General features: G+C 39.9%; 40 protein-coding genes and 1 pseudogene (1 of these 41 running past the window's edge). 21 read left to right on the top strand and 20 right to left on the bottom strand.

What is annotated here, in order from left to right:
• Nucleotides 1–200 (top strand): hypothetical protein (locus ACTHN6_RS03010; RefSeq protein WP_440434229.1); only part of this gene is annotated, 200 nt, incomplete at its 5' end.
• Between the two features lie 174 nt (nt 201–374).
• Here the strand turns inward: ACTHN6_RS03010 and ACTHN6_RS03005 are convergent.
• Complete coding sequence (locus ACTHN6_RS03005) at nt 375–1,481, bottom strand: family 20 glycosylhydrolase (RefSeq protein WP_440434228.1); 1,107 nt, start codon at nt 1,479–1,481, stop codon at nt 375–377.
• Nucleotides 1,482–1,647: 166 nt separating this feature from the next.
• On the opposite strand from ACTHN6_RS03005, the gene ACTHN6_RS03000 reads away from it, so the two are divergent.
• A complete protein-coding gene (locus ACTHN6_RS03000) occupies nt 1,648–4,497 on the top strand; it encodes a S8 family peptidase (protein ID WP_440434227.1) in 2,850 nt (949 codons plus the stop codon).
• 212 nt (nt 4,498–4,709) lie between these two features.
• Here ACTHN6_RS03000 and ACTHN6_RS02995 read toward each other — a convergent pair whose 3' ends face one another.
• Together ACTHN6_RS02995 and mutL are read right to left on the bottom strand one after the other, a co-directional pair.
• The gene (locus ACTHN6_RS02995) at nt 4,710–5,531 is read right to left on the bottom strand and encodes a M57 family metalloprotease (protein WP_440434226.1); all 822 of its coding nucleotides are present in this window, start codon (nt 5,529–5,531) and stop codon (nt 4,710–4,712) included.
• Nucleotides 5,532–5,789: 258 nt separating this feature from the next.
• Nucleotides 5,790–7,604, bottom strand: coding sequence for a DNA mismatch repair endonuclease MutL (gene mutL, locus ACTHN6_RS02990; RefSeq protein ID WP_440434225.1), 1,815 nt, complete (start codon nt 7,602–7,604; stop codon nt 5,790–5,792).
• Between the two features lie 253 nt (nt 7,605–7,857).
• Between mutL and ACTHN6_RS02985 the strand changes: the two genes are divergently transcribed.
• From ACTHN6_RS02985 to rplQ, 9 genes are all read left to right on the top strand, one after another.
• Nucleotides 7,858–7,992: a hypothetical protein gene (locus ACTHN6_RS02985; RefSeq protein ID WP_440434224.1), complete on the top strand. Its 135-nt coding sequence runs from the start codon at nt 7,858–7,860 to the stop codon at nt 7,990–7,992.
• Nucleotides 7,993–8,050: 58 nt separating this feature from the next.
• The gene (locus tag ACTHN6_RS02980; RefSeq protein ID WP_440434223.1) at nt 8,051–10,822 is read left to right on the top strand and encodes a hypothetical protein; all 2,772 of its coding nucleotides are present in this window, start codon (nt 8,051–8,053) and stop codon (nt 10,820–10,822) included.
• A gap of 139 nt (nt 10,823–10,961) precedes the next feature.
• Nucleotides 10,962–11,180: a translation initiation factor IF-1 gene (infA, locus tag ACTHN6_RS02975; protein ID WP_090653392.1), complete on the top strand. Its 219-nt coding sequence runs from the start codon at nt 10,962–10,964 to the stop codon at nt 11,178–11,180.
• A 49-nt stretch (nt 11,181–11,229) separates the two neighbouring features.
• Nucleotides 11,230–11,346, top strand: a complete 117-nt coding sequence (gene ykgO / locus ACTHN6_RS02970) for a type B 50S ribosomal protein L36 (protein WP_026774906.1) — start codon at nt 11,230–11,232, stop codon at nt 11,344–11,346.
• Nucleotides 11,347–11,441: 95 nt separating this feature from the next.
• Nucleotides 11,442–11,822, top strand: a complete 381-nt coding sequence (gene rpsM, locus ACTHN6_RS02965; RefSeq protein WP_440434222.1) for a 30S ribosomal protein S13 — start codon at nt 11,442–11,444, stop codon at nt 11,820–11,822.
• Nucleotides 11,823–11,879: 57 nt separating this feature from the next.
• The gene (rpsK, locus tag ACTHN6_RS02960) at nt 11,880–12,290 is read left to right on the top strand and encodes a 30S ribosomal protein S11 (protein ID WP_440434221.1); all 411 of its coding nucleotides are present in this window, start codon (nt 11,880–11,882) and stop codon (nt 12,288–12,290) included.
• Between the two features lie 157 nt (nt 12,291–12,447).
• Entirely contained in the window at nt 12,448–13,053 is a 606-nt protein-coding gene (gene rpsD, locus ACTHN6_RS02955; protein ID WP_440434220.1) for a 30S ribosomal protein S4, read from the top strand.
• 139 nt (nt 13,054–13,192) lie between these two features.
• Entirely contained in the window at nt 13,193–14,191 is a 999-nt protein-coding gene (locus ACTHN6_RS02950; protein WP_440434219.1) for a DNA-directed RNA polymerase subunit alpha, read from the top strand.
• 89 nt (nt 14,192–14,280) lie between these two features.
• The gene (gene rplQ, locus ACTHN6_RS02945) at nt 14,281–14,862 is read left to right on the top strand and encodes a 50S ribosomal protein L17 (RefSeq protein WP_440434218.1); all 582 of its coding nucleotides are present in this window, start codon (nt 14,281–14,283) and stop codon (nt 14,860–14,862) included.
• Between the two features lie 378 nt (nt 14,863–15,240).
• Here the strand turns inward: rplQ and ACTHN6_RS02940 are convergent, their stop codons facing one another.
• The 10 genes and pseudogenes from ACTHN6_RS02940 to ACTHN6_RS02895 form a co-directional block, all read right to left on the bottom strand.
• Nucleotides 15,241–17,100 (bottom strand): M1 family metallopeptidase, encoded by a 1,860-nt coding sequence (locus ACTHN6_RS02940; RefSeq protein WP_440434217.1) that lies wholly within the window; start codon nt 17,098–17,100, stop codon nt 15,241–15,243.
• Between the two features lie 74 nt (nt 17,101–17,174).
• Complete coding sequence (locus ACTHN6_RS02935) at nt 17,175–17,615, bottom strand: PepSY-like domain-containing protein (RefSeq protein WP_440434216.1); 441 nt, start codon at nt 17,613–17,615, stop codon at nt 17,175–17,177.
• Between the two features lie 2 nt (nt 17,616–17,617).
• Nucleotides 17,618–18,283: a 16S rRNA (cytidine(1402)-2'-O)-methyltransferase gene (gene rsmI / locus ACTHN6_RS02930; protein ID WP_440434215.1), complete on the bottom strand. Its 666-nt coding sequence runs from the start codon at nt 18,281–18,283 to the stop codon at nt 17,618–17,620.
• Nucleotides 18,284–18,288: 5 nt separating this feature from the next.
• Nucleotides 18,289–18,630, bottom strand: a complete 342-nt coding sequence (locus ACTHN6_RS02925; RefSeq protein ID WP_440434214.1) for a type II toxin-antitoxin system PemK/MazF family toxin — start codon at nt 18,628–18,630, stop codon at nt 18,289–18,291.
• Nucleotides 18,623–18,844, bottom strand: a complete 222-nt coding sequence (locus ACTHN6_RS02920) for a hypothetical protein (protein WP_440434213.1) — start codon at nt 18,842–18,844, stop codon at nt 18,623–18,625. Before ACTHN6_RS02920 ends, ACTHN6_RS02925 begins: the two co-directional genes overlap by 8 nt.
• Nucleotides 18,845–18,930: 86 nt before the next feature.
• Nucleotides 18,931–19,179: a phosphoribosylformylglycinamidine synthase subunit PurS gene (gene purS, locus ACTHN6_RS02915; RefSeq protein ID WP_440434212.1), complete on the bottom strand. Its 249-nt coding sequence runs from the start codon at nt 19,177–19,179 to the stop codon at nt 18,931–18,933.
• 53 nt (nt 19,180–19,232) lie between these two features.
• Nucleotides 19,233–20,021 (bottom strand): CDP-alcohol phosphatidyltransferase family protein, encoded by a 789-nt coding sequence (locus ACTHN6_RS02910; protein WP_440434211.1) that lies wholly within the window; start codon nt 20,019–20,021, stop codon nt 19,233–19,235.
• A 22-nt stretch (nt 20,022–20,043) separates the two neighbouring features.
• Nucleotides 20,044–20,342, bottom strand: a pseudogene (locus ACTHN6_RS02905) (four helix bundle protein).
• Between the two features lie 94 nt (nt 20,343–20,436).
• Nucleotides 20,437–21,729, bottom strand: a complete 1,293-nt coding sequence (locus ACTHN6_RS02900) for an aminopeptidase P family protein (RefSeq protein WP_440434210.1) — start codon at nt 21,727–21,729, stop codon at nt 20,437–20,439.
• Between the two features lie 333 nt (nt 21,730–22,062).
• Nucleotides 22,063–24,333 carry a tail fiber domain-containing protein gene (locus ACTHN6_RS02895; protein ID WP_440434209.1) on the bottom strand — a complete coding sequence of 757 codons (2,271 nt, stop codon included), beginning with the start codon at nt 24,331–24,333 and terminating at the stop codon, nt 22,063–22,065.
• 281 nt (nt 24,334–24,614) lie between these two features.
• Between ACTHN6_RS02895 and polA the strand changes: the two genes are divergently transcribed.
• The 10 genes from polA to ACTHN6_RS02845 all read left to right on the top strand — a co-directional run bounded on the left by polA (nt 24,615) and on the right by ACTHN6_RS02845 (nt 36,987).
• Entirely contained in the window at nt 24,615–27,437 is a 2,823-nt protein-coding gene (gene polA, locus ACTHN6_RS02890) for a DNA polymerase I (protein ID WP_440434208.1), read from the top strand.
• A 33-nt stretch (nt 27,438–27,470) separates the two neighbouring features.
• Nucleotides 27,471–27,674, top strand: coding sequence for a type II toxin-antitoxin system HicB family antitoxin (locus tag ACTHN6_RS02885; RefSeq protein ID WP_440434207.1), 204 nt, complete (start codon nt 27,471–27,473; stop codon nt 27,672–27,674).
• A gap of 164 nt (nt 27,675–27,838) precedes the next feature.
• Nucleotides 27,839–28,024: a hypothetical protein gene (locus ACTHN6_RS02880; protein ID WP_440434206.1), complete on the top strand. Its 186-nt coding sequence runs from the start codon at nt 27,839–27,841 to the stop codon at nt 28,022–28,024.
• 126 nt (nt 28,025–28,150) lie between these two features.
• On the top strand, nt 28,151–28,471 hold the full coding sequence (locus ACTHN6_RS02875) for a hypothetical protein (protein WP_440434205.1): 321 nt from the start codon (nt 28,151–28,153) through the stop codon (nt 28,469–28,471).
• An 88-nt stretch (nt 28,472–28,559) separates the two neighbouring features.
• The gene (locus tag ACTHN6_RS02870; RefSeq protein ID WP_440434204.1) at nt 28,560–29,231 is read left to right on the top strand and encodes a uracil-DNA glycosylase family protein; all 672 of its coding nucleotides are present in this window, start codon (nt 28,560–28,562) and stop codon (nt 29,229–29,231) included.
• Between the two features lie 139 nt (nt 29,232–29,370).
• The gene (locus ACTHN6_RS02865; protein WP_440434203.1) at nt 29,371–31,020 is read left to right on the top strand and encodes a hypothetical protein; all 1,650 of its coding nucleotides are present in this window, start codon (nt 29,371–29,373) and stop codon (nt 31,018–31,020) included.
• Between the two features lie 120 nt (nt 31,021–31,140).
• Nucleotides 31,141–31,608: a response regulator gene (locus ACTHN6_RS02860; RefSeq protein ID WP_440434202.1), complete on the top strand. Its 468-nt coding sequence runs from the start codon at nt 31,141–31,143 to the stop codon at nt 31,606–31,608.
• Between the two features lie 54 nt (nt 31,609–31,662).
• Entirely contained in the window at nt 31,663–32,856 is a 1,194-nt protein-coding gene (locus ACTHN6_RS02855) for a hybrid sensor histidine kinase/response regulator (RefSeq protein WP_440434201.1), read from the top strand.
• Between the two features lie 9 nt (nt 32,857–32,865).
• Complete coding sequence (locus ACTHN6_RS02850; RefSeq protein ID WP_440434200.1) at nt 32,866–36,453, top strand: response regulator; 3,588 nt, start codon at nt 32,866–32,868, stop codon at nt 36,451–36,453.
• A gap of 111 nt (nt 36,454–36,564) precedes the next feature.
• Nucleotides 36,565–36,987 carry a YybH family protein gene (locus ACTHN6_RS02845; protein ID WP_440434199.1) on the top strand — a complete coding sequence of 141 codons (423 nt, stop codon included), beginning with the start codon at nt 36,565–36,567 and terminating at the stop codon, nt 36,985–36,987.
• On the opposite strand, the gene fabF is transcribed toward ACTHN6_RS02845, so the two are convergent.
• The 7 genes from fabF to ACTHN6_RS02810 all read right to left on the bottom strand — a co-directional run.
• Nucleotides 36,988–38,232 carry a beta-ketoacyl-ACP synthase II gene (gene fabF / locus ACTHN6_RS02840; RefSeq protein WP_440434198.1) on the bottom strand — a complete coding sequence of 415 codons (1,245 nt, stop codon included), beginning with the start codon at nt 38,230–38,232 and terminating at the stop codon, nt 36,988–36,990.
• Nucleotides 38,229–38,786: a TetR/AcrR family transcriptional regulator gene (locus ACTHN6_RS02835; protein WP_440434197.1), complete on the bottom strand. Its 558-nt coding sequence runs from the start codon at nt 38,784–38,786 to the stop codon at nt 38,229–38,231. The genes fabF and ACTHN6_RS02835 overlap by 4 nt, the downstream gene beginning before the upstream one ends.
• 93 nt (nt 38,787–38,879) lie before the next feature.
• Nucleotides 38,880–39,674 carry an undecaprenyl-diphosphate phosphatase gene (locus ACTHN6_RS02830; protein ID WP_440434196.1) on the bottom strand — a complete coding sequence of 265 codons (795 nt, stop codon included), beginning with the start codon at nt 39,672–39,674 and terminating at the stop codon, nt 38,880–38,882.
• Between the two features lie 61 nt (nt 39,675–39,735).
• Nucleotides 39,736–40,035 (bottom strand): DUF3098 domain-containing protein, encoded by a 300-nt coding sequence (locus ACTHN6_RS02825; RefSeq protein WP_440434195.1) that lies wholly within the window; start codon nt 40,033–40,035, stop codon nt 39,736–39,738.
• Nucleotides 40,036–40,177: 142 nt separating this feature from the next.
• Nucleotides 40,178–41,716 carry a glycoside hydrolase family 43 protein gene (locus tag ACTHN6_RS02820; RefSeq protein ID WP_440434194.1) on the bottom strand — a complete coding sequence of 513 codons (1,539 nt, stop codon included), beginning with the start codon at nt 41,714–41,716 and terminating at the stop codon, nt 40,178–40,180.
• A 47-nt stretch (nt 41,717–41,763) separates the two neighbouring features.
• Nucleotides 41,764–42,924, bottom strand: a complete 1,161-nt coding sequence (locus ACTHN6_RS02815) for an endo-1,4-beta-xylanase (protein ID WP_440434193.1) — start codon at nt 42,922–42,924, stop codon at nt 41,764–41,766.
• On the bottom strand, nt 42,925–43,226 hold the 3' end of the coding sequence (locus ACTHN6_RS02810) for a beta-L-arabinofuranosidase domain-containing protein (RefSeq protein WP_440434192.1). The gene runs 2,116 nt beyond the window's last position; the window shows 302 of its 2,418 coding nt (coding positions 2,117–2,418); its start codon lies beyond the right edge, outside the window; the stop codon is at nt 42,925–42,927. It abuts the gene before it with no gap.

Here is a 43,226-nt window from a genome sequence, read left to right as displayed (position 1 = left end):
TCGTAACTCCAAACCCGGTAAGTATCAGTTTGCGGGTCACATCTGTTTCACCGGTTCATACAAAAGGCGCCTTTTGCGGTTCAGTCACGCCGAAGGTGGGATTGAAAAAATCCAAAGGATATTTTTTCAAAGAAGCGCAGGCAGCGCCGTTGTATGAACGAGGCCATGCGGCCCTGAGCTATAAAACTTACATTACTTAGGAGAAAAGAAAGTAACAAAAGATTAAATAACAATTATTCATTCTCTAATTGATCCACGAGAAATATTGCCTGTCTGCAATACCGGTTGGTGAGGACACCAGCCGGTAGAAAAAGGTATCCGGCAATCATTCATGATACCGAAAGATTATAATGAAATGAACAAACTGACGAAGATTACCGGCACAAACTATCAATGGTATTATACATATCCACAAAACATTTCCAGTCGGTATTATTGCTTCCATTGCGGCCCGGCGTTTTATTATAAAAGCCATCCAAAAAATTGGCAGCGCCGGTCCATACAGTCTGCATCATACCATAAAAATGCGGCTGCATTTCCTTGGTGGCCGTTTTCCTGAAGTTGATCATATCATTGGTTTGCTGTATCGCAACAGCCGGCCGGTTCCAGGGACAGGTAATTACATTCAATCCTTTCATGGCAAAATAAACCGGCGTTTTATCAGCGCGTTCATAATGCCAGTCGCAGATAATAACCTCTTTCGGTATCATATCTATAGCGCGGTACGTGTTATTATAACTCGCTTCCCACTCTCCCATGCCGGTGGTTTTACCATCAATCAGGCGGTCGCCCCAGATCCATAAACGGCGGTTTTTTTGAGCAAGATGATCATTTATCAAACGCACTTCATTGGCAAATAATTCCGCTTTATCCCGGCCGCCGCAGCGCGGACATTGTTTTTCACCCAAATAAAAAACTTCATCCATGCCGGCATGAAAAGAGGTTGCCTGGAAAGCATCGCATATTTCATCCACAATATCAAACACAATCTTATGCACTTCAGGATGCAGGGGGCAATAACTCTTGCAATAAAGATTATCGGCATTCGGCCATTTATATTGTTCAGGCATTTTCACATCAGGTGTTTCATCAAACTGCGGGTAAACAGTAAGCAGTTTTCCCGTTTTATTTGCCCAGGATTGATGCCCCAAAAGGTTTACCTGCGGTATGAGGTCAATGTTATGCTTACGGCAGGCGGCTACCAGTTTATCAACATCCTTTTTTGATAAGGCACCGCTGTCTGCCAGTTCAGGGTGTGATGTATATTGATAACCGTAATCAACGCGCAGGATCAAGGTATTTACTTTGCGTGTTGCCAGCTCTTCATCAATGAATTTAATAAAACGGTCAACATCTTTTGGCGCCGGTGCAGCGATACAAAAACCGCGAACAGGCAATACACTGTCGGGCGAAGATGGTTGTGCCTGCAATGAAGGCAATAAAAAACAGGCGGGCAAAAGCAGGAGCATGATTTTTTTCATAGTGATAAATGTAGGTAATAATAAAACGCCTTCAATGCGCTTTACAGGCATTCATGGTTTCTAAAACTAAAAATAAAACCACGGTAAAATTTCCGGTTAAAAAATTACATCCCGGATTTTATTTTCTCAGCATAAATTGCATTTTTCCACTTTGAAAACCGGCTGAATGGCATTCTGCAGAAAAAAAAGAAAAGGCATTTTAAAGCTTATACCGTTCCTGTTCATATTCACCCTGCTTCAGCAAAAAGTTTTATCGCAAAACAATGATGAGGCCATAAAAGCGGCTTATGCATTACAGGCAGAGAAGCCTGGTCTTAAAAACGCTTATACGGCCTTGCTTGTCAAGCTGGATAAAGAAGATGCAGAAAACTTTAAGCACAGGTTTCAGCAAAAAATACTGCGCCGGGTAAATACGCAATGGTTCGTTGTAAGAGGGGCTGATGTTGCAGGTTTTAAGCCGTTTCATGTATTGGAATTGCTGCGGGCCAATAATACATTCAAACTATCTTCTACTGCCGGTTTATCAAAGCTTGCAGCTTCCAAATTTTATAAATGTATTGTTGAAGTAAGCGACAGTGTTCTGTTTAAAAAAGATATGCATTTGTATAACAAACCCATTCAATCTTCTTACAAAAACATATTTATTATAAAGACTGATGCTTCATTTGTTCTTGATACCTTAATCAACCTGGGCTATGTTGTATCGGCAGATATAAAATCACAGCAGCCAACACCTGAAACCGTGATCAATGATTACGATAACAGTGAAAATGCCATCAATCTTTTTTTCAGTCAATATCCTTCGTTCAACGGCAATGGCTTAACGGTTTCTGTGAAAGAAAATTTGTTCGACACCACGGATATTGATTTTAAAAACAGGATTATTACACCAGGGCTGGAGGCCGATACCACATCAAGCCATGCCACCACCATGGCCACTTTAATTGCGGGCGGCGGCAACAGTTTTGAATCAGCCAGGGGCATTGCCTGGGCATCATCTGTTGCATCATCTGACTTTACCAATCTTTTGCCCGATGATGACAGTTATTTTAATGAACACAATATTTCTGTACAGAATAATTCTTATGGTGTGGGCATAGAAAATTTTTATGGTGCGGATGCAGCAGCCTATGATCAAAGCACCATCGATAACCCGCATCTGCTATATATTTTTTCTGCAGGTAATTCAGGAACGGCCACACCGGAAGATGGGGCCTATAAAGGCCTGGAAGGTTTCTCCAATCTTACCGGCAGTTTTAAACAGGCGAAAAATATACTTACCGTTGGCTCGGTTGATTCATTTTACCGCGTTGCATCATTAAGTTCAAAAGGGCCTGCTTATGATGGCCGTATAAAACCTGAGCTTGTTGCTTACGGCAATGATGGCAGCTCCGGCGCAGCCGCCATTACTTCGGGTACTGTACTCGCTGTACAGTCGGCCTATCAATCCGTTCACCAGGATTCATTGCCGCCAAATGCACTGGTAAAAGCCATCATTATAAACAGCGCCGATGATGTTTTTAGTGCAGGCCCTGATTTTTATTCAGGCTTTGGCAATGTGAATGTAAATAATGCCGTAACAGATGCATTGGCCAATAATTTTTTTTCAGATAATATTCATCAGGATGAAACGAAAAGTTTTGCAATCCATGTTCCGGCAAACATGCACAATCTAAAGATCACATTGGTTTGGAATGATGCGGCCAATACAGCCAATGCCTTCAAAGCCCTGGTAAACGACCTCGACCTTTCGCTTGAAAGCATAAATGATCCTATTGTTTACCAGCCTTGGGTTTTAAACATACATGCTGATGAAACCGCTTTATTAAGCAACGCCGTAAGAGGCAGGGACAGTTTGAATAACGTGGAGCAAATAACTGTTTCCAAACCGGCTGAAGGTGATTATAGCATTCATGTAAAAGGCTACGACGTTACTGCCGGCCCGCAATTATTCTACATTGTTTATACTTTTTATCCTGAAAACACTTTCACTTTCATTTCGCCTGCCGGCAACAGTCATTTTATGCCTGCCGGTAAAAATATTTTCAGGTGGGATGCAACATTCACATCAGCAAAAGGTAAGCTTGAATACAGTATTGATGAGGGAAATTCATGGCACACCATCAGCAGCAATATCAATCTTTCAAAAAAATATTTTGAATGGACGGCGCCGGACACAAACGTTATTGCACTGGCACGCATGACCATCAGCAACAAAATATTTTACAGCGATACGTTTGATATAAGCACGCAACCCTTTCCCGTTGTAGGCTTCAGTTGCGGTGATTCAGCCTTGATTTCCTGGGATAAACAAAAGGGCATACATGCATATACAATATTCAGCCTCGGTGATAAATACCTGCAACCAATAGCAACCACAAGCGATACTTTTTATATGGTAAAAAATGCGCCTTCCAAATTTATTGCAGTGGCGCCTGTTTTAAATAACCATACCGGTATTAAAAGCTATACGTTTGATTATTCCGCACAGGGCGTTGGCTGTTATATAAGTAATTTTCTCGCCGACCCCGACGGCGGGAATGCTTCCCTGAAATTATATTTAGGCACCACATTCAATATAAAAAAAGCCGTTTTCCAGCAACGCATGGCAGGCGTTTGGACAGATTTAAAAATGATTGAACCTATCAACACGCTTACCGTAAATTATATTTCGCCAATGCATCAGGGAATAAATTTTTACAGGGCTGTTATAACGCTTGATAACGGCAGTACGGTTACAAGCAATGAAGCTTCGGTTAACTTTTTAAAGAATGCACCATACATTATATATCCAAATCCTGCAGCAGCAAGGCAGGGCTTTTATATCTTATCTCAAAATATTTCTTCCTATACAATTGTATTGTACGATGTAGTGGGCAGGGAATTAGTACAGCAGCAAATAACACAGCAGCGCCAACGTGTAATTACTTCCAATCTTGCAAAAGGAATTTACCTGGCCGTTATTTATGATGATAAGCATCACTCAGTTTTTAAAACGAAGATTGTAATAGATTAAGGTACTGGTTGAGTTGGTTAAAAATTTAAGTACTGTTCCGGATAGATTTTTTGTTTTAGCCAGAGATGTACAGGTAAAAATTCATCAGCGCATCATCCACAAAATCTGTACATCCTTTGGTCAATAAATTCTTTACTTTTTATGATAGTTTAATAATAAAAAAACCACTGCATTTTTCAGCAGTGGTTAAAATATAAATGCTTTTTATCTTCTTATTTATAGAGATAATTTAATGCAATTACATCATTAGGATTAAATGGCCTGTTGGTACCATCTGTACAGGCAAGCATCCAGCTTCCGGGGTCTTTGGGTGTTTTTTCTGTGCCGGGAATATAAACAGCGCCAACGCCTGCTGCGCCTTCATTCCAGGGGAAAGTGAGGCCGCAGCTATACCTGCGGTTCTTGTAATCGGTATGCCTGAAGCCAATTGTATGGCCCATTTCATGCGCTATTACAGTAGCAAGCCACTGCACATCAGTATTGTCTGTGAAAGTGCCCTGGCGTGAATTTAAAGTAATAGGTGAAGCAGGATTACCGGCTTTGTTAGGAAAGCCTGATGACTGGCCTAATACACCGCCGCCGCCAAGGTCTTTACCAATAATATCTATATCACCAACGCCGCTAACCCGCTGAAATTTTATGCGCAGGTTTAAGGCATTATACCTGGCGATAGCAGAATCTGTAGCCGCTGTAAAAAGCGCTACGTTGTTAGGATAATTCATAGAAACTTTAATAGTTCGCGGAAGCTTCTTGATTAAGTTGGTGGTGCGGTATTGTTCTTCTTCGCCCACACGGATATCGGGGCCAATGTTTGGTGTTGCAGTTAATTGTTCGCTGGAAAGAAAAATATCATTTTCAACAATATAACCGCCATCGCTTTTAATAACATTATCGGAGCTAAAACCCTGGGCCCTTATCTGGCTCAGCACTTCTTCAGGAATGTCGCCGGCAGAACCGGATGTCTGGCTGTCTTTTTTGCACGAAAATAGCAGCAGGCTTAAAGCGGCCGCAGAAAGAAACATGTTTAGTTTCATGGTGTGTGATTTAAAATGAATGGATGATTAAAAAATTATCAGGAAGTTTATTGGTGTTTAATATTTACTGCTAAAAGCTGTTAAGTTAAAATGCAAACATAGATCATAGGAAAAAATACAATAGCATTAGTCTTCATGGTTTCATTGTTTACTGTTTGCAGAATATTAATTGAGAATTAAAAACGCGTGCTAAACTAAGCAAATATTTTACACGCAATAAAAAATTTACGCCGGATACATTATAACCCAGAAATAATTTTATCTGCCAAACATCTTCAGCAATTGTTCATCAGTAAACTCTGCAAAAACAGGATTGCCGTTTGGCGTAACTGAAGGCGTGTTGCATTTAAACAGTTCTTCAACAAGGATTTCCATTTCTTTAATACTTAGCGCCCTCCCTGCTTTTATTGCCTGTTGCCTTGCCATACAATGAATCAGCTTCTCCCGCCTGCTGAATTTTAATTCACTGCTGAAGTGTTTAAATTGTTCAAGCAGCAGTTCAACCGAATGTTTTTCATTGCCATGTAAAATATCGGCAGGCGTGCCCCGGATAATAAAACTGTTCTTCCCAAACGCTTCAATTTTATAACCTAATAATTCAAGATCATTTAATAATTCCGTTAGCAAAGCGGCATCCTGCGGCGATAATTCAAGTGTAACCGGAAATAGTGTTTGCTGGGTAACGGGCTGCCTGCTTTGTATGATGGCTGCATATCGTTCAAATAAAATTCTTTCATGGGCATGCTGCTGATGAATGAGCATAAAGCCATCTTTTAAAGAGCCTACAATATAAGTATTAAGCAACTGGCTGTTTACAACTGGCAATTCAGCGCTGTTTAAATCTAACGTAACAGCAGCAGGCGATTGCTCCTGCGTAAAATTGCTTTCCCTATAAAAATCCTGCCAATGTTTCAAAGCATTTTTTTCGCCCGGTTCTATTAAATGGGCCTGGTTTTTCTGGGAAAATTTTCTATATAGTTCGGATGCTGTAACCGTTTGCTGTTTCTCCTGCGTGAAAGGCTGTGTAATGGCTTCCGCCTGCATAATGTCTGCATTCAAACTAAAATCGAGAGAAGGCGAAATGCTGAATTGTGCCAGCGCATGTTTTATAGCGGCCTGCACAAAAGCATATACTATTTTTTCATCTTCAAATTTTATTTCCTGCTTGGTGGGATGCACGTTTATATCAACCTGTGAAGGATCAAGGTCTATATATAAAGCATACACCGGGAAACTGTCTTTTGGAAGCAACGCATCAAATGCGGTTATTACTGCATGATTTAAATAAGCGCTTTTAATAAAGCGGCTATTCACAAAGAAATACTGATCGCCCCTGGTTTTTTTTGCAGCTTCAGGCTTGCCAACAAAACCATTAATATTTAAATAATCAGTAGTTTCTTTTACAGCAACCAGTTTGGTGGAATATTGATGGCCGAGCAACTGCAAAAAACGTTGTTTATAATTGCCGGCCTCCAGGTGAAAAACCTGCTGGCCATTGCTGGTAAGCGAAAAAAATATGTTGGGAAATGCAAGCGCCACATGAATAAATTCATCCACTATATGGCGCATTTCCGAGGCATTGCTTTTTAAAAAATTGCGCCTTGCCGGCACACTGAAGAAAAGGTTCTTCATGCAAATATTGGTACCCACTGCACAGGCGCAGGCTTCCTGCTTTCTTACTACACTATTATCAATCTCAATAAAAGTTCCCAACTCATCTTCTGCCCTTCTCGTTTTTATTTCCACCTGCGCCACCGCTGCAATGGAAGCCAGGGCTTCACCCCTGAAACCCATGGTGCGGATATGAAAAAGGTCATCTATACTTTTTATTTTACTGGTGGCATGGCGTTCAAAACACATACGGGCATCGGTTTCGCTCATGCCCTTGCCATTATCAATCACCTGTATAAGTGTTTTGCCGGCATCGGTTAAATGCATCTCTATGGAAGTTGCACCGGCATCCACCGCATTTTCCAGCAGTTCCTTTACTGCACTTGCCGGGCGCTGAATTACTTCTCCCGCAGCAATTTGATTAGCAATATTGTCAGGTAATAAATTAATTATATCAATCACAAGAAATCTCCTTCTTCATTGCCGTAAAAATAGAAATATTACCATTAAAGCTCATGTAAACAGGCATTTTCTGTAAAGAAGGGGTATTTTCCCCGTTTTTCATCTGCAGAATTATTTGCATCTTGTTCCCGTTTTTACGAAAAAAGCGACTATATAAAACCTCTTTGTTAATCTTAAAATTTGTTTTTTTATGCAACTTAACTTAAACAAAAACACCAGCAAAAATCCATTTAACGTAAATCTGAAAAGCCAAATGTATTCAAATCTGAAATCGCCTAATCAACAATCGAGCAAGCCGGTTACCGGAAAATCTTATGAAGAGAAAAAACTTGCCAGGCAGGATACTTTTCTCAATGAACATTATGCACAGCTTTTTCTTCTGAGCTGATGGTTCCTGTAAATTACGCTTAAATTAATAGTGTATAGCGGGTTATTTTTGTTTTATCATGCGCTATACACTATTCATTTTACTGCTATTGATATTTTCATTTGCCCATGCCCAGGAGTTTGGGGGCGAACCCGCTTCAGTAAAATGGAGGCAGATTAATAATGATACCGTAAGAATTATTTTTCCTGACGGCTGGGATAGTATTGCCAAACGCATTGCGGCTGTGACCTCAAATGAACAGTTGCATTTTGCCGGCACGATCGGCAATCTTAGCCGGAAGACAAGTATCGTATTGCATAATCAAACCGTTTTCTCAAACGGTTTTGTTGCATTAGGCCCCCGGCGCAGCGAATTCTTTCTTACGCCTGAACAAAATGCCTTTGAATTAAGCGCTGTAAACTGGAGCGATCTTTTAAGCATACATGAATACAGGCATGTGGAACAATACAACAATTTTAATGTTGGCCTTTCGCATGCAATGCATATTTTATTCGGGCAAAACGGGCAGGCCCTGGCAAATGCTGCTGCCGTGCCCGACTGGTTTTTTGAAGGCGATGCCGTATATAATGAAACCTTGCTAAGTTATCAGGGCCGTGGCAGGCTTCCCTTATTCTTAAACGGTTACAAAAGCCTGTACCTGGAAAACAAACAGTACAGCTACATGAAATTGCGCAATGGCTCTTACCGCAATTTTGTGCCGGATCATTACCCGCTGGGGTATATGCTGGTGGCGTACGGAAGGGAAAAATATGGCGATAATTTCTGGAAAGATGTAACGCATGATGCAGCTTCTTTCAACAGTCTTTTTTATCCTTTGCAGCATGCAGTGAAGCAACATGCAGGTATAGGTTTTAATGATTTTGTACAGCAGGCATTTAATTATTATAAAGAGCAATGGAAAGGGCAATCTTATTCCAACCTTACATTTATCGATTCGGTTGAAAAGCATAATGTAACCGATAACCAATATCCCTATATAACAAAGGACGGGTCGGTTATTACACTACAAAAAAGCTATAACCGCATTCCGCAGTTTATAATAAGGCGGGCTGATGGCATTACGGAGAAAAATGCCGTAGAAGCTATTACTACCAATGATTACTTCAGTTATAATAATGGTATAATTGCTTACGCATCTTTTAAACCCGATGCACGCTGGGGCAACCGGGAATACAGCGAAATAAGATTGATTGATATCAATACCAAAAAAGAATGGAAACTCACCGCACACTCAAGATATTTTTCCCCGGATATCTCGCATAACGGGAACATGGTCATTACCGTTGAACAGGCAACAGATGGAAGTTCAAAACTCGTGCTGCTTGATATAAGCGGGAATATTAAGCGAACTATAGTGAATGAGCAGGGCAATGTTTTTTCTTATCCTAAATTTTCTTCCGATGACCAATACATATATGTATGCAACAGGAAGGCTGATGGTAAGATGGGTATCTTAAAGCAGGCCGTTACTGGTAAAGACCGGGAAGTGATCTTACCTTATAACAACAGGATTATTGGGTTTCCTGTTGTACAGGGCGATACCTTATTATATAGCTGTTCCAATAACGGCCGGGATGAAATTTGGGCATACATCGGTTCAGCACATAAAAATTACCGCATTGCTTCTGCGGCCACAGGTTTGTACCAGGCAGGCCTGCTGCATAATAAAATCATTACAGCTGCATTCACGGCAGATGGCTACAGGCTGGCCGAAGCAACGCCCCTGTGGCAAACCGTAAATGAAAATGATACTTTAAAAAATTTATATGTATCCCATCCGTTTCAACAGCCATCCAATCAATTATTGAATAATATTGGAGAAAGGGATTTCACTTCGAAACCTTACTCCAAAACCTCGGGCTTTTTTAATTTCCATAGTTATAACCCATATATCAGCGATCCCGATTATTCTTTTATATTATATGGGCAGAATGTTTTAAACACGGTTCAAAGCCAGTTATATTATACCTATAACCGCGATGAACAGTTCAGCCGGGTGGGCTATACCGGTATTTACGGCGGCTGGTATTTGCAGCCTTTTATTAATGTAAACCAAACATGGAACAGAACGGCCCGGTTAAATGCCGATACCACACTTCATTGGAATGAAACCAAATTAAGCGGCGGGCTGCAATTACCGCTCAATTTAACCGGCGGAAAAATGTACCGCAATTTAACCACGTCGGCGGGCTATAATTATGTGAGCACGCAATGGACCGGCTTTGCAAAAAATTATTTTAAGCATGCAGGCTTTGGCTATACGCAGCTTCGGTTATATTATAGCCAGTATATACAACAGGCGGTTCAGCATATTAATCCCCGGTTTGGGCAATCAATAACCTTACAATTCAGAACGGGCAGTACGGCAAATCAATTGCTGGCAAGCAGCTATCTGTATTTCCCGGGGCTGGGTAAAAACCATAGTATAGTTGTTAACCTGGCCTACCAGCAGCGGGATACTTCGGGCAAATACTATTATGATAACAATTTCCCTTTTTCAAGAGGTTATTCCGTGCCGGATTATCCAAGAATGTATAAAGCCGGTTTTAATTATCATTTCCCGCTGGCATATCCCGATTGGGGTTTTGGGAACATTGCCTACTGCTTAAGAATTCGCGGCAACCTCTTTTACGATTTCACACAAACCAAAAGTTTAAGAACGGGCAACCATTTTAATTTTGCTTCCACCGGCGCTGAAATTTTCTTCGATACTAAATGGTGGAACCAGCAGTTTGTAAGTTTCGGGCTGCGCTACAGCAGGCTTCTTAACACCGGTTTGGAAAGAAGCAATCCCAACCAGTGGGAAATTGTACTTCCGTTAACCTTATAAGCTGCTGCAGATTGTATATTTTGCTGTTATTTTGCCTTAATACCGCAAATAGTAATGATTTAACTAGTCTTTTAGGTTTGAAAATTTGCAAAAATTTTCTCAATTAATTGTATTCCTATATCTTTGCGCTCCCAAATTTATGTCCAAACAATCATTAATTCAACAAGACGGCGCTATTATAGAAGCATTAAGTAACGCTATGTTCAGAGTTAAATTGGAAAATGGCCACGAAATTCTGGCCACAATTTCGGGAAAAATGCGCATGCATTACATAAGGATTCTGCCCGGCGATAAAGTGAAGGTGGAAATGAGTCCTTACGATCTTTCAAGAGGAAGAATTATTCTTAGGTATAAATAAGTTATAAACGAGCTGACAGCTGAATGCTGACGGCTGAAAGCTAAAATATATGAAAGTAAGAGCTTCAATAAAAAAACGCAGTGCAGATTGCAAAATCGTAAAAAGAAAAGGCAAACTGTATGTAATCAACAAAAAAAATCCCCGCTATAAGCAAAGGCAGGGATAATATGCTGGAGCTTACCCTAAGGGCCACAGGTTATAACGCCAAAGGCTAATGCTCAGCTAAACTATAAACAGATAACAAAAATATAAACAGAAATTATGGCTCGTATTGCCGGAGTTGATTTACCAAAAAATAAAAGGGGCGAAATAGGCTTAACCTACATATACGGTATTGGCCGTTCCACAGCCCGCCACATTTTGGATAAAGCAAATATTAATTACGATAAGAAAGTAAATGACTGGGATGATGACGATCTTAACCAAATCCGTTCCATCATAACCAACGAGGTAAAAGTAGAAGGTGCATTGCGCAGCGAAGTTCAAATGAATATTAAGCGTCTTTTGGATATTGCCTGCTACCGTGGCCTTCGTCATCGTAAAGGATTGCCGGTTCGCGGCCAGCGCACCCGCACAAACAGCCGTACCAGAAAAGGCAAGCGTAAAACAGTTGCCGGTAAAAAGAAGGCACCTAAGAAATAATTAATTAAATAAGCGGCCGGAGTTTTCCGGTTGATTACCTATTAGATAAAATAAAAAATGGCAAAAGCAGCAAAATCACAGGCAGGCGGAAAAGCCGCAGCAAAAAAGAGAATAGTAAAAGTAGATGCTTACGGCGATGCACACATCAATGCTACTTTTAATAATCTTATTGTGTCTTTAACCAATAAGCAGGGCCAGGTTATAAGCTGGTCATCTGCCGGTAAAATGGGTTTCCGCGGTTCTAAAAAGAATACGCCTTATGCAGCACAAATGGCCGCACAGGATGCAGCAAAAGTAGCTATAGATGCGGGCCTGAGAAGAGTGGATGTATATGTAAAAGGTCCGGGTGCCGGCCGTGAAGGCGCCATTCGCGCTTTGGCAACAAGCGGCATTGAGGTTTCTATGATAAAAGACGTAACACCTTTACCGCACAACGGTTGCCGTCCTCCCAAGAAAAGAAGAGTTTAAACCAATTACGATTTCTGATTTATAGATTTTAAGCCAGTTGAGTTTTTAAATCGTAAATCTAAACATTGCAAATCGTAAATTTCAATAACCGGGTGCAGCATTTATTTTAAGATTTTTAATGATGCTGCATCGTCACTAAAAAATCAAGTACATAACTATGGCACGTTACAACGGACCTAAAACAAAGATCAGCCGTATTTTCGGCGAGCCTATATTAGGCAATGGCAAATGGTTAAATAAAAACAGCAACCCTCCCGGCCAGCACGGCGCCAGCCGCAAACGCAAAACTTTAGGCGAATACGCTATTCAGCTTAAAGAAAAACAAAAAGCTAAATACACTTACGGCGTTTTAGAGCGCCAGTTTCGCAAAACATTTGATGAAGCTTCCCGTATTAAAGGCGTAACAGGTGAAAACCTTATTAAGCTGCTGGAAGCCCGTTTGGATAATACAGTTTTCCGTTTGGGTATCGCCCCTTCAAGACCGGCAGCCCGACAGTTGGTTTCTCACAAACATGTTACCGTAAACGGCGCTATTGTGAACATTCCTTCTTACCAGTTGAAACCGGGCGATAAAATTGCTTTAAAACCAAAAAGCAACGATAACAGCTCCATTACCAGCCAGGTGCGGGGCAAGAACCCTAAATTTAACTGGCTCGACTGGAATGAAACTGAAAAACAAGGTGTTTTCATTACCTGGCCCGAAAGGGAAAGCGTTCCTGAAAACATTAAGGAACAACTGATAGTGGAATTGTACAGCAAATAAGCTATCAGCCCTGAACTATAAGCTTTCTGCTTTGCCGCTCAGGGTTCGGAACGTACAAGGGAGTGACACAACCGGCGATGCCACAAGGCTCAAAAGCCGGTAACATAAAAAATAAAAACAAAAAACAAAGGAATATAAAATGGCCATTTTAAACTTCCAGAAACCGGATAAAATTATATTACAGAAAGTAACTGATTTTGAAGGTTCTTTCGAATTTCGCCCGCTGGAGCAGGGTTACGGTTTAACCATCGGAAACGCTTTACGCAGGGTATTATTAAGCAGCCTCGAGGGCTACGCCATCACCAGCATTAAAATTGAAGGTGTTGACCACGAGTTTGCTACTATTAAAGGTGTTACGGAAGATGTAACTGAAATTATTCTTAACCTGAAGCAGGTTAGGTTTAAAAAAACAGTGGAACACGATGTAGCAAGCGAAAAAATTGTTTTAAGCGTAAAGAACAAAGCTGAATTTACTGCCGGCATGCTGAACGATGGCCTGCAGAGCTTCCAGGTAATGAACCCTGACCTTGTGATTTGCATAATGGACCAGAGCGCAAAACTGGATGTGGAATTCACTATTTCAAAAGGCCGCGGTTATGTACCGGCTGAAGAAAACCGCGCAAAGGATCTTCCGCTTGGCTATATTCCAATCGATTCTATTCACACGCCTATAAAGAATGTAAAATACGCCGTTGAAAACTACCGCGTGGAACAAAGAACAGACTATGAAAAACTGTTACTGGATGTTTCTACCGATGGTACCATCAACCCGGAAGAAGCTGTGAAACAGGCTTCCCGTATTTTAATTCAGCATTTAATGATCATCACCGACGAAAACATCACCTTCGATAATAAAGAAGACCGTAAGGAAGATGTGGTGGATGAGCAAATGCTGCAGTTACGCAAAGTGCTGAAAACGCCGCTGGAAGATTTAGACCTCTCCGTTCGCGCTTTCAACTGTTTAAAAGCTGCAAAAATCAACAGCTTAAGCGAACTGGTACAGTACGAACAGGAAGACCTGATGAAGTTCCGCAACTTCGGCCAGAAATCTTTAAGCGAAATAGAACAGGTGCTCGGCGAAAGAGGCCTGCACTTTGGAATGGATTTGTCTAAATTAGGTTTAGACGACATCAACTAAGAGCTAATAGCTGTTGGCTGATAGCTGATAGCTTTTTCATAACAGCCCTGTAATTCCTTGACACGGTACAGGACTAAAATTCAAACGTCATGCGTCACGGAGATAAAATTAAAAACTTAAGCCGCACAAAGGCACACAGAGATGCGTTGCTGGCCAACCTTGGCAGCCAGTTAATCGTTAACAAACGCATTGTAACCACATTGGCAAAAGCCAAATCTTTAAGGGTTTACGTGGAACCGCTGATTACCAAAACACGCAAAGGCGAAAGCAAGGAGCAGATAATGCACCAGCACCGCGTAGTATTCAGCTATTTAAAAGATAAACATGCTGTAAAAGAATTATTTACAGTAATTGGCCCTAAAGTGGCAAGCCGCCCCGGTGGTTATACCCGCATTATTAAATTAGGCACCCGTTTGGGTGATAATGCCGAACTGGCCCTGATAGAACTGGTTGACTTTAACGAAGTTTACGGTAAAACAGCCGCTACTACTGCTGAAGCCGGCAAGAGAACACGCCGTGGCCGCGCTAAAAAATCTGCTGAGCCTAAAGCAGAAGCTGCTGCTGAAGCAAAAGCTGACACACCTGCAGTAGAAGATGCAACAGTGGTAGAAGAAACGCCTGCCGCACCGGTAGAAGGCGAAGCAGATGTGCAGAAAGGCACTGGAGAATAAAGTTTCTTACTTAATATATTTAATAAAAAAGTGGTTGATTGCTCAACCACTTTTTTATTTGTATAAACCCCGATATATTTTCTTTTATAGCTTGAAAGAAGGATTTGCAGAGATTATTTGAGAAGATTAATCACCAGGATTTCCTGTTTTTCGGTATTGTTACCGGGTTTTTTGCACCCTTTTATTCATTCCTTCAACCTTTTAAGCCTTCATTCATACCTTTTTATTGAATAATTACACCCTAAAACCGGTAAAACATACCCTTTTTCCGACTTTTTCAATCCTTTTCCTGATAATTTCAATCCTTTTTCCGGTTATTTCAATCCTTTTATTGATTGTTTCAATCCTTTTTCTGGTAAAATCCAATCCTTTTTAGGGCTAAGGCACCACAATCTTGTTGTTGATACGGTTTACATCGGCCATGCGCTGGGAAGGATCGATTTCAATGGATTTAATATCGGTAAGCGGCCGTGAAATAGTGAAACTGTATTCAGGATCAACCCATTTCCAATCTTCATGCACAATGGTTTTAACGGTATCTTCTGCGGGTTTGGCTCCAAACGTTAAGTTCAGGGGCACATAATGCATTTCCCGGGTGCCATCTTTATAAGTTACCAGCACATCTGCCGGCATGGGCATTAAACCCAGGCGTTTTAAGGTGATGCGGGCATTAGCCCCGTCCACATTTATATTGCCCAGGGCATAATCAATGGTCTTGGTGGTATAAACCCAGTATTCCTTATACCATTGCAGCTCAAGGCCGCTCACTTTTTCAGCAATGCGGATAAAATCGTTGGCATTCGGGTGCTTATACTTCCATTCTTTATAATATTCCAGCAAAATTTTATCGAGATTGTCTTCCCCCACTATATAACCCAATTGCGAAAGAAATATGGAGCCTTTTGAATAGGCCGCAACAGAATAGGCATAATTAGTATTGAAGTGATCGGCATGCGTGCTTAAGGGCTCTTCCTTCCCGCTTTTCACCAGCCTGAAATAAGAATTGTAAGAATTATTGAAAGCGAAGGCTGTATCTCCCTTAAGCCAGTTGCTGGTACGCTGTTCGGCGTAAGTGGTAAAGCCTTCATCCATCCAGGCGAATAAACTTTCGTTGGTGCCCATCAAACCCTGGTACCAGCTATGCATAAACTCGTGCATGGCCGTGCCAACGCTTGCACTTTTTATAAGCGTGGCCATGGGATACTCCATACCACCGTCGCCGCCCTGTATAAAAGTGTAATTTTTGTATGGATAAGCGCCGAATGTTTTGGCAATATAGGGATAAGCCTTTTCAATGGTGTTAGCAACGGTTTCCCATGCCGGCTGCATGGAATCTACTTTTTTATACACAAAGTAAAACAACGGCCCTTCCGGCATTTGTTTTTTAATCATGGTGTAAGCGGTGTCGGCGGCCCACACAAAATCGTGCACATTCTGCGCAGCAAATTTCCAGGTAAGGGTTTTGCCGGTTGGCGCTTTAATTTTTACATTATCCGCCTGGTAACCAAACCCCACTTCATTGGGATTCTGAACCGTGCCGGAGCCAGCCAGCATATAGTTTTTATCAATAGTGATGTTTACGTTATAATCGCCCCAAACGCCGTAAAATTCACGGGCTATATAAGGGTTTGCATTCCAGCCCTGGTAATCGTATTCCACCATTTTGGGGTACCACTGGCTCATGCTGTAGCGAATACCTTCGGCATTATCTCTTCCGCTTCTTCTTATCTGCACAGGCGCCTGGCAGTTAAAAGCAACCTCAAAGCTGTTTTTTGAATGAGGAAGCAAAGGTGTTTTTAACTGCACCTCCAGGATGGTTTCATGATAGATGAGTTTTTGCGCCACGCCGTTCAGCTTCACATATTCCGTACTGTCGAAGCCAATTTCATCGGGTTGAAGTTTTTGAATGCGGTCGCGTACACGATCATCCCAGTCATATACAGGATTACCGTTGCGGTCGGTGCCCAGTTCAATTTTGCCCAGTTCGCGGCTGCGCACATCCATCATACTGTTTGGCTGAAAAGCATTCCAGTATAAATGAAAGAAAACGCGGTGCAGGGTATCGGGCGAATTATTCCAGTAATCAATTTTTTCAATGCCGGAAAGCCTGTTGGTTTCCGCATTCATTTTAACGTCGATATTGTAAGCAATGCGTTGCTGCCAGCGGTCTGGCTGAGCATTGGCGGAAAGGCAGAAAACAATCAGTAGAAACGATAAGGTGGCTGCAATTTTATTCATGCTGTAAAAAGTTATAAATACAAAAATGCCCGGCATTGCAATATCAGGTACAATTTACCAGGCACAAAAATTTTTTATAAGGTGATTGACTCTTTCAACAACCTGCCATTTACATCAAAATATAAATTCTTTCTTTGAATACCGGATTTTTGAACGTTGATGCGATACCGCAATGGCTTGCCTAATTCCTGCACTTCAAATGCAGCTTTCATTTCGCGGCCGGCATATTTGCTTTTTGAAAAACCATCTTTTACTTCGCCGGGCAACTGGCTGAATTCCATTTCGCGCTCACTGCCCTGCCAGTCTCCTTTTGAAGAAAAGCTTGCCGTGATAATACACTTGTTCAGTTTAAAATGCGCCACATAATTATGCAGCTTATCGTGCCATTCAACATGCGTGGCATGTGGGTAACGCGTAGCAAATGCATCTGTAACCGCAGCCGGAATTTTGCCAAGCTGCGCTTTAGCAAAAAAGGTTATTGAAAACAATAATAAAAAGAAAAATGTTCGTTTCATAATCAAAGCACACCTTGCACAACAATTACAATTTCGCCCTTTACATTTTTGTTGGAGTAATAGGTACAAACTTCGGATAAAGTTCCATGATAATTCTCTTCAAACATCTTTGTTAACTCTCTGCTAACACTACATTTTCTTTCTGCGCCAAAATAGTTAATGAAATCATTCAAGGTTTTAACAAGCCTTACAGGGCTTTCATAAAAAACCATTGTTCTTTCTTCTGTTGCAAGCTGCGTAAGCAACGTATGCCTTCCTTTTTTAAGCGGAAGAAAACCTTCAAATGCAAAGCGGTTTATGGGCAGGCCGCTGTTTACCAGTGCCGGCACGAAAGCGGTTGCGCCGGGCAGGCATTCAACCTTAATATTATTTTTTAAACATTCGCGTACCAACAAAAATGCAGGATCTGAAATGCCGGGCGTGCCTGCATCGGTAATTACAGCCATGGTTTTACCCGCCTGTAATTGTTCAATTAAATGCTGCAGTATTTTATGTTCATTATGCTGATGGTAAGGCGACAAAGGCTTCTGGATTTGATAATGCTGCAGCAGTTTGGAAGAAGTGCGTGTGTCTTCACATAAGATAACATCCACTGCATTCAGCACCTCTATGGCACGGAATGTTATATCTTTTAAATTACCGAGCGGTGTGGGAACGAGGTAAAGCATGCCGGTTAGTTTTGAAATAGGTTATGCAACATGCTTATAACTTCTTTTAATTTATCATCCTTAACCTTACTGAATTTCTTAATGATCCGCGATTGTTCAATGGTAAATAATTTATGACATTTTATTATAGAACTTTCCGGGAGGATTCCACTTTGCAGGTTATTATCATTCAGCTCAACTGAAAAATTGTCTTTATACAGATTACTTGTTATTACACACACAACTATATCTGGAAACCTGCCGTTATAGAGATTGTTTGAAACAACAACAAGGGCAGGTCTTCTTTTAGAAGCAGATAAATCTGAATAAGGGAACGGCACCAATACAATTTCACCTTGTTTATACATTATCCCAGGCGCTTTTTTGTTCTGTATAATTTTGACCGATAACCGTATTAGCCAGGTCGCTTGTATCGTCGTCCATAAATAAACCATATTTCTCTTCATACAATAGCTCAACCAGCCTGTTTACTTTTTTTAGTAATGGCTGATCTCTCAATAATGCAATTTCTTCTTTCATTGCATTATACTCATCAACTGGTATTTCTATGGTTTCCTTCATGCACTAAAGTTATACAATTTACTCCACCCTCCTCCTGGTGGAAAGTATTAAAATACATTGGCAATATGACTCTCTTTAAACCGGGCTTAATTCACCATCTCTATCTCATAAAATTCCATTACAGGATTGGCGAGCAGCTTTTTGCAAGCGTCGTCAGCAGCGGCTTTAGCGGCCGCTTCAGAGTCAGCGTCAATTTGTAAAGTAATGTGCTTGCCTATGCGCACATCATTAATACCGTTTAAACCTAAATTCTTTAAACCTGCCTGCACGGCTTTTCCCTGTGGATCGAGCAGGTCTTTCAATAACATAACTTTTATCTGAACATTATAAGTCATAATAAATATTGAGTTTGTATTAATCAGATGCCTTAAAGCATCTGGCAAATATTCTATTGTTTATGCAACAAAGATAAAATAACATATACCAAAAAACTTAAAGGCACGGCCAGCCAGTGAATAAAGAAAGCTGAAATAATTGCCACCGCTGCAATAATAATGAAAGGCATGAACTTTTGTACAGTTACACCTTTAAACTTTAAAGCGAGCATGGGCCTGGTTGAAACCATTAACCAGGAAAGTATAACAATTAAAGCATACCAAAACCACGGGCTGATTAAAATTTGTGTAACGATGGCATAGTCGTTCGTCCAATAGATCAAGGGGAAAGCAGCTATAACCAACCCGTTGGCAGGAATGGGCACACCTTTGAAATAAGTGGTTTGCGCTGTATCAATATTGAACCTTGCCAGCCGGTAAGCGCCGGCACAGGCCACCATAAAAGCAGGCATTAAAAACAAAGTGCTTGCATCCAGGCCGTCTTCATGCTGCGCAAAACTTAAGCGTAAAAACTGGTATATAATTAAGGACGGCGCCACGCCAAAACTTACCACATCGGCCAGGGAATCTAACTGAACACCAATGGGTGAAGCAGCTTTCATCCATCTTGCCACAAAGCCATCAAAGAAATCAACAACAGCGGCGAGGCCAATGAATAAAGATGCCATAAACATTTGCTGGGGAATGCTCACGTATTGCGTGCCGAGTGCAGTAACGTCGGGCGTTAAGGTTAACTCATCTGCATTATACAAAGGCACCAGTCCCGGCTGAAGAATATAAACAATAGCAATACAACCGAAGAAGAGATTGAGTAGTGTGATGATGTTTGGAATTTGTTTCATGGAGATTGTTTACCGATAACCGTTAACTGTTGTCCGACTCACCAAGCGATTTTATCAATGTCTGCATCATAGCAACGAGTTGTTCATATTTCTGGTATTTATCGTCAAAAATACTTTCATTAATATATTTTCTTTGAATGGCAAGATACAGGCATGCAACCACTTCCAAGCAGAACGGTTTGCAATAACAAGAAATCTTTTAAACTCCAATTTTGACTGAAGTGTTGAACCTTCTGCAATATTTAAAACAACAGAATCAGCAGCACGTTTTATCTGGGAGGTAAGGATAAACAACTCATCCTTCGGAAAACTTTTAACCATACCGGATATTTCACCGCTCAACGCCAAAGCTAGTTGCCATATTTTAAGCTTTTCAAATTTAAAACCCATCGGTTAACGGTTATCAGTTTTACGGTTAACGTTTCATCAATCGCTCAATCTCTTCCGCTTCAATTGGAATATTTTTCATTAAATCTACATTGCCATGTTTTGTAAGCCATACATTATTTTCAATGCGGATGCCCATGTGCTCATCTTCAATATAAATACCCGGTTCAACCGTAAGCACCGCCCCTTCCTTCAATGGTTCATTAAATGGGCCAAGGTCATGCACATCCAAACCCAGGTGATGCGAAATACCATGATACAAATACTTTCTGTAAGCACGGTTCTCCCTGTCTTCATTCTTCACGTCTGCTTTTGCAAGCAACCCAATCTTTATAAAAACCTTTGTTGCCTCCTCTCCCACTTTCTCGTGATAATCTGCCAGGACAACACCCGGTTTCAATAAACTTTTTGCGTAATTATGTAAATGCAAACAGGCATTGTAAACCTGTTTCTGCCGTTTTGTAAATACACCGTTGGCAGGTACGGTGCGGGTGAGATCGGCAGCATAACCGGCATAATTAGCGCCAAAATCCATCAGTATTAATTCGCCGTCTTTTACTTCTTCATTGTTAAAAACATAATGCAATGTTCTTGCCCTGTCGCCGCTTGCAATAATGCTGCTGTAAGCTTCGCCCCTGGCACGGTTACGTAAAAACTCATGCATTATTTCAGCTTCAATTTCATATTCCATAACACCGGGTTGTATAAAGCCAAGCAGCCTGCGAAATGTTTTATCGGTAATATCAATAGCCTTCTTTATTACTTCAACTTCATACTTCGTTTTTACGGCACGCAGCTTTAATAAGATCTTTGCAGCACGTTCATAATTATGCAGCGGATAACGTTCTTGCATTTCCTGCACAAACCGATAATCCCGCGTGGCATAATGCCCGGTTGATTTACGGTCGTGTTCATTTGTATTTAAATAAATATTATCAGCTGCATGCACCCATTTCTGCAACAAACCATCCAATGCATCCAGCCATACTACGGTTTGTATGCCCGAAATTTCCCTTGCTTCATTTGCCCTTAATCTCTTGCCATCCCATTTTTCTTTTAATTCATTCGGCCTTACCAATACCAATACTTCGCGGTATTTTTCTTCCATGTTACCAGGAAATAAGATCACCATCGTATCTTCCTGTTCAATGCCGCAAAGCCAGTACAGGCCTGTGTTTTGCTGAAACCTGTAAGTGGCATCAGCGCTCGTTGGCACTTCATCATTGCTGTTAAAAATAGCAATACTGTTTGGTTTCATCTCTTTAATAAAACGCTTCCTGTTTTCAACAAAAAGTTTTGTATTTAATGGCAAATGTTTCATATAATATCACCCGTTTATAAATTGAAGAATAATTATTATATCACCGGCTGCAGTAATACAACGTATCACGGTTGTGTCACTCCCTTGTAGTGAAATGCAAATGGCATCTGCAGGCTGCTGTTTTAAGTGGCTGCAAAAATCAAAGCTATTTTTTAATAAAGCAATTAAAATCTATTGATTGTTAATAGTTTCGGAATTAGTAATCAAATTCAAAATAATTTTTGCTTTTTAGAATTCGTAATTACAGGCTGCCATTGCTGCCAAATATCGTATTGCAGATTGTTAGATAGAAAACTGTTATATACCAGTTATTTCAATTTCTCATCCCTTGACCTACTTTGTCAACACCATTTGTTTTGAGCTAATCAATTTTCCATCTACATAAAGCGTATAATTGTATGCGCCTGAAGAAAGTGTGGATGCATCTACATGCAGAATCCCTTTACCACCAGTAGTAATATTTATTTGCTTTATTTGCCTGCCGGTTTTATCTGTAATAACAAGCCGTGCAAATGCAAATTTCTGTGGAATGGTATAACCAATGGTTGTAGTATTTGTAAAAGGGTTAGGAATGTTTTGCTCCAAAGATGCCGATGTAAGTACAGTTGTTATTTGCGTGTTGGGAGATGATTGATTAGCGTTAGAAACGAGCAACGCCTTTAATTCATCAATTTGCTTTTGAAAATTTTCCCCTTGTGCATAAAGCGCCATTTTTAAAGAATCGTTTTGTTTCGAAAGTTCCTGCACAGCTTTTACTAATGGCACAACAAATTCAGCATATCTTAATCCATATAAATCTTTATCGTTCTTTGCAGCATCTACACCACTGAAATCATAACTCAATTCTTTAGCTGCTTTTTCAACATCCTGTGCTATAAAGCCTGTATAAATGATTTGTTGTCTTTCATTATGCGCAACCAAATCTTCTGCTAAAGGTTGTATGGCATTGCCATCTTTAGTTTTTAATACAGGTCGCTGAATAATTTTATCCACTGCATCCAAATCCAGGTTATAAGTTATAGGCCGCAGTTTGTTTATAAAGGCAAGCCCAGGTACATTTTGTTTTATATTTTTCTTTACCCGGCCATCTGATAATGTTGTCCAATCTACCTGCCCACCAATGCTTTTAACATCGCTGTTACCAATCCGTACCTGGTTACTTGCCATTGCAAATGCTTCATAGCCTATCACTGTACAGTTGGTAAAATTGCCTTCGTTTACATTAGCATAATAACCCAAAGCGGTATTACGGCTACCCGTAATATTATAATTTAGGGTATTAGTGCCAATTGCAGTATTGCCAGAACCGGTAGTATTACTTATAAGCGCATAACCTCCACCGGCAGTATTTTCAGAACCTGTAGTATTTCGTAAAAGTGATCCATAGCCATTAGCAGTGTTTTGATTACCTTTTGTATTCTGCCAAAGTGCCTGACGGCCGGTAGCAGTATTTTCGGAACCTGTGGTATTGTAATAAAGAGCCTCAACGCCGGTAGCAGTATTCTCAGAACCTTTAGTGTTAGTATAAAGCGCCCAATACCCTGTAGCAGTATTATTAAAACCTGTAGTGTTAAAACAAAGTGCCTGAAACCCGGTAGCAGTATTTACGGAACCCGTGGTATTGTAATAAAGCGCTTCAATACCGGTAGCAGTGTTTACAGAACCTGTGGTATTGTGATAAAGTGCGCTAGAACCAGTGGCTGCATTACCATTTCCTGTAGTATTATAATATAGTGCTTTGCTGCCAATAGCAATATTATGGCCAGAACCGCCATTTTGGTTAAACAAGGCAGAATCACCAATAGCCACCAGATGGGTGCCTATGGTATTTTTGTATAAGGCGTTTATGCCAATAGCAATATTACTGTATCCTGTGGTATTTTTGCCTGCGCCACTACCAACAAAAACATTATTGTTTTTTGCTGAAATAAATCTTTGATTGCTATAATATACATCACCTCCGAAATAAATATTCTTCCATCTTAAACTACTGCTACCAAGACTAAGTGTATCGTTAGTTTTAGGTATTAAAGACCGGTTTACAGCCGTAGCTGTCAGGTTTGATAAGCTAGCATTTGCACCAGCATCTACCATTACCCAATTTACCTTACCTTTTCCATCAGTTGCGAGAACCTGGCCACTTATACCATCGGTTGCAGGCAAGGTATAAGTGCCAATTCTTAAAGTGCCCCTAAACATGCCATTACCATTATTAGCGTTTACATAAAACACAGGAGAAGCAATACTATCCCGCAATTCATATTGGGGTTTAGAGGAATTATAGAACAATCCATAATTAGGATTCGAAGCATATTGAAAAACATATTTATTATTGCCGACAAGATAAGTTCCTCTGCCTACAAACGATAACTTTCCAGATGAATCTATTTTAGCATAGTCCGATGAAGCGCCTAAATTCCAAATACCTGAACTAAATAAGCTACCGCGTTTTACGTTATTGGTTTTAAAAATCAGGCTTCTATTATCTGTCGTCCCAATAAAGTTGGAACTATTAATGCCATTATTACCAGTAATACTCCAGCTTTGAGCTATTGTTAATTGTGCGGAAAAAGCTAACAATAACAAAATGTAAACCTTCTTCATAAGAATTTAATGATTGATTATTAATTAAAAATGCAGTGTTTCCGGGTTGTAATTTTAGTTTTGGTTTCCAGCAAACAAGCTTTCTGAACAAAAATCAGTAAAATCCGATTCTTATAAAAATAATTTCATTTTATGTCTCCAATAATCTGTAGTTGAACTACGCGATCAAATTACATTTTGCCATCAAAAGAAGTATAATCCTGATACTTAAAAATGCATTAGTCCTTATATAAAAATTAAAAAAATATTCCCTTTAGGCTATGCGGGTTTATCTTAGCATCATGGATAAACGTTTGTTTTTGCTGGATGCTTATGCACTCATCTTTCGCGCCTATTATGCCTTAATACGCAACCCGCGTATTACTTCAAAGGGAAGAAACACCAATGCCCAGTTTGGTTTCACGAATACATTAATCGATTTAATGAACCGGGAAAAACCTACCCATCTTGCTGTATGTTTTGATGTGGAAGGCAAAACAGAACGGCATACAGATTTCACCGATTATAAAGCCAACCGCCAGGAAACGCCGGAAGATTTAATGGAAGCCATTCCTGATATAAAAAGAATTATTGAAGGTTTTAATATTCCCTGCATTGGAGTGGAAGGTTATGAAGCAGACGATGTAATAGGCACATTAGCATGGCAGGCGCATGACGCAGGTTATAATGTTTACATGGTTACGCCCGATAAAGACTACGGCCAGTTAGTGCGCGATGGCGTAAAAATTTATAAACCGGGTTACCAGGGCGGCAGTTTTGAAATCCTCGGTCCTGCTGAAGTTTGTGCCAAATGGGATATTGCAAAAGTAGAACAGGTAATCGATATTTTAGGTTTGATGGGAGATGCTGTTGATAATATTCCGGGTATTGCGGGTGTGGGTGAAAAAACAGCCGCCAAATTGCTGAAAGAATATGGCAGCCTTGAAAATGTAGTGGCCAATGCTGAAAATATTAAAGGCGCGCTGGGCAAAAAAATTGTTGACGGGAAAGAGTCGGCGATACTTAGTAAAAAACTGGCAACCATTATAACCAATGCACCGGTTCAGTTTCAGGAAGAACAATTTTGTTTGAAGGAGTGGAATAAGCCTGCATTGATTGAAGTGTTTACCGAGCTTGAATTTAAAACCATTGGCAAAAGAATTCTGGGCGATGATTTCAACGTATTTCAAACGGCACCGGTGGGTGTACAAACAGACTTATTTGGTAATGCTATTGAAGGCGCTGTGGCAAGAACCATCATCGAAAAAACAGAAGATAAAGAAATTGATGATAAAGGGTTAGCTACATCAAAAAACATTATCAATACACCACATGAATATATTTTAGTGGATGAAGAAGAAAAGATAAAACAGTTGGTTGATGTATTAATGCAGCAAACAGAAATCTGTTTTGATACAGAAACCACCGGTATTGATGCCAATGATGCAGAACTGGTAGGTATGAGCTTTTCGTATAAACCTGGCGAAGCTTATTTTGTAACGTGTTCTGCAGAATACGAAGCCACCTGTAACCTGCTTGAATTATTAAAGCCTTTATTTGATAATCCTGATCTTATATGGATTGGTCACAACATAAAATATGACCTGCTTGTTTTAAAATATTATAACCGCGAAATAAAAGGCCAGGTATATGATACCATGCTGGCGCATTATGTGGTTGAGCCCGATGGCAAGCGGAGCATGGATTTATTAAGCGCTCAATATCTTGGTTATGAACCCGTGCATATTGAAGAACTTATTGGCAAAAAAGGCAAAGGCCAGGGCACCATGCGTGATGTTGAGATACAGAAGTTAAAAGATTATGCGGCAGAAGATGCGGATATTACTTTACAGCTAAAACATTCATTACACCCTCTACTAAAAACAAAAGAAGTAGAGCGTGTTTTTTATGAAGTGGAGAACCCGCTTGTAAAGGTTTTAACCGATATGGAATTTGAAGGTGTAATGATTGACGTTCCTTTTTTACTTAACTATTCAAAAGAGCTGGAACGTGAAGCATACCAGGCAGAGCAGGCTGTATATGCCGGTGCAGGCGTTAAGTTTAATATTGGTTCGCCTAAACAGTTGGGCGAAGTATTATTTGAGAAACTCAACTTAAATCCATCAGCTAAAAAAACAAAAAGCGGCCAGTATGCAACAGGTGAAGATGTATTGATGAAACTGGCGCACAATAATCCTATCGTTGCAGATATCCTGGCTTATCGCCAGCTAACAAAACTAAGGTCAACTTACGTGGATGCTTTGCCTTCGTTGATCAACAGGAAATCCGGCCGTGTGCATACAACTTATGGACAGGCTGTTGCTGTTACAGGAAGGCTTGCGAGCAATAATCCTAATCTGCAAAATATTCCCATACGCACAGAACGCGGTAAAGAAATACGGAAGGCGTTTATTCCAAGACAGGGCAATGTTATCATCAGCGCAGATTATTCGCAAATAGAATTAAGGATTGTTGCAGCAATAAGCGGCGATGAAAACATGTGCAATGCTTTTAAAAACAATGCAGATATCCATACAGCTACGGCAGCAAAAGTTTTTAATGTGGATGCTGCAGATGTTACAAAAGAAATGCGCTACAAGGCAAAGAGTGTAAACTTCGGTATTATTTATGGCCAGGGCGCTTTTGGTTTGGCCGATAACCTTGGTATAAGCCGCACAGAGGCAAAAGAAATAATTGATAATTATAAAAAAGAATTCAACGGCATTACGAAATACATGGATAACATGATCAACTTCTGCCGCGAACATGGTTATGTGCAAACATTAATGGGCCGTAAACGCTGGCTGAAAGATATTAACTCTGCCAACTTCACCGTACGCGGCTATGCAGAACGCAATGCCATCAACTCTCCCATTCAGGGCACCGCTGCCGATATGATAAAAATGGCGATGATAAAGATTCATGACTCCATGAAAAAAGAAAAATTAAGAAGTAAAATGATTATGCAGGTGCATGATGAATTGGTGTTTGATGCCGTGCCATCTGAACTGGATATATTGCAGCCGCTCATCTTAAACAACATGAAAGCCGCATTGCCTTTACCGCATGATGTGCCCGTTGAAGCAGAGTTAGGCATAGGTGATAATTGGCTGGAGGCACATTAAAAACTGTAAATTTGAGAAGCTAATATTTAGTATATGAAGTTAACAATTGCAATTGCAAAGGGCGAAGAGTTTTATATAGGAACAATCAAGGAAATCCCATCTGTAATCACTCAGGGTGAAACAATTGAAGAAACACGTGAGAACCTTATGGATGCATTGGACTTATATCTAAGCAATATGCAGGAAACAAATAATCTTATAAACACTGTTTTGGAAGAAGACTTAACGCTCGGATAATGAGTTTAAAAAGAAATGAATTTTTGCAACATGACATTTACAGAAATTTTGTAAGCAACAAGCAAACAACAGTCCCAAGGCATCCAAAACTCGATAAGTTTTTGTGCGATGCGATTTGTAAACAACTTGAAATACCTAAACCATAAAATATTATACTGCCTGCCATGAATAAGAAGATAAAAAAAAACAAAGAAATCTTAAAGCCGCAGCAACAATCGCCCAAGGCATCAGAGGCTGCGCATAAGGCTGCGGAAGCAGACATTTCGAAAGACCTTGACCTTACGCCGCCGCCTGATCCTGCCACTGATCTTGATGAAGGCGAACTGGCAAGGTTAGAAGGCGGAGATTAGCCAGGTTATGTAATTATTATGTGGAAAAAAATGTATTGCTTATAACAGCATAAAATAATATCTTGCCGCCGTTGATGCTTGCTACCGTATTGGATTGCTTATTATTCACCATTAAAAAAGTGTACTATGTCAATTCTTACACTCGAAAGGCTTTCTAAAATCTACTACCAGAAGTTTCTTAGAAAAATTGCGGAGGATTATCGCGACATTAAAGAGTATGTTGAATCTACGCCGCAGGAAACTAAAAAATTACTGCAGTTGTTCCAGTTGAGAAACGAGGCGCACCGTGAAGAAAATGGCGCAGACAATCCCAGGTTTACAGAGATCATTGAATTTCTGCGATCCTGCAAAGAGTTAAAACTGGTGATGCATATTGTAAAAGTTAAAGATCAGTTACTTACTATTTTAACAGATACTAATTATACAAAAGTTGTAGGCCTTTTATAAACATTATTCTTTGTCAGAACACAGGTGCAGGCTTTAATAGAGTTTGCACCTGTTTTATTTTATTCAAAAACCATCTGCAATTACTACTATGTTCAGCAATAAAGTTCTCCGGTTCCTGTTCAATCTTAAATTACCCTTTGCATTACAAAACGGTATAGAAGTGCTGGATGCGCATCAGCGTAAAGATGTACAGCAGGCATGCTCCGCATTTTATAAAAAATTTTATAATGATAATAATAAACGTCATGCATTAATAGGTATAAATCCCGGCAGGTTTGGCGGAGGCATTACCGGTATCCCTTTTACCGACCCCATCCGTTTGGAAAAAAATTGCAGCATTCATAATGATTTTCAAAAAAAACAGGAATTGTCTTCCGTGTTCATTTATGATATGATTGAAGCTTACGGCGGCAGCGAAGCGTTTTACAAACAATTTTATATAACAGCCATGAGCCCGCTGGGATTTATAAGAAATGGAAAAAACCTTAACTATTATGATGATAAAGTTTTGCTTAAAAACATTCAGCCTTTTATTGTTGAATGCATGCAGCAGCAAATTGCTTTTGGGTTAAAAACTGATATATGTTTTTGTATTGGCGAAGGTGAAAATTTAAAGTACCTGCAAAAATTGAATAATGAACATAAATGGTTTAGCCAAATTGAAACGCTGCCGCATCCGCGATTTGTAATGCAGTACAGGCTTAAAAGAAAAAATGAATTTATAGAATCTTATATATCAAAATTAAAACCCGTTGTTTAAAACAGGGGATTTTCATCTACAATTTTGTTTTTAAAGCCATTATTACATACAGGTTTTATGTATTAAATTCTTGGTATAAAATTGGTTTTGCTAAGGTCATAATTCATATTGACTACTAACAAATAATTTAATAGCAAGTTTGAAAAAGATCGTTATTATTACTGCTTCTGTTGCGGCCGTTCTCCTGATTGGAATATTCATTTATTTAAAAGTTCGAAAGAGTGAAGATTTTGAGCCTTTAATAAAAGCGAAGCTTCAGCAGGTTGTAAAAGAAGCCTCTGACAGCTTGTACATTTTAAACCTGGATAAAATAGAAATTGATGTTGTCGGTTCTAAAATTAAAGTACATAATGCTGAACTGTTAATTGATTCAACACGCCTTAATCAACTATTGGCAGATGGAACAGCGCCGGTTGATGTTTATAAAATTTCATTGTTTGACCTGCAAATTGATGGCTTCAACATTGCGGATTTGCTGGATAAGAAAAATATAAACCTTAATGCACTCAATATAAAAAATCCTACCGTAGAAATTTATCATCCGGTCAATAAACGAGATACGATTATTAACGATACCACCACGCTTTATTCACGCATACAAAAAAGCCTTGGCTACTTCAGCCTCCGGGATCTTTCCATTTCAAATATGAATTTCATTTATCATGATATAGCTGAAAAAAAAGAAAAGCTTACTACGTTCAGCAACGTTTCAATGCGCTTCAATAATATTGAAATTGATTCAACCACCCAGTTTGATACAACCAGGTTCCTGTATGCCAAACAGGCGAATATTTATATTCCCGGTTATACTTTCAGAACACCTGACAGCATGTATTTTTTGAAAGCTGATACGCTCATCCTGCATGCGGCGCAAAAATCAATTGATGTAGCCGGCCTTGTTTTGCACCCCCGGTACAGCAAGCAGGAGTTTGGCAAACACCTGAAATTTTATAAGGACCGTTATGATATAAAATTCAAAAAGGCCAGCTTTAATAATATTGACTGGTACAAACTCTTTTTAGGAGAAGGCTTTACAGCAAAACATGCAGAATTTAATGATGGCTCAATGGAAGTGTATGCTGATAAAAATGTTCCGCCTTCAACCAAATCAAAAATCGGAAATTTTCCACACCAGTTACTGGCAAGGTTAGATATGCCCGTTGATATAGATACCATCTTAATAAAAAACTTTGAATTCACTTACCGGGAGCTTAATATTAAAACGCAACAAACCGGGGCCGTTACATGGACCGATATAAGCGGCCAACTAACAAATGTAACCAATGTGCCTGAAAAAATAGCCGCAGATAAAATAGTAAAAGTTGCAGCAAAAAGTAAGTTGTTTAACGCTGGAAACTTTAGCGCAGTATTTTTGTTTGACATGACGAAAACAAAAGACGGTGATTTTACGCTGGACATTAATCTCGGGCCAATGGATGGCACAGTCATCAATCCCGCTTCAAAAACATTAGGCCTGTTTGAAGTAAATAGCTTGTCGATAAAAAAAATAGATGCACATATTATAGCCAACAGCTATAAGGCACGCAGTTCTGTTTTATTTGTGTATGATGATTTAAAGATTACGGCTTTAAAGAAGCAAGAGGAATCAAAAAAATTAAAAAAGAAAAAACTGGTAAGTTTTTTTGCAAACACATTCATTATTAATAAATCCAATACGATGAATGATGCCAGGCCGGAATATGTAACTTATGAGCGGGATCCGCAACGCTCATTTTTTTCTTTAATATGGAAATCTCTGTTAAAAGGTATAACAAATACAGCCTCCTGACAATGAAAAAATTGTTTCCAAATTATAACAAGCTTTGCATTTTAATATGTTAAGAGCTATACTTTTGCAACCAACTTTCCCTGTGTTTAAAACATTTATTTTTACAGGCAACAACAATTAATGAACCTTTATATGGCCGATTACATTCGTTTTTTTCTTATTGATGATGACGCTGATGATGTTGCGATCTTTAAAGAAGCAGCAATGGAAGCAAACCCTGCATTGGAAATTATTAATGCCGGGAATGGGCATGAAGCATTAAAGATTTTAAAGCACAGCTCTGGTGATTATCCAAACGTTATTTTTTTAGACCTGAATATGCCACGCATGGGCGGTAAAGAATGTCTTTCCGAGTTAAAAAAAGATGCCGCCCTACGCAATATACCCGTGATTGTTTACACAACATCTTCCCAGTCGAAGGATATTGAAGAAGCCATGCTGAAAGGCGCTATGTGCTTTATTACAAAGCCCACCAGCATAAAAGAGCTGAAACACATATTATCAACGATTTCAACACATGTAAACGGTAACCTTGAAAAAACTTTGCGCAATCTGAGTAATACGTCTTCCGCTTTTATCGTTTGTTGATTTAATGTGTATTTTGCTAACTGCTTATCAAAATTATAAAACAGAAAAAGCAGTATGATTCTTATTGTTGACGACAAAAAGGAAAATCTTTTTTCACTCAAAACACTGTTACAGTTAAACCTGTATGATGTGGATACTGCTGTATCGGGAGAAGAAGCATTAAAAAAAATTCTTAAAACAGAATATGAGCTTATAATCCTCGATGTACAAATGCCCGGCATGGATGGTTATGAGGTGGCCGAAAACATTACGGGTTACAGCAAATCAAAAGATATTCCCATTATATTTCTTTCAGCCGTAAATATTGACAAGCGCTTTATTACAAAAGGTTATACTTCAGGTGGTGTTGATTATATTACCAAGCCTTTTGATCCCGATCTTTTATTGCTTAAAATAAAAACCTTTGCAAGGCTATACAAACAAACAAAAGAGCTAAATGATATTAAAAACAACCTTGCACAAAAAGTTGAAGAGAGAACAGCCGAATTAATTGAAGCCAATAAAGAACTGGAAGCAAGCAATACCGAATTACAGCAATATGCATTTATCGCTTCGCATGATTTGCAGGAACCGCTTAGAAAGATCATCACGTTCAGCCAGATAGTGAGAGAACGCTTTATAGAAAACGCCGATGCAAGCCAGTACATCAACAGGATTATTGCTTCGTCTGAAAGAATGCGCACGCTTATCAATGACCTTTTAAGTTATTCCCGGCTTGCCACCGATCCGGATTTTGTAACCGCTTCGCTCAATATAGTTATCCGCGGCGCCATTACCGATCTTGAATTGGTAATTAAAGAAAAAAAAGCAACTATCAGCGTTGATAACCTGCCAACAATTGAAATGATACCTGACCAGATACGGCAGGTGTTTCAAAATATTATCAGCAACGCTATTAAGTTTTCAAAACCCGGCATTGCCCCCGAAATGAAAATATGGAGCGATTTCACAAAACAGAAATCTGCCGAAAGCAAAGCCGCCGGAATGGGTGGTTATTGCCGCATCTATATTGAAGATAACGGCATTGGTTTTAATGAGCAGTATCTTGATAAAATCTTTACCATGTTTCAGCGACTGCATGGAAGATCAGAATACCAGGGAACGGGCATTGGCCTTAGCATTGTAAAAAAAATAATTGAAAAGCATAATGGCCTTGTTACGGCAAGAAGCAGGGAAAATAAGGGCACAACATTTATTTTAGTTCTGCCGGTATCGCAGGCAAAACCACCTGCTGTTTTACATAAATAAATTTAGATTATGAATTCAACCTTCAAAAGAAATCTATTGCTGCTGTATGGAATTTCTTTTTTACTGCTTATAGTGAGTGCAATAGCATCTTATGCAAGCATAAAAGGTTTATTGAACAGCCAAAGAGAAGTAGCACATACGAATGCGGTAATAAGCGAACTTGAAAATATTATATCGGCTTTAAAAGATGCCGAGACCGGGCAGCGCGGTTTTTTACTTACCGGTCAGGATCGCTTTCTTGAACCCTATACCGGATCTCTTTCAAGAACCTATACATCTATCAGTGAAGTAAAAAAGCTCAGCAATAATAATGACTTGCAGTTGCAAAGCGCTGAGCAGCTTAAACAGCTTGTAACAAAACGTTTAAGCAACCTTCAATTACTTATTGATAATAAACGCAGGGGCATAGCTCCATCTCCCGGTTCGCTGGATATGGGTAAAGTTTATATGGACAGTGTAAGGCTGTTGGTTCAAAAAATGGAAAACAGGGAAAGCGATCTTTTACAGGCCCGCACCGTAAGCCTGAACAGGCTTTCATCCTCTACCCCAACAATTATCGTTATAGCTTCTTTACTGTCTTTTGCAGTGGCATTGCTTTCTTTTTTCAGGGTAAACAGCGACCTGGAAAAGAGAACAAGACTACAGGAAGAACTTGAGCAAAAAGACAAGGATATAAATAAACGGCTTAATATTGTTCAAAGTATAGCTGATAAAATTTCAGCCGGCAATTATAAAACAAGAATAGGCGATGCAGGAAAAGATGTATTGGGCAATATTTCCCTGTCACTAAATAAAATGGCAGAGTCGCTTGATTCGGCTTTTACAAACCTGTCGCATAACGAATGGCTGCAAACCGGCATGGCGGGCCTTAATGATAAAATGATTGGTGAAAAAAATCTTAACCAGCTTGCCTACAACATTATTGATTTTATAACGGCCTATACAAAAATACCGGTAGCAGCTTTTTATCTTGCCGAAAATAATTCCCTTGTATTAACGTCCGGAATTGCGCTGGATGAAAGCAAAATAAAAAGAACCATAAACCTTGGTGAATATCTTGTAGGCCAAAGTGCAAAAAGCGGCAAAGAACTTTTACTGGAAGAGATTGATGAAACGGATATGATGATATCTTTTTCATCAGGCAGTTTAAAACCTAAAAACATCATGGCGGTGCCTATTTTTTTTGAAGGGAAACTAAAGGGCGCATTGGAACTGGCTTCGCCTAAAGAAATAGATGATTTAACCAAACAGTTCCTGCGCAGTTCTGGTTATAATATTGGTATGGCCATTCACACAGCGAGAAATCACCAGCGCCTGGAGGAATTATTAGCTGAAACACAGGCCCAATCTGAAGAACTGCAAAGCCAGCATAACGAGCTGGAAAATGTTAATGCCGAACTGGAAGTGCAGGCAGAGAAACTGCAGGCTTCGGAAGAAGAACTAAAAGTGCAACAGGAAGAGCTGATGCAATCCAATGTAGAGCTGGAAGAACGGAGCCGCCTGCTTGAAGAAAAAAACGAGCTGATTCTTGAACGCAACCTTGAAATACAGGCAAAAGCGGAGCAGCTCGAATTAATCACCAAGTATAAATCTGAATTTCTTGCAAACATGTCGCATGAATTGAGAACACCGCTTAATTCCATCCTGTTATTGGCAAGATTATTATCAGAAAATCATACCAGCAATTTAAGCAAGGACCAGATTGAATATGCTACGGTTATTCAAAATTCCGGCAATTCACTGCTCACACTTATCAACGAAATACTCGATCTCTCAAAAATAGAATCGGGCAAAATGGAAATGGAGTATAGCAGTGTGGCTGTTAAAGATTTGGTGAATGAATTGAACGCATTATTCGAACCACTTGCAAAAGACAAGGATATTATTTTTAAGATTGAAACAGATGAATCGGTAAACGAAGACATAGAAACAGACCGGTTGAAACTTGAGCAAATCCTGCGCAACCTTATTTCAAATGCACTGAAATTTACTAAACGCGGCTCTGTTAAGCTGAATATAAAAAAATTAAGCGATACTGTTGTTTTCACTATTACAGATACGGGTATCGGCATTCCGGCAGAAAAGCTTGAAACAATTTTTGAGGCTTTTCAGCAGGCCGACGGCTCCACCAAACGTCAATATGGCGGCACCGGGCTGGGCCTTTCAATAAGCCGTGAACTGGCCAAACTTTTATCTGGGCAAATAACCGTGAGCAGCGAAGAAGAAAAAGGCAGCACTTTTATACTCACCATTCCGGCAAACCGGAAATCATCTTATAAACCTTCCGGAAATAATGCAGCCCCGGTTGCAGAAACGCAGCCTGAAATTGTAGATACACATCTTACCAAAACACAGAACAGGGAATATATTTCAGATGTTATTCCCCAGCCTGTTCCGGACGACAGGAATAATATTTCAGCCACAGATAAAACCATCCTGATTGTGGAAGATGATACGGCATTTGCCAAATCGCTACTTGAATTTACGAGGCGAAAAAACTATAAAGGTATTGTGGCCGTGCGGGGCGATGAGGGTATTGAACTGGCAAGAAAGTATAAGCCCAATGGCATTTTGCTCGATATACAATTGCCTGTAAAAAGCGGGTGGGAAGTTATGGATGAATTAAAATCAGATCCGGAAACAAGACCCATACCGGTGCATATTATGTCATCGTACGATGCAAAAACAAAAAGCCTGCTTTCCGGCGCTGTTGATTTTATAAACAAGCCTGTGGCTTTTGAAAAAATGAGCGCTGTTTTTCAAAAGATAGAAAATGCATTAAGCAAGTATCCTAAAAAAGTGATGATAGTTGAAGAAAATCCCAAGCATGCAAAGGCACTGGCTTATTTTCTTGAAAGTTTTAATGTTTCGGCAGAAATAAAAGACTCCATAAGCGAAGGTATAAAAGCATTGAACAATGAAAATATAGACTGTGTTATTTTAGATATGGGCATACCCACCCAGGGCTCTTACAATACACTGGAAGAAGTGAGGAAAACACCGGGCATGGAAAGCCTGCCTATCATCATATTTACCGGCAAAAATTTAAGCCATGCAGAAGAAATGCGCATAAAACAATATGCCGATTCAATTGTTGTAAAAACAGCACATTCCTATCAAAGAATACTGGATGAGGTTTCGCTGTTTTTACACCTGGTAGAAGAAAGTAAAAAAGATAAAAAATCATCCAAATACAAACGCCTGGGCGAATTTGAAGAAGTATTAAAAGGCAAAACAGTTTTAATTGCAGATGATGATGTGCGCAATATTTTCTCGCTTACCAAATCGCTGGAAAATTATGGCATGAATGTAATTTCAGCCATTGACGGTAAGGATGCATTAAATCAACTGTCGCAGCATAAAAACATCGACATTGTTTTAATGGATATGATGATGCCTGAAATGGATGGTTATGAAAGCACTAAACGCATTCGTGAAAACCCGAGATACAGGAAACTGCCTGTTATTGCCGTAACGGCAAAAGCTATGATGGGCGACAGGGAAAAATGCATTAATGCAGGCGCATCGGATTATATAACAAAGCCGGTTGATGCAGACCAGTTGATTTCTTTATTACGCGTTTGGCTGTATGATTAAATAGCCGGCAGAAAGCTTTTAAATATTTTATCATCCAACCTTTTCAAACGGCTTAATAATTGCTAAGCACATTCAAAGTTTTTTACCGCCTCATTTATTAAAGATTCAAGTATGATAAAACGTATAATATGTATAATGCTGATGGTTGTAACCGTAAACATTGCATTCAGCCAAAACGATGATAAGGCCAATATTCTTGCTGTTGAACGAAACGCGGCAGATGCATTCAGCAAGCACAGCATTCCAACACTCCTGGCCATTTTTACGGATGATGCAACGATCATTACACCATCCGGCCAGTTAATCACCAAGCAACAATTGCAACAAAGGGCACAGCCTATCAACGGGCTTTCGCTGTCTGATATGCAGGTAAAAATTAAAGGTAATATTGCTATTGTAACCGGCCTGCAAACAGAAACGGGGAAAGATGCTTCAGGCGGACCTTATTCATTAAAAAGCCATTTTACCGATGTGCTTGAAAGAAAGAACGGTGCATGGTTTATAACGGCCAGCCAGGCAACCCCACTTCAATAATCAGTCAATATATTTCTTAAAGATTGTTGTTGCAATATGCCCGCCAAAACCAAATGTATTGTTCATGGCATAATGCGTTTCTCTTTGCTGTGCTTTATGCAGCGTGAAATCAAACATATCTTTAAAGCCAGGTTCTATATCTGTAGAATTAATGGTAGGCGGAATTATATTTTCCTGAACTGCTTTAATGCAGGCAATAGCCTCAATGGCGCCTGCGGCGCCTAAAAGATGTCCCGTCATTGATTTTGTAGCACTGATATTTAAATTATTTGCTTTGCCGAAAACTCTTTCAGCGGCTTTAAGTTCGCTAAGATCACCTTGCTGCGTTGATGTAGCATGCGCACTTAAATAATCTATATCAGCCGGTTGAATACCCGCATCTTCCAGCGCAGCAAGCATGCCTAAATAAGCGCCCTCACCGTCAGGATGCGTTCCCGTTAAATGATAAGCATCGGCAGCCATGCCGCCGCCTGCCACTTCAGCAATAATAGTGGCGCCGCGCTTTTTTGCATGTTCCAGGTCTTCCAGTATAATTGCGCCTGCACCTTCTCCCATTACAAAACCGTTTCGGTTTATGTCAAATGGCCTTGATGCCAGCGGCGGGCTATCATTGAATGTTGAAAGCGCTTTTGCAGATATAAACCCGCCCACTGCGCTTTGGGTTATAGGCGCTTCAGAACCGCCTGTAATAATCATGTCGGCTTTGCCCCATTTTATATAATTAAATGCATCAATAATGGCGGTATTGGAAGTAGCGCAGGCTGAAACGGTAGCAAAGTTGATACCTCTTAAACCATGTTTAATCGAAATAACACCGGAGGCAATATCCACTATCATTTTAGGAATGAGAAATGGACTAAACCTTGGTGTTCCATCGCCCAGCACAAATTCAGTTAGCTGCTCGTCATAAGTGGTAACACCGCCATTACCTGATCCCCATATAACACCAATGCGGTTCCTGTTAAGCTCCTCAAAGTTTATGCGGGCATTGACAATAGCTTCGTCAGCTGCAATAATCGCATATTGGGTAAACGGGTCGTATTTACGTGCCTCGGCCTTATTAATAAAATGCAGCGGATCAAAATTTTTAAGCTCGCAGGCAAACTTTGTTTTGAATTTCGTTGTATCAAATTTTGTAATCGGCCCTACGCCGTTAACGCCGTTTATCAGTGATCTCCAAAACTCGTTAAGATTATTGCCAATTGGCGTTAATGCACCCATTCCTGTTACAACAACTCTTTTCATTTATTATTAGTTAAGTCATTAATAATTGTTTCTTTAATTTTCTCAAAGTCCTTTTTGGTTGTTAGTCTCGTAAGTTGTACTGCAGCCAGCATATTGGTTATTATCATTAAAGCTTTGGTTCTGGCATCAATATCAAAGTAAAAAACCTTTTTTGCACGGCCTTCTTCCAAAATCGCAGTTACCCACTCAAGTATATGTTTAACCAGTTTTTTAAGTTCATCCTGGATTGCCGGTTCTACAGTGTACAGGTCCGTGGCCAGGGAACCTATAAGGCATATTTTATTTTCACTTTTAGCAATGGTATATATTGAAAAAAAAGCTCCTAATTTTTTCAGGCAGTCATTATCCTGGTTCTTTTTAATAACCTCAGACAACTGTTTTTGGTGTTGGGCTATAATGGCAATCCCTAAATCGGTTTTAGTAGGAAAATGGTAATGAATGGAAGCATTTTTAATATTAAGCTGTTTGCCAATATCAGTAAAGCTAAATGCATTGTATCCTTTTGCACGAATAAGCGCATCCGCAATATTTAATATTTCAGCCCTCGTATCCATTTTTTAGAAGCTGCAAATATACTTACCTATTAGTAGGTAGGCAAATTTGATTTTATCAACCTTTTATTAAACTATATCAGATAAATGGAAATTTTACAGCATGCCCTTCAATGCGAGTACGAGAATAACAATACCTAAAATGATACGGTAAACACCGAATGCCCTAAAGCCATGTTTTTGCAGGTAGCCTATAAAGGATTTTACAGCAATTAAAGCCACGATAAAAGATACCACGGCGCCAATGGCAAGCACGCTTATATTACTGCTAACCAACGTATCGGGATGATCTTTATACACATCCCAAAAACTCTTTACCGAAGCGGCAAACATGGTAGGTACAGCCAGAAAAAAAGAAAATTCAGCAGCCAGTGTACGGGTTAACTTTTGCTGCATGCCGCCCACAATCGTGGCAGCGCTGCGGCTTAAGCCGGGCAGCAATATGGCAAGGCATTGAAAGCAACCGATAGCAAAAGCTTTGGGCAATGATATCTCTTTTTCATCATGAATAATATTGCGCTTGAAAAGTTTATCAATAAACAGCAGTAATATACCGCCACCAATCATAACACAGGAAATGAAGATCAGATTATCCAGCGCGGTATCAATATAATCCTTTAAGATAGCGCCAACTATAAGCGCCGGAATTACAGCAATGATGAGCTTAAGATAAAAAGTAGTGCGTTTGAAATCAAAGAATTTTTTATAGAAAATTACAACAACGGAAAGTATGGCTGCAAACTGAATAACCACTTCAAACATATCCACAAAGGGCGAAGGCTGTATGCCAAGAAAAGGATTGGCAAAGCGCATGTGAGCCGTGCTCGATATAGGGAGGAATTCGGTTAAGCCTTCAATTATAGCAATAATAATAGCCTGGAATATTGTCATAGCCTGTTTTGGTGATTATTATATTAATCGGAATGAAAAAAGAAAAGCGCTTTACAGCGCTTTATGCATTTGCGGGTTGAACAGGCTTGCGAAAGATTGCGTAAATCTCCACCAGCAAACCAAGCACAATAAGTATAGGTGCTATGGTAACCCTTGTTGTGCTGTACACAACTTTATAATCGAATGTATTGGGATCTGTATTTTTTCCACCGCTCAGCAGCACCATTCCAAGTATAATTATGATGCCGCCGATGAGCATCCATTTATAATTTTCTTTATTGAACAATGCCGGTGCATCCGTGGCTTTCGCGGTTTTTACCTGCTGAGGTTGCGGTGATGTTTGTTTTTTTAATTCAGCCATTATTATCAATTATAAACCGCAAGATAGGGATTTGGATTTTAGTTACCAGAAATTGTATATAACGGGCATAATTTTAACTAAAGCTGAATTGTTTCCGTTATGATTCACCTATTGTCAACTTATCAACCAATCAACTTCCATCCTACTCTGTCCTGAACCAATCAAAATCTACATAACCGCCTAATTCTTTAGTGGCATAATTGAACAGACAGAATTTATTACCGGTGAAAATTTTCAGGCTAAACCGCATCCCTAATTCATTACCAAGAGCTTTAAAGGTTTTATTATCAGTGCTGTATTCAAACATAGCTTTGGAGGTAACATTGGAAGCTATGGTTCGGAAAAAAATGGTTGATGCATTAACCGCTACCGAATCAACCACTTTACCATTATTCACCATGACCAGGTATTTACGGTTACCATTTTGTTTAACGCCAATATAGGCATAAGGATCCTGGAGCATGGCAAGACCTGCAATATCACCATCCTGCATGTGGGCAACATCCATTTTTGCAGTTGCAACGGTTGGAATTGCTTGATCGTGCTTAGCAAAAGGCCGTTGCGTAAGCGTATTGCGCGCCATGGTAAAATCTGATGTGATGGCAGCTGTTTTCAATCTTAAATAACCAGGCTTTTCCTCGAGTGACCATTTGGTATCATCAGGATTATGGTTCCAGCTCCATTGCATGCCTAATACCTTTCCCTTAAATTCATCGGATGTAGGAAAATCTTTAATGGGATAGGTCTTACCAACGTTAGGCTTTTTATAAGTTGTAACCGCTTTGCCATTCACGCCAATCATCGGCCAGCCATCTTCCCATGTTACAGGCTGCAAGGAAGGAAATCTTCCCAATGGTCCGCTGTCCACAAATAAAATCGTCCACCATTCGCCGGTCTGTGTTTGAATTAATGCGCCCTGGTGAATGCCATAATTAATGCCTTTGGTGGTATCATAAATAAGCAGCTTTTGTTCATACGGGCCATAAATATTTTTGGAGCGTAAAGCCACTTGCATTCCATCCCTTCCGCCGTAAGTGCAATACAAATAATAATAACCATTGATTTTATACACATGCGTTCCTTCAAGCCCTTTGCGTATATCGCCTGTATAAACCAGTGAATCGGGGCCAATGGCAACAAGGCTGTCATTCACTTCGGTAATAGAAATTTTGCTATAACCTTGTGCCACGTAAACCTTACCGTTATCATCAAAAAATAAACCCGGGTCGTAAAATCCTTTGGGCAGATGCGTTATATGCCAGGGGCCTTCCGCCTTAGCTGCAGTCAACATGAAGCCGCCTTCATTCAACGTAATAAAAAGCAAATAAAATTTTCCATTGTGATATTTTATACTCGTAGCCCACTGCCCATGCCCGTAACGATTGCAAGTATCAAGGTCGTAACATTTGCTGAAATCGAAGCGCGGTACCGCGTTGCTGCAATATTCCCAGTTTACTAAATCGTGCGATTTTAAAACAGTAACACCGGGAAATACAAACATTGTTGTTGTTACCATATAATAGGTATCGCCAACGCGTATCACGTCCGGGTCAGGAAAATCTGCAGAGATCAATGGATTGGTGTAAGTGCCATTGCCATTATCGCTATGCACATTTTGGGCATTAACATTCAAATATAGAAAAGATAAAAGGGAAAAAGTGGCTATAATTTTATTCATCATTGATACTTATTTAATCACTTTTCGGCATACTCATACCTGGAAAATTATTAGTTCTTAAACGTCTCAGGCACCTTCAATACCGCCTCCAATGCGGGTTTCGGCTCAAGGTTCCTGCTCCACAATAAAGGGTAATTTGTCCTGCCCGGGATAGGATAACCATTCTTCCAGCTCATGCCATCCTGCACGCCCCATAATGTTACCCGTGCTATCTTATCTCTTCGTTTATAAAAAATCTTAAACAATGCTTCATACCTGTTTGCTAAAACAGTTTGCATGCTATCCGGTAATCCCTTTTGATAAGGGTCAAAAAAAGTTTTAAACTCTTCCAGTTGAAATTGCTTATCCGCCATCCCCTGCCCTATTACCTGCCCTTCTTTGGTCAGCGGCAATACATCAACATCCAGTTCTGTTATCATTACTTTCACACCGCAGGCTGCATATGCATCAATAGCATCTTCAATGTATTTTGTTTTAGGATAATTCAAACCCCAATGGCCCTGTATGCCCACACCATCAATGCGGATGCCTTGTTTCTGTAGCGTCTTTATCATACGCACAATTCCATTCCTTTTTTCAGGCCGCCAGGCATTAAAATCGTTGTAGTATAATTCTGTATTGGGCGCATATTGCGCTGCAAATTTGAAAGCATACGTTACCAGTGTATCGCCATTGCCAAAGGCTTTTACCCATGAGGTGTTTTCACGGTAGCTTCCGTCATTATCTATCACCTCATTCACTACATCCCAGGCATTTACGCGGCCTGCATATCGCCCGGCCACGGCTTGTATATGGCTCCGCAATCTTTCTATTTGTTCTTCTTTTGTATTGGGTTTTCCGGCGGCATTGGTAAAAAACCAGTCAGGGCACTGGTTATGCCATACAAGCGTGTGGCCCACTATAAACATGTGATATTTTTCACCAAAAGCAACAAATTCATCTGCGGGGCCAAAATTATAAACACCGGGTTTGGGATTGATGAGCGCCGCTTTCATTACATTCTCCGGCGTTATTGCATTGAACTCTTTTATTACGATAGCCTGCGTGGCCTTATCACTCCCTGATGTAATGCCAGGTGTAACCGCCGTGCCCATCAGAAAGGCATCTTTATAAACATCTTTTAATGTTTGCGTGTTGCCTGAATTCTGTGCATGTGCATTCATACCAAGCACACAATTCATTATTATAAAAAAAGAGGTAAGCTGTTTCATTTATTTTGATTTTACCAACCGAACATAATAAACCGGTCCTGCTGAACTTCCATTCAGCGCTACAAATTTTATCCGCACATGCTCTTTATCTTTCACCATTTCACCGGGAATCGAATAGGTTATTTCTTTGAATTGCGACAGATTCCATCTGCCGGTATTATCTTCTGTTACTAATTTTTTATCATCTATATAAATTTCAAATTTGTGGCTGCCCCATTCAGCGCCCCAGTAACGAACCATCAGGCTTAAATCCGTTTGATTATTCGTTGGCATGTTATAGCTAAAATAACCGCCGTTAAAGG

The sequence above is a fragment of the Parafilimonas sp. genome (genome assembly GCF_051953455.1).
Lineage (GTDB): Bacteria > Bacteroidota > Bacteroidia > Chitinophagales > Chitinophagaceae > Parafilimonas.
This window is presented reverse-complemented; position numbering and strand designations above follow the sequence as displayed.

Bases quoted from the DNA above. Each gene is read 5' to 3' on its own strand.
- ACTHN6_RS02835 (WP_440434197.1), bottom strand. From the start codon at position 38,786: ATGGATACGAGGGCTGAAATATTAAATATTGCGGATGCGCTTATTCGT.
- rpsD (WP_440434220.1), top strand. From the start codon at position 12,448: ATGGCACGTTACAACGGACCTAAAACAAAGATCAGCCGTATTTTCGGC.
- ACTHN6_RS02935 (WP_440434216.1), bottom strand. From the start codon at position 17,615: ATGAAACGAACATTTTTCTTTTTATTATTGTTTTCAATAACCTTTTTT.
- ACTHN6_RS02860 (WP_440434202.1), top strand. From the start codon at position 31,141: ATGAACCTTTATATGGCCGATTACATTCGTTTTTTTCTTATTGATGAT.
- ACTHN6_RS02895 (WP_440434209.1), bottom strand. From the start codon at position 24,333: ATGAAGAAGGTTTACATTTTGTTATTGTTAGCTTTTTCCGCACAATTA.
- ACTHN6_RS03005 (WP_440434228.1), bottom strand. From the start codon at position 1,481: ATGAAAAAAATCATGCTCCTGCTTTTGCCCGCCTGTTTTTTATTGCCT.
- ACTHN6_RS02830 (WP_440434196.1), bottom strand. From the start codon at position 39,674: ATGACAATATTCCAGGCTATTATTATTGCTATAATTGAAGGCTTAACC.
- ACTHN6_RS02980 (WP_440434223.1), top strand. From the start codon at position 8,051: ATGCGCTATACACTATTCATTTTACTGCTATTGATATTTTCATTTGCC.
- ACTHN6_RS02815 (WP_440434193.1), bottom strand. From the start codon at position 42,924: ATGAAACAGCTTACCTCTTTTTTTATAATAATGAATTGTGTGCTTGGT.
- ACTHN6_RS02920 (WP_440434213.1), bottom strand. From the start codon at position 18,844: ATGAAGGAAACCATAGAAATACCAGTTGATGAGTATAATGCAATGAAA.
- ACTHN6_RS02910 (WP_440434211.1), bottom strand. From the start codon at position 20,021: ATGAAACAAATTCCAAACATCATCACACTACTCAATCTCTTCTTCGGT.
- rsmI (WP_440434215.1), bottom strand. From the start codon at position 18,283: ATGCTTTACCTCGTTCCCACACCGCTCGGTAATTTAAAAGATATAACA.
- ACTHN6_RS02880 (WP_440434206.1), top strand. From the start codon at position 27,839: ATGAATAAGAAGATAAAAAAAAACAAAGAAATCTTAAAGCCGCAGCAA.
- ACTHN6_RS02875 (WP_440434205.1), top strand. From the start codon at position 28,151: ATGTCAATTCTTACACTCGAAAGGCTTTCTAAAATCTACTACCAGAAG.
- ACTHN6_RS02995 (WP_440434226.1), bottom strand. From the start codon at position 5,531: ATGAAACTAAACATGTTTCTTTCTGCGGCCGCTTTAAGCCTGCTGCTA.
- ACTHN6_RS02985 (WP_440434224.1), top strand. From the start codon at position 7,858: ATGTATTCAAATCTGAAATCGCCTAATCAACAATCGAGCAAGCCGGTT.
- rpsK (WP_440434221.1), top strand. From the start codon at position 11,880: ATGGCAAAAGCAGCAAAATCACAGGCAGGCGGAAAAGCCGCAGCAAAA.
- infA (WP_090653392.1), top strand. From the start codon at position 10,962: ATGTCCAAACAATCATTAATTCAACAAGACGGCGCTATTATAGAAGCA.
- ACTHN6_RS02845 (WP_440434199.1), top strand. From the start codon at position 36,565: ATGATAAAACGTATAATATGTATAATGCTGATGGTTGTAACCGTAAAC.
- rplQ (WP_440434218.1), top strand. From the start codon at position 14,281: ATGCGTCACGGAGATAAAATTAAAAACTTAAGCCGCACAAAGGCACAC.
- ACTHN6_RS03000 (WP_440434227.1), top strand. From the start codon at position 1,648: ATGGCATTCTGCAGAAAAAAAAGAAAAGGCATTTTAAAGCTTATACCG.
- ACTHN6_RS02925 (WP_440434214.1), bottom strand. From the start codon at position 18,630: ATGTATAAACAAGGTGAAATTGTATTGGTGCCGTTCCCTTATTCAGAT.
- rpsM (WP_440434222.1), top strand. From the start codon at position 11,442: ATGGCTCGTATTGCCGGAGTTGATTTACCAAAAAATAAAAGGGGCGAA.
- polA (WP_440434208.1), top strand. From the start codon at position 24,615: ATGGATAAACGTTTGTTTTTGCTGGATGCTTATGCACTCATCTTTCGC.
- ACTHN6_RS02855 (WP_440434201.1), top strand. From the start codon at position 31,663: ATGATTCTTATTGTTGACGACAAAAAGGAAAATCTTTTTTCACTCAAA.
- ACTHN6_RS02850 (WP_440434200.1), top strand. From the start codon at position 32,866: ATGAATTCAACCTTCAAAAGAAATCTATTGCTGCTGTATGGAATTTCT.
- ACTHN6_RS02825 (WP_440434195.1), bottom strand. From the start codon at position 40,035: ATGGCTGAATTAAAAAAACAAACATCACCGCAACCTCAGCAGGTAAAA.
- ACTHN6_RS02820 (WP_440434194.1), bottom strand. From the start codon at position 41,716: ATGATGAATAAAATTATAGCCACTTTTTCCCTTTTATCTTTTCTATAT.
- ykgO (WP_026774906.1), top strand. From the start codon at position 11,230: ATGAAAGTAAGAGCTTCAATAAAAAAACGCAGTGCAGATTGCAAAATC.
- fabF (WP_440434198.1), bottom strand. From the start codon at position 38,232: ATGAAAAGAGTTGTTGTAACAGGAATGGGTGCATTAACGCCAATTGGC.
- purS (WP_440434212.1), bottom strand. From the start codon at position 19,179: ATGACTTATAATGTTCAGATAAAAGTTATGTTATTGAAAGACCTGCTC.
- ACTHN6_RS02885 (WP_440434207.1), top strand. From the start codon at position 27,471: ATGAAGTTAACAATTGCAATTGCAAAGGGCGAAGAGTTTTATATAGGA.
- ACTHN6_RS02900 (WP_440434210.1), bottom strand. From the start codon at position 21,729: ATGAAACATTTGCCATTAAATACAAAACTTTTTGTTGAAAACAGGAAG.
- ACTHN6_RS02940 (WP_440434217.1), bottom strand. From the start codon at position 17,100: ATGAATAAAATTGCAGCCACCTTATCGTTTCTACTGATTGTTTTCTGC.
- ACTHN6_RS02870 (WP_440434204.1), top strand. From the start codon at position 28,560: ATGTTCAGCAATAAAGTTCTCCGGTTCCTGTTCAATCTTAAATTACCC.
- ACTHN6_RS02950 (WP_440434219.1), top strand. From the start codon at position 13,193: ATGGCCATTTTAAACTTCCAGAAACCGGATAAAATTATATTACAGAAA.